Origin of the sequence: Pseudomonas sp. PvP025, assembly GCF_017832155.1 — a bacterium.
GTDB lineage: Bacteria > Pseudomonadota > Gammaproteobacteria > Pseudomonadales > Pseudomonadaceae > Aquipseudomonas.
Genome location: NZ_JAFIBJ010000001.1, coordinates 1555527 through 1613197, shown reverse-complemented (window position 1 = coordinate 1613197; position 57671 = coordinate 1555527). Strand labels below are relative to the sequence as shown.

The following is a 57671-nucleotide window of genomic DNA, read 5'->3' as shown; positions in this document are numbered from 1 at the left end:
TTTCGCCGTGGCCAGGTCGCCCTTGTTGATCGCAGCGGTGAACGCCTGGGTCTGGGTGACCAGCTCGGCGATTTCTTCGGTGACGTAGATCTTATAGTCCGACACCGGACCGACCAGGTCCAGGGGCGCGGTGGCGGCAAATGCGCTCAGCGGCGAGAGGGTCATTAGCAACGACAACGCAATAGTCGACTTCTTCATGGGACGCTCCGGTTTTTTAGGTATTGGCAGTGGTTTGAGGGGGCGTGGCCGCCAGCAGCGTGCGCCCGATAAAGTCCCTGGGCCCGGTAACGCCGGGCAAGGTGAAGAAATACCCGCCGCCCACCGGCTTGAGGTACTCCTCCAGAGGCTCGCCATTGAGCCGGGTCTGCACGCTGATAAAGCCTTTCTCGAGGTCGGCCTGGTAGCAGATGAACAGCAACCCCATGTCCAGCTGACCGTTCTTGTTGACACCGTTGGAGTAGTTGAACGGCCGGCGCAGGATCAGGTTGGCCTGGGTCTGCGGCGTGCGCGGGTTGGCCAGGCGGATGTGCGCATCGAGCTTGGTCAGCTTGCCTTCCGGGTCTTTGCTGTAGTCCGGCACCTGGGATTCGCTGTGGCCCCCCATGGGTGCACCGGTGGGTTTGACGCGGCCGATGATGCTTTCCTGTTCCTGCAACGGCGTGCGATCCCAGCGTTCGACGAAGTTGCGAATGATGCGCACCGCCTGGTAGCTGCCATGGGCGGCCCAGGCCGGTTCATCGCTGCCGGGCTGGACCCAGACGATCTGGTCCATGGTCTTGGCATTGTTGGAATCCGGATTGGCCGAACCATCGCGAAAGCCGAGGAAGTTACGCGCGCTCTGCGCCGGCTCGCCGGGTTTGGTCGGTGCCTGGGGCGGCACACTGCCTTCCTGTTTCCAGCGCACCAGCAGCAGGTCGGGCAGATTTTTCACGATGTCGCGCAGGGCATGGATATTGGTGTCGGTCGTGTTGGAGCAGAACTGCAGGCTCAGGTCGCCGTGGCACTGCGCCGGCTCCAGCGCATCATTGGGGAAACCGACCATGCGGCTCAGCCGCTTGGGCTTGACCGCTGCAAGGCCGAAGCGCTCATCAAACAGCGACTCGCCGACCGACACGGTGATGGTCAGGTTGTCCGGCGTGACCACCGGCCCAAGGATGCCGGAATCGGTGGGCGGCAGTTTCGGGTCGACCTGGGGCACGGTGCCGCCGGTCATCAGAAAACGGATGCGCTCGTTGAGGGTATGAAACAGCCGCTCCAGGTCTTCGCGGTCGCTGGCCAATACGTCGAATGCCACCAGCATGCCGCAGGCCGGGCGGGGGGTAACGATGCCGCTCTGGTGCGTGCCGAAAAAATCGTGGTGGTCCTGGGTCTTGTCACTGCGCGGTGCGGTGGTGACCTGTTCGGCCGCGGCGGCCATCGCCGGGCAGCTCAGGCTGCTGCCGGCAATCGCAGCGCCGGTGGCGGCCATGCCCAGCAGGACACGGCGGCGTTGTGCGGAAAACTGCTCTGAATCACTCATGTATGCGTTCGTCTCACTGCAGGCCGGAAAGGCCAAGGGCGGGGTCGATTCCATCGAGTGCGGCGGCCAGTGCCTTGGCCTTGTCGGCGATCTGCTTGCGCTGATCAACGGTGATGCTGTCGTAGCGGGCGTAACCGTTATCCACCTTGAATCCCTGGAGTTCGCTGTCGAAGGCGGCGAGGGCACTGTCGATAGTGGGCAACAGGTCGGCGGCGGACTTGCTCAGCAGTGGTCGCATCAGCTCCACCACTTTGTGCGCGACCTGGAGGTTGGCGGCAAACCCGTTGAGGTCGAGATGGCTGTAGCGTTCCTCTTCACCGCTGGCCGCGCGTACATCGGCCAGGCTGTTGAGGTTGCGCACCACAATGCTCACCAGTTGCTCCGGCGGCAGGGACTGGGCCAGCAACTGCTGCTTGAGCGTGGTGACGTCGGCCACTAGGCGCTGCGCAATCGGCGCCAGGCCATCGAGGCTGCGCTGCTGGAACAGGCTGTATTCCAGGCGGTGGAAGCCACTGAAGGCCGGGTCTTGCTCGCGTTTTTCAAAGTAATCGGCGCGCGCGTTGATCGCGTTGTCCAGTTCGGCCAGGCGCTGAGCAGCCGGCGCCAGGCGCTGGTAGGCCTCACGCGCCGGCACATACAGCGCCTGGGCTTGGGCCAGGTCGCCGGCGTCGATGGCTTGTTGCAGCGCCGTTGTCGTCTTGACCAGCGCGCTGCCCTGGCCGCTCAGGTACACGCGAAATTCCGACAGCGGTCCGATAAAAGCCACCATCGAAGGTTTGGCCTTGGCCTGGGCGTCGGACTGCGCAGTCGGCGTTACCCGCAAGGTGCCGCGCGGGTTGCTCAGCAGCCCGCAGGTGATCGCGTAGTCGCCGGGCAGCAGGTTGGCGTTGATCACCTGGCTCAGGCCCGGCGCAATGTTCTCGCGCTCCTCGACCACCAGCACGCCATCGAGGATTTCCCACTCCACGGCGCGGTCCGAACGGTTGACGATGCGAAAGCTCGCGCGGCCGGCCGGCACGGTGAGCGCATTGGGCTCGCAGGCATGGCCGTGGAGGGTCACGGTGATTTCATTGTGGTTGGCCTGGCGTTTGCTCGCGGCCAATTGCGAGGCGTAATAGAACAAACCACCGGCGGCGATCATCACGACCACCGAGCCTGCCACGGCCCAGCGCAGGGCGCGGGACGGCGGGGCGGGTTGAGGCGTTGGGCTGGACAAGAGACGGTCCTTACTGACTGGAAGCGGAAGAGGATTGGGCGACAGGCGCAGCAGGCGATGCGGGCAGGAAAAACATCACCAGTGCCACCACCAGGTAAATCAGATAGGCGCCAAGGGTGCTCACGGTCGGCGCTTCCTGGTAGCCGAACATCCCGGCTAGCACCGAGCCCAGCGGGCTGTCCATTGGCAGCGCGCTGCTGAAATCGAACAGCACGGTTTGCAGGTGGTTCCACACACCGGCTTCGTGCAGGGCCTGCACCGAGTTGGCGAGGATGCCGGCGGCCACCACCAGGATAAACAGGCCGGTCCAGCGGAAGAACGCGCCGAGGTTCAGGCGCATGCTGCCGCTGTAGATCAGGAAACCGACGATGATCGCCAGGATCAGGCCGAGCAGCGCACCGATCGGCGCGCCAGGGCCTTCGCTCTGCTGGAACACCGCGAGCAGGAAAAACACGGTTTCCAGGCCTTCGCGGGCCACGGCGAAAAACACCATCAGGATCAAGGCCGTGACCTGGTGTCGGGAACCGGTCAGGGCGTGATCGAGGGAGGCGTGCAGCGAGTGCTTGATCGAGCGGGCCACCTTGCGCATCCAGAACACCATCGAGCTGAGGATGCCCACGGCCACCAGTCCGACAATGCCTTCGAACAATTCCTGCTGCTTTTGCGGAAACTCGGCACTCACCAGTTCCAATCCACCGCCCACCAGCAAGGCCAACGCAGCGGCGAGAAACACCCCGATCCACACCGCCGGCATCCACTGGCCACGGCCGGTTTGCTGCAGGTAACTGGCGATGATGCCAACGATCAACGCGGCCTCAATGCCCTCGCGCAGCATGATGAGAAAGGGGACAAGCATTCGGCACCACAGGGTAATTAGGTAGGGTGCTAAGTTGTAACATAATGATACTCATTACTAAACAGGAAAACTTGACGTTTGCTGAACCCTGGCTGAACGGTGGTGGCAAAGCGCGAGCGCCCTTATGATGCTCGCCATCTTCAGTGTGATCGGATTGACCCGCAGCCCATGTCGGAAAAAGACACCATCTCTGTCCACCTTGTGCGCGAGGCTTTGTTGCAGAGCTGCGCGCCGGGCGCCGCTACGCTTGAGGCCCTGAGCAAGGTCGGCATCGACCCGGCGCTGCTGGAGCAGCCGCTCGCCCGCGTTCCCGCCACGGCCTATGCGCGCCTGTGGCGTCTGCTCGCGCGGCGCAGCGACGATGAGTTCTTCGGCATGGACCCGCGCAAGCTCAAGTCCGGCAGCCTGGCGTTCCTGTGTCGCGCCGCAATGGCGCAACCGAACCTGGGCGCGAGCCTGGAAACCGGCCTGGGTTTTCTGTCCTTGATGCTGGAGCAGATGCCCGCTCAACTGGTGCGCCAACAAAGCCTGGCCGAAATCGTGTTGCTCGAACCCGCGCCTAAACGCGCGTTTACCTATTTCACCTATTGGATGATCGTGCACGGCGTCGCCTGTTGGCTGGCGGGGCGGCGTATCCCGATTCTGGCCATCGAACTGCGCTGCCCAGCGCCGGATTTCTGTGACGATTACCGCGTGATGTTCTCCGACAACCTGCGCTTCGACCGGCCGCGCACGCGCATGATCTTCTCCGCCGATTGCCTGGACCTGCCGATCAAGCGCAGCCCGCAGGAGCTGCAGCGGTTTCTGGCGCATGCGCCAGCCAACATTCTGGTCAAATACCGCGACCCGCAAAGCCTGGCCACGCGCATCAAACACGACCTGCGCCAACTGCCGCCCGACACCTGGCCGAAAACCGACGGCCTCGCGGCGTCGCTGTGCGTGTCCGCCTCGACCCTGCGACGCCGTCTGGCTGAAGAAGGGCAGACCTACCTGGGCCTCAAGGACAACGTGCGTAAAGAGTTGGCCATCGTATGGTTGGCCGAACCGCAGATCAGCTTTGCCGAGATTGCCGCGCGGTTGGGATTTGCAGACACCAGTTCGTTTTATAAAGCCTTTCGCAAATGGTCCGGATCAAATCCGGGCCATTATCGCAGTTTGATCCTGAACGAAATAATGCCTGGCAAGTAGTGCCAGTGTGGGACCAGAACGTCGCTGACAGCGTCATTCTTTTAGGAATTTGCCACGTAGCTCCTTTCCCAAGACCCAAAAAAAAGCCCCATGACCGAATGGGTCACGGGGCTAAAATTGGCTGGATGCGACCAACCAAAGGAGCTCTTTACATCACTTGCTGCTAGCGACAACCGTGTCCGGCTGCCAGCCACCGCCCAGCGCCTTGTAGATCGCGACAATCCCGCGATACAGGTCCACTTCGGCCTGAGCCTGGGCGTCTTCGGCGGCCAGACGTTCCCGTTGGGCATCAAGCAACACCAAAAAGTCCACCGTGCCTTCGCGATAACGAATGGCCGCGAGGTCGGCGGCGGCGCGGCTGGACTCACTCTGACGGATCAACGACAGCAACCGCTGTTGGCGTTTGCCGTAATCACTGAAAGCATTTTCCGATTCTTCCAACGCCAGCAGCACCTGTTGCTCATAGGTCGCCAGCGCGCCATCGGCCTCGGCGTCCGCGCCGCGCAAGCGCGCACGCACGCTGCCCAGGTCGAACGCCGCCCAGGTAATGCTTGGGCCGAGCGCCCAGGCATTGGCTGCCGATGAGCCGATCTGCGAACCGCGCCCGGCGGTGAAGCCGAGGAAGCCGCTGAGGCTGACCCGTGGAAACAGATCGGCCTTGGCCACGCCAATGCGGGCGGTGGCAGCGGCCAGCTTGCGTTCGGCGCTGAGGATGTCCGGACGCCGTTGCAGCAGTTGCCCCGGGTCGCCGATCGGCAGCGCCTTGGCAATCGCCGGCAGGTCTTTGGGGCTCAGGTCGACGCTGAGCTTGTCCGGGCGCTGGCCGAGCAGGGTGGCGATGCGGTTGCGCTCGCGCACCTGTTCGGCCTGCAGCTGCGGCACGCTGGCTTCCACCGAGGCCAGGCGTGCATCGGCGCGCTCCACATCGAGCTGGTCGCCCACGCCGGCATCACGCAGGCTCACCGTGATGCTGCGTGAGTCCTGCTGGTTCTTCAGATTGTCCAGGGCAATGCGTTCGCGCAGTTGCGCACCGCGCAACTGGCCGTAGGCATCCACCAGTTCGGCAATCATGCTCACTTGCAACTGGTAAAGGTCGGCCTCGGCTGCCTGCTGGTCGGCGTCGCTGGCTTCCAGATTGCGCTGGATGCGGCCGAACAGGTCCAGCTCCCAGGCCATGTCCAGCCCCAGGTCATAACGTTCGCTGTTGACGCGCCGAGTGGTCTGGCCAGGGATCTGCCCCTTGGCCAAGTCACTGCTGGCGCGGCTGGTGATGGTCGGCATGGCGTCATTGCTGGCGTCATCACGAATCGCCCGGGCCGCACGCAGGCGGGCAAACGCCACGCGCAGGTCACGGTTGCCTTGCAGCGACTGAGTCACCAACTGATTGAGGGTCGGGTCCTCGAACTGCTGCCACCAGATACCTTCGAACTTGGCGTGATCGTATTGCTTTGCGTCTGCAGCGGCGGTGATGTTCGCCGCCTCCGGCGTCTGGGTTTTGTAGTCCGGGCCGACGGCGCAGGCGGCGAGCGCCAGTACCAGCAGGCTCGGCAGGAATAGTTTCACGCTCATGGCTGTGTCTCCAGCTTCAAGGCCTTGGCCGCTTTGCGCGCCTGGCTGCGCTCCACATAGCGACGAATGAGTACGTAGAACACCGGCGTCAGCAACAGGCCGAAGAAGGTCACCCCGATCATCCCGGAGAACACCGCCACGCCCATGGCATGGCGCATCTCGGCACCGGCACCGCTGGACAGCACCAGTGGCACCACACCCATGATGAAGGCGAACGAGGTCATCAGGATCGGCCGCAGACGCAGGCGGCAGGCTTCGAGCACCGCAGCCAGCGGGTCAAGGCCCTCGGCCTGTTTGTCCTTGGCGAACTCGACGATCAGAATCGCGTTCTTGCACGCCAGGCCCACCAGTACGATCAGACCGATCTGGGTGAAGATGTTGTTGTCGCTGCCCGAGATGATCACCCCGGTGATCGCCGACAGCAGGGTCATCGGCACGATCAGGATCACCGCCAGTGGCAAGCTCCAGCTTTCGTACTGCGCGGCCAGCACCAGGAACGCCAGCAGCACGCAGAGCGGGAATACGAACAGCGCGGTGTTGCCCGAGAGGATCTGCTGATAGGTCAGGTCGGTCCACTCGTACGTCATGCCATTGGGCAGTTCATCCTTCAACAGTTTTTCAATCGCCGCTTGAGCCTGGCCGGAGCTGTAGCCCGGTGCGGCGTTGCCGTTGATCTCTGCGGTGATAGAGCCGTTGTAGTGCATCACGCGGTCGGGCCCCGAGGTGTCGCTGACCTTGATGAAGGTCGCCAGCGGGATCATCTCGCCCTTGTTGTTGCGCACTTTCAACTGGCCGATCTGGTCTTCGTCCTGACGGAACTGCTGTTCAGCCTGCACGTTGACCTGGTAGGTGCGGCCAAAGCGGTTGAAGTCGTTGGCGTACAACGAGCCCAGGTAGATCTGCAGGGTGTCGAAGATGTCGCTGATCGCCACGCCGTGGGTCTTGGCCTTCTCACGGTCGATGGCGGCATCGACCTGGGGCACGTTGACCGTGTAGCTGGTGAACAGACCAAACAGCTCCGGCACGCCACGGCTCTTGGTGATGATGTTCTGCACTTCCTTGTACAGCTCGTCGTAGCCCAGGTTGCCACGGTCTTCGACCTGCAGGCGGAAGCCGCCGATGGTGCCCAGGCCCTGTACCGGCGGCGGCGGGAAGATCGCCATATAGGCTTCCTGGATGCCGGCGTACTGGCCGTTCAAGGCACCGGCAATCGCACCGGCGGACAGGCTCGCGTCCTTGCGCTCATCGAACGGCTTCAAGGTCACGAACACGATGCCGTTGTTCGGGCTGTTGGTAAAACCGTTGATCGACAGGCCCGGGAAGGCGATGGCACTTTCCACGCCCGGCTGCTTCAAGGCGATGTCGGACATGCGTTTGATCACCGCTTCAGTACGGTCCAGGCTGGCGGCGTCCGGCAATTGCGCGAAGGCCACCAGGTATTGCTTGTCCTGGGCCGGCACGAAACCGGTGGGGGTGTGGGCAAAGCCGAACCAGGTCAGCACCATCAACCCTGCGTACAGGAACAACGCGATACCGCTGCCGCGAATCACCCGGCGCACGGTGCCGACGTAACCGTGGCTGGCTTTCTCGAAGAAGCGGTTGAACGGACGGAACAGCCAGCCGCCGAACAGTTTGTCGAGCACTTTGGAGAAGCGGTCCTTCGGTGCGTCATGGCTGCGCAGCAACACGGCGGCCAGGGCAGGGGACAGGGTCAGCGAGTTGAACGCCGAGATCACCGTGGAAATCGCAATGGTCAGGGCGAACTGTTTGTAGAACTGCCCGGTCAGGCCGCTGATGAACGCCGCCGGAATAAACACTGCACACAGCACCAGCGCCGTGGCGATGATCGGGCCGGTCACTTCGCTCATGGCCTTTTCCGTGGCCGGGTAGGGGTCCAGCCCCAACTCGATATTGCGCTCGACGTTCTCCACCACCACGATGGCGTCGTCCACCACGATACCAATGGCCAACACCAGGCCGAACAGCGACAGCGCATTGAGCGAAAAGCCGAACAGGTGCATCACCGCAAAGGTCCCGATCAACGAGACCGGCACCGCCACCAGCGGAATGATCGACGCGCGCCAGGTCTGCAGGAACAGGATCACCACCAGCACAACCAGGATCAACGCTTCGAACAGGGTATGCACCACCGCTTCGATGGAGCCGCGCACGAACACCGTCGGGTCGTAGGCGATGCGGTAATCCATGCCTTCGGGGAAGCTCTTCTTCAGCTCCGCCATCTTGGCGCGCACTTCGTTGGAGATGTCGATGGCGTTGGAGCCAGGGCGCTGGAAGATCGGGATCGCCACGGCCGGCTGGTTGTCGATCAGCGAGCGCAGGGCGTATTGGCTGGAGCCCAGCTCAACCCGTGCGACGTCCTTGAGACGGGTGATCTCGCCGTTGTCACCGGCGCGGATCACGATGTTCTCGAACTCTTCTTCAGTGACCAGACGACCCTGGGTGTTCACCGACAGCTGGAAGCTGGTGTCGTTGGGCGCAGGCTGCGCGCCCAGGGCACCGGCCGCTACCTGGCGGTTCTGTTCGCGAATCGCCGTCACCACATCGGTGGCGGTCAGGTTGCGCGAGGCGGTCTTGTTCGGGTCCAGCCATACGCGCAGGGAGTAGTCGCCCATGCCGAACAACTGCACGTCGCCGACGCCGCCGAGGCGGGCCAGTTCGTCCTTGATATTGAGGATCGCGTAGTTGGACAGGTAGAGCATGTCGTAGCGCTGATCGGGCGAGGTAACGTGCACCACCATGGTCAGGTCCGGGGAGGCCTTGTCCACGGTGATGCCGATGCGTGTCACTTCCTCGGGCAGTTTTGGCTGAGTGCGCGTCACGCGGTTTTGCACCTGCACCTGCGCGTTGTCCAGGTCGGTGCCCAGGGCGAAGGTGATGGTCAGGGTCAGCTTGCCGTCAGCGGTGGATTGCGAGGACATGTACAGCATGTTCTCGACGCCGGTGATTGCCTGCTCCAGCGGCGCGGCCACGGTTTCGCCGATGACCTTGGGGTTGGCGCCGGGGAAGTTGGCGCGTACCACCACGGTGGGTGGCACCACTTCCGGGTATTCGCTGATCGGCAATTGAAACAGCGAGATTGCACCCGCGATCAGGATCAACAGCGACAGCACCGCTGCGAAGATCGGCCGCGAAATGAAGAACTTGGAAAAATTCATCTTGAGTCGTATCCCTTAACCGCGTGGAGTCGCGACAGCAGCGAGCTTGGGCGCGGTTTTTTCCGGCGCCACCTGTTCGAGGTTGCTGGCTTCAAGCGCTTGTCGTTGTTGGGCGAGAGCGGCGAGGGTTTCCTGGCTGGCCATCGGGATGGTCTCCGGGGAAACCGGCGTACCCGGGCGCACGCGCTGCAGGCCTTTGACCACAATGGTGTCGTCCTTGCCCAGGCCGCTGCGCACGATGCGCAGGCCTTCGATCTTTGGCCCCAGCTCCACGGCGCGATAGGCCGGCTTGTCGCCTTCCATCACCAGCACGAACTTCTTGCCAAGGTCGGTGCCCACGGCCTCGTCGTTGATCAGCACGGCAGAATAGGTGCCGCTGCCCACCAGCTTGAGGCGGGCATACAGGCCAGGGGTGTATTCGCCCTTGCTGTTATCGAACACGGCGCGCCCGCGAATGGTGCCGGTGGCCGGGTTGACCTGGTTGTCGACGAAGTTCATCTGGCCCAGGTGCGGGTTGCCGGCTTCATTGGACAGGCCCAGGTACACCGGGGTGGTCGCGCCACGGCGGCCCTGGCGCGCCAGCTCGGTGTACTTGAGGTACACGCGCTCGTCGGCGTCGAAGTAGGCATACACCTTGTCGGTGGAAACCACGCTGGTCAGCGCGGTGGTATCGGCCGTCACCAGGTTGCCGGCGGTGATCTCCGCGCGGCTGACCCGGCCGCTGATCGGCGAGGTCACGCGGGTAAAGCTCAGGTTCAGTTTGGCCAGGTCCAGCTGCGCCTGGATCCCGGCGACGGCAGCGCGGGCTTCCTGGGCGGCGGTGGTGCGCGAGTCGGCCAGTTCGGCGGAAATCGCATTGCTCTGGCGCAGACGGTCACCGCGCTGGGCTTCGTTGTCACTGCGGTTGGCGGCGGCCTTGGTCTGTTGCAACTGGGCTTCAAGCTGGCGCACTTGCGCCTGGAACGGGCGCGGGTCGATCTGAAACAGCAGGTCGCCTTTCTTGACCAAAGCGCCTTCGGTAAAAGCGACTTGATCAATCTGGCCAGAGACCCGAGGACGAATCTGCACAGTTTCCGGGGCTTCGAGACGGCCGGTGAATTCGTCCCACTCGTTGACCGGTTGTTCCAGCACCTTGGCCACGCTGACTTTCGCCGGTGGCATGGCGGCGGCCTGATCGGGGGTCTTGCCGCAGGCGCTCATCACCACCACGGCCAATATCGCCAGGGGGAAGCGCAAGTGTTTGAGTGACTGTTCCATGAGGTGCATCCGCCAATGTATTTGAGATGGGCGGATCATGCGCGGGGTAGGGGTATGTCACGAATCGAATGAGGCGAAGGTGACTATCATTCGGAATGATATAAGCAGGAGGGGGGATGCTGGCTTGGGCCTGGGTACCTATCCGTTACCTCAGCAATGGATATGCCGTCTCATCACCCCTGGCCAAACAAGTCATAAGCATCAAGCAACCGATAAGCAATCTCCGGCCGTTTCTCCAGGCCCCGGCGAATCGCCGCCGGAATCGCCTGCCGTGTCTTGCGGCACATTCCCGGCAGTTCATCGATGATAATCTGAATTCCCCGCATGCTCCTGACCTCGGTATGCCCGGGCGCCACCTGCACGCGAATCCCCAGCAGCTCATACATGCGCTGCTGCATGTGCTCCAGGTCCTGCAGACTCTTGAGATCTTCCAGCCGGGCAAGCAGCTTTTTTTCTTCCTGACGCGTCAGGCCAAGCACCCGCAGGTCCGCACCCGGCGCCTGCAGCAGCTGTTCACGGGCGCAAATACAGGCGCCGGGTGGGCAGGGTTGGCGAATTGTCATGTGCATTCCCTCCCCATTGCGGCGCCACCGACTTAATAGGTCAGCGCAACGCCCAGGCTGCCCAGGGCTTTCCAGTAATCAGGATAGGTCTTGGCCACGCAGTCCGGGTCCTGGATGCGAATGCCCGCGACCTTCAGCCCCGCCAGCGCAAAGCACATGGCGATGCGGTGGTCGGCGTGGGTGTCGATCAGCGCATTGCAGGAAGTGCCGGCCAGCGCCGGGTCGGCGGCTACCAGCAAGTCATCGCCCTCAATGGTCGCCAGGCCCGGGCGGATTTCGTTGAGGCCGTCGTGCAGGGCCTGCACGCGGTCACATTCCTTCACGCGCAGGTTGGCCAGTTCAGTGAAGCGTACCGGGGTGTTGTTGAAGGCGGCCAATACCGCCAGGGTCGGGATCGCGTCCTGCATCTGCGAGCCCACCACGGTGGCCGGCATGTTCGGAAACTGCGCGATCACCGCCTGGGCCCTGGCGTCCGGCTGGGTGAAATCCTGCGCGGCCACGCCGATATCGATACGGCCGCCGGTTAACACTTCGGCCGCCCACAGGTAGGTGGCGGCGGACGCATCCGGCTCGATCAGGTAGTCATGGGCACGGTAGCCGGTCGCGGCGACGCGCCAGGTGCTGTCGTCGACTACCTCCACCTGCGCGCCGAATGCGCGCATGCAATCCAGCGTCAGGTCCACATAGCCACGAGCGCCAATGTCCTTGCCGGTCAGTGCCACTTCAATCGGTGCTTCGCCGCACGCCGCCAGCATCAGCAGCGCCGAGACGTACTGGCTGGACAAGCCGCCGTCGATCTCGAAGCGCTTGGCCTGCACCTTGCCCACGCCGTGTACGGTCACCGGCGGGCAGCCGGTGGGGCTGTCGACCTGAATGCCGTTCTGCCCGAGGGCGGTCAGCAGCGGGCCGATCGGGCGTTTTTGCATATAAGCGTCGCCGTCCAGCACGACGTTGCCTTGCACGGTGGCCACGGCGGCGGTGAGAAAGCGCATCGCCGTGCCGGCATTGCCGAGAAATAGCGGTTGCAGGGGCCGTTGCAGATTGCCGGAACCGGTCACCACAAAGGTGGTGTCATCCGGCTCATCGATGGTCACACCCATCTCGCGCAAGGCCACCGACATATGCCGGGTGTCATCGCTTTTCAGTGCGCCGCTCAGGCGACTGGTGCCGGTGGCCAGGGCGGCCAGCAACAGGGCGCGGTTGGTGATGGATTTGGAGCCGGGGGGCGCGACCTTGCCGTTCAGGGGGAAATTGGGCGGGGTAACGGTCACGGTTTTCTGCGAACTCAAGGTGCAAGGCTCCTGATCAGGGCAAGGTGGCACGGAGTGGCCGACGGGCGGACTCGAATAATCGGCCAAAGCAGCGGTGCTTGTCGAGGCTTAGCGCAAGGCCAACCAGTAATCGTGCAGGGCGCGCGCGGCCGGTTCGATCTCGCTGACGCGCTGCTGGTGCGCCTGTACATCCAGGTCGGCCGGCAGCTCGAAGTTGTCCTGCTCGGCGCACTGGGCGATTTTTTCCAGGTGCGCGGCCTGCTCGGGCGGCAGGTCAGGCCAGTGGGCGATGGCCGCGCCACGGATGTAGCCAAAGCACCACTCTTCGGCGAGGGTCAGGGTGTGGCCCTGATGCTCGGTGTCATCGAAACGGGCCTTGAACCCCCGGGCATCGTTAGCCAGTTGGGCGGCCAGGGTATTCATGTGGCGTACGCACAGTTCGAGGAAACCCTGGGCCTCGTCCGCGCTTTCCCAGGCCGGGTTGTGTCCGCCCCAGATCGCCGGGAACCACTCGCCGACATCCACCCGGGCCGGGCTCGACACCAGCGCGGTGAAGTAGCCATCGAGTTCTGCCAGGTTGAGTACCGAATGGTCGTCGCCGTATTTGAGCAGGGTTTCGTCGATAAAGTCGAAATCGGCCAGGGCGAGAGGGTGGCTGTGCATGGGCATGTCCTTTGAGCATGGAGCGCCGCGAGCGGGCGGCTTAAAGCGCGAAGGATGGCGGGTGCGCAGGGTTTTATCCAGCATTTTCCCAGCGGCTCGGTGCCCATGGCGACGATAAGGGCGCGTCCGGCTTTTGGCCGATGCGCCCTTGCGCAGCCTTGTTATAGTCTGGCCCTTATCAATCGTAAGTCAGGGATCACTGCCATGTCCGGATACCAAGCCTTCGTCGTCGAACTCAGCGGCAACGTTGCCCATGTGCAGATCAACCGCCCGGAAAAGATCAACGCGATGAACGCCGCATTCTGGCGTGAAATCGTCGAGATCTTTCAATGGGTCGAAGACACCGACGCCGTGCGCGCCGTGGTACTCAGCGGTGCGGGCAAGCATTTCTCGTCGGGTATCGACTTGATGCTGCTGGCCCAGGTGGCCAATGACCTGGGCAAGGACGTGGGGCGTAACGCACGCCTGCTGCGGCGCAAGATCCTCGAGCTGCAAGCCTCGTTCAACGCGGTCGACAACTGCCGCAAGCCGGTGCTGGCGGCGATCCAGGGCTACTGCATCGGCGGCGCCATCGACCTGATCAGCGCCTGCGACATGCGTTACGCCGCCGAGGATGCGCAATTCTCCATCAAGGAAGTCGACATTGGCATGGCCGCTGATGTCGGCACCCTGCAACGCCTGCCGCGCATCGTCGGTGACGGCATGCTGCGCGAACTGGCCTACACCGGCCGTCAGTTCGGCGCCGAAGAAGCGCGCAGCATTGGCCTGGTGAACCGTGTGTACCCCGATCACGCCAGCCTGTTGGCCGGGGTCCTGGAGATTGCCCGCGAGGTTGCCGCCAAATCGCCAATTGCCGTGACTGGCACCAAGGCCATGCTCAGCTACATGCGGGACCACAGCGTCAATGACGGTCTGGAATACGTTGCCACCTGGAACGCGGCTATGTTGCAATCCAACGATTTGCGTGTGGCCATCGCGGCCCATATGAGTAAACAGAAACCCGACTTTGTGGATTGACCGACATGACTCCAGGCTGGATTACCACAACGCTGCTGGACAACGAGACTCCCGGTGGCTGGGCCGTTGCGCGCAGCCGCGAGGGCTTTTTACAGGACGCCAATGGCCCGCTGTTTCCGCGTGAATGGCTCAAGCGCCAGGACCTGTCGGTGTTCGCCGAGCACGGTATCGGCCACCTCGATGGCGAGCCGGTGTACCTGCTGGAGCTCAACAGTGCCGCCGACGTGCCAGGCTGCAGTTGGCAGGGCCTGCGCGGCTTCATGCTGCAGGGCGATCACACCCTGTACAAGGTGCTGGGTTATGCGGCGCAAATCGGCACCTGGGCGCGTGAGCACCGTTTCTGCGGCAGTTGCGGTCAGCCCATGGTCCAGGTGCCGCGCGAGCGCGCGATGTTCTGCCCGCCCTGCGATTTGCGCAGTTACCCGCGCATTTCGCCGAGCATGATCGTGCTGGTGACCCGCGGCGACGAGATTCTGCTGGCGCGTTCACCGCGCTTTGTCACGGGGGTGTACAGCACGCTGGCGGGGTTTGCCGAGCCGGGCGAGTCGGCCGAGGAGTGCCTGATTCGTGAGGTGCGTGAAGAAGTGCAGGTGGAGGTGAAGAACATTCAGTACAGGGGCAGCCAATGCTGGCCGTTTCCCCACTCGATGATGCTGGGCTTTCATGCCGAATACGCCGGCGGCGAGATCGTGCCCCAGGCCGACGAGATAGAAGACGCGCAGTGGTTCAATATCCACGCGTTGCCGCCGTTGCCGGCGTCGCGCTCGATTGCGCGCTATCTCATCGACCTGTACCTGGCCCGTCGCCTAGGCCACGCTGAACCAGTGTTGCCAGGCTAGGCGTACGGTCAGACCAAGCACCACGGTGATGAACACCGGGCGAATGAATTTGGCGCCGCCGCTGATTGCGCTGCGTGCGCCAAAGAATGCACCGCACATCACCGACAGGCCCATGGCCAGGCCGACGATCCAGTCCACCGACCCATTGATGATGAACACCGTCAGCGCCGCCGCGTTGCTGACGAAGTTCATGCTGCGCGCCACGCCGCTGGCTTTCACCAGGTCGATGGGGTGCAACAGCATCGTGCTGACGGTCCAGAACGCGCCCGTGCCGGGCCCGGCCACGCCGTCGTAGAAACCCAGGCCGAAGCCCTGGGTGGCCTGCCATTTCTTCCTGATCGGCGCATCGGCATCCAGCGGCGCCTTGGGCGTTCCGCCGAACAGCAGATACACACCACAGGCGAAAACAATCACCGGGAGCATCTTGTTCAGCGTTTCGGCGGGCAGGTAATGCGCGACCACGGCGCCGGTCAGTGCACCAATCAGGGTGCCGACGATGGCGTGCACCCACTGGCGCGGATGGAACAGCTTGCGCCGGTAGAAGGTGAAACTGGCGGTGGCCGAGCCGAAGGTCGAGCTGAGCTTATTGGTGCCCAGCACCAGGTGCGGCGGCATGCCGGCCGTGAGCAGGGCAGGCGTGGTGAGCAAGCCGCCACCGCCGGCGATGGCGTCGATAAAGCCGGCGACAAAGGCAACCACGGCGAGGATGGCCAGGGTGGTGAGGTCTACGCTGAGTTCGAAGGGCATGGGCAGTCGACTTGGGTTGGCGGGCACAACGGGGTGGCTGTGACAAACGGCGCTATCTTACCTGACCGTCAGGCTTTCAATCGCAAAACTGTAATCAAAAAACGGACCTCTATACACTTCCTGCCTGGCCACGGGAGAACCGCCATGCCCCTCGCAAAAATCGCCATCGCCTCATTCGATGTCGACGCCCAGAAAAGCTTCACGCCACTGTGCCCCAATGAGTTGCCGGTGGCCGGTGGTGACCAGATCGGCGCCGAGCTCAACTACATGGCCAGCCTTGCCGGTCATCGTATTGGCAGCAAGGACGCGCACACCCCGCACGCACCCTGGGTAGTCTCTCGGCACAGCGAAATGCTGCAGCCCACGGGCCTGGCGCATGCCGATGTCACCTGGGTCAACCACTGTGTGCCTGGCACCGAGGGCTTCACCCTGCTGGATGAACTGCCCACGCCCTACGACTACGATTACTTCGTCTGGAAAGGCGTCGAACCCGACCTGCATCCCTACGGTGCCTGTTACCACGATCTGCATGACAAGCTCTCCACGGGCGTCATCGAGTACCTCAAGGCTCACAGCGTGCAGCGGGTTATCGTCGGCGGCCTGGCTCTGGACTACTGCGTCAAGATCACCGCCCTGCAGCTGCTCAAGGCGGGTCTGGCGGTGGTGCTGCACCTGCCGGCCTGCCGCGCGATCACGCCGGAGGGCGGCCTGGATGCCGTCGATCAGTTGCTCACGGCAGGCGCCGTCATCAGCCGGACCCGTGAAGAACTGGCCGCGACGCTCGTACGTTCCCATTCCTGCGATTGATCAGACGGCCAAAAAAAGATAACGGGACCTATGGCGGTCAGCGGGTCGCCACGCTGAAAAAGGCTACCTTGGTGCTCAACCTGTCCGCCAGTTCCGCCAGTTCCTGGTTGGCGTTTTCCACCACTTCGGAGCCAACTGCCGATTGCACGGTGGAACTGTGGATACGCGTGACGTTCTGCGCGACCTCTTCGGCGGCGGCGCTCTGCTGCACCGAGGCGCTGGCGATCTGCGCGTTCATGGTGTTGATCGCGCCGACTTCCTCGCTGATCTTGCCCAATGACACTTGCGAATCGCGGGTCTGGCCGACCGTGGTCTGGGCCAGGGCGCGGCTGCGCTGCATGATGTCGGCGGCATCCTGGGTGCCGCTTTGCAGTTTGCCGATCATGTCGCGGATTTCCTGGGTTGACTCCTGAGTGCGGGTCGCAAGCGAGCGCACTTCGTCGGCCACCACCGCAAAGCCGCGGCCATGTTCCCCGGCGCGTGCGGCTTCAATCGCGGCGTTCAGGGCGAGCAGGTTGGTCTGCGCGGCAATCGAGTTGATCACCTCAATCACCGTTTCGATGCTTTCGCTGTCGCTGGACACCTGGTTGACGCGGGTAGTGGCCTGTTCGAGAATTTCCGCCAGTTCTTCAATCGCCACGCTCACTTCACCCACCAGACGGTGGCCGCTGTTGACTTCGGCATCGGCCTGCAGGGTGGCCCTGGCGGCGGCCGAGGCGTAGCCCGATACCTCATTGACCGATGCGGCCATTTGCGTGATGGCGGCGGCCACATGCTGGGCTTCGCTGGTTTGCAGGGTGATCTGCTGGCGGTTGTCGCCGGCCGCAGACAACAGGGTCACCGATGAATCCCGCAAGGCCTGGGCCGATGCGCGCACTTCGGTGATGGTGTCGCCCAGGCGAATCAGGGCATTTTTGAGAATGCCCATTACGCTGTCGGGGTGACGGGTCTCGATACGCTGGTTCAAGTCACCCTGAGCCAGGCGCCGGATCGCCTCGGCCACTTCTTCCGGCTCGGCACCGAGGGTGGCCTTGACCTTGCGGATGATCAGCAGCGACACCAGTACGCTCAACACAATCGCCACGGCGCTGGCCAGCAGCATCAATACCGCGAAGTTGCTCGCTGCGGTTTGCACCGAGTCAAGCTGGTGCCGGATCCGCGCCTCTTCAAAGTCGATCAATGCGTTGACGCGTTTGAGCCACTCGGAATAGAGGTCTGAACTCTGGGCCAGCAACAGCGCCTGTGCGCCGGCGATGTCGTTATTGCGGCGCAGGCTGATGACGCGCTCCGAAGACGCCAGGGTCTGCGTCTCGATAGCCTTGATATCGTTCAGCAGGCGGGTTTCCTCGGCGCTGGCGCCGCCGTTGCCGAACAGGCGGTCGAGTGGCACGGCGGCGTCTTGATAGTCTCGCTTGAGTTGGTCGATCTCGGCCAGGTGCCGATTGAGCGCGGTCTCATCCGTGACCAGTACCGCATCGCGAATAGCGATGGCGCGGTTGTGCACGCTGCCTCGAAAATTGATGGCGTAGCGCTGGGCCACGGCGGCTTTTTCGGCGACGTCCTTGAGCGTGCTGTCGATAAAGCCCACGCGCTGGATACCCACGGCGGTGATCAGCACCAACAGTGACAGGGTGGAAGCAAAGCCCAGGCCGATACGCATCGCCAGCGAGACAGGTTTTTTCATGTGAGGCTCGATTCCAGAGGGATGAGAGATGATGGCTAATAGCTATTCCCGGCGTGGAATCTACTCACCCGCAACCGGCGCGTCCAATCAGTAATTCGCGCACTTGTCATTGAGCAAATTGATCAAGCGCGGGAACATTGGATCCACATACGGTATAACTTGTGGATGCGTTAGTTCTTCGAGGCACCGTTTTTTCATGCAAAACCTTGTGCAACGCCCGCTGTGGCAGACCTACCTGTTCTTTCTCGCACCGATGGTGCTGTCCAACTTCCTGCAAAGCTTTTCCGGCACGTTAAACGGTATTTATGTCGGGCAAATGCTCGGCACCCAGGCGCTGGCGGCGGTGTCGGGGATGTTTCCCATCGTGTTCTTTTTCATTGCCCTGGTGATCGGCCTGGGGGCGGGCGCTTCGGTATTGATCGGCCAGGCGTGGGGGGCTGGCGAGACGGGCATGGTCAAGGTCATCACCGGCGCCACGCTGACCCTCGGCGCGCTGGTGGGGTTGATCGCGGCCGTGCTGGGCAGCCTGTTTGCGCGGCCGGCATTGCAGGCGCTGGGTACACCGCTGGACGTGCTCGACGATGCGGTGGGTTACGCGCAGGTAATGATGTTGATCATGCCGCTGCTGCTGGTGTTCATCCTTTATACGCAGTTGCTGCGCGGGGTCAGCGACACGGTGTCGCCACTGCTGGCGCTGATGGTCTCGACCCTGACGGGGCTGCTGCTGACCCCCGCGTTGATTCGCGGCTGGATCGGCCTGCCGCCCATGGGCATCCAGAGCGCAGTCTATGCGGGGCTGGTGGGCAACACCCTGGCCATGCTGTTTTTGATCCTGCGCCTGCGCCATAAAAAGCACGTGATGGCGCCGGATCGCCAGTTGCTCGCGGCGTTACGCCTGGACCGTGCGATCCTCGGCAAGGTGCTGCGCATCGGCCTGCCGACGGGGCTGCAGATGGTGGTGCTGTCGTTGTCGGAGCTGGTGATTCTGGCACTGGTCAACGGCCACGGTTCCCAAGCCACCGCGGCCTATGGCGCGGTGACGCAGATCGTCAACTATGTGCAGTTTCCGGCGCTGTCGATTGCCATCACCGCCTCGATCCTCGGTGCCCAGGCGATTGGCGCGGGGCGTGTGGAGCGCATCGGGCCGATCCTGCGCGCCGGGCTGTTGATCAATACCTGCCTGACCGGCGGCCTGATCGTGCTGGGTTACGGCCTGTCACACTGGTTGCTGGGGTTGTTCATCACCGACGATACGGCGCGGGTCAATGCCGAACACCTGTTGCACATCATGCTGTGGAGCATCCTGGTGTTCGGCTTCCAGGCCGTGATTGGCGGCATCATGCGCGCCAGCGGTGTAGTGCTGATGCCGGTGGTGATCTCGATTGTCTGTGTGCTGTTCGTCGAGCTGCCGGTGGCGTACCTGCTCAATGCTCACTTCGGCCTCGAAGGCGTGTGGATGGCGTTTCCGGTGACTTACCTGATGATGCTCGCCCTGCAGATCGCGTACTACCGGTTGGTGTGGCGCCACAAGCAGATCAAGCGGTTGATCTGACAGGCGCGCAATCAGGCTGACTCATACCTGATAGCGCGCGCTGTGGCGGTGCCATTCGTTATTGCCGGCCAGCCAGGCTTTTACGCCGGTCAGGAAGCGTTGCAGGGATGGCGAGGCGTGTTCGAGCAGTGCACGTTCCCGGGCTTGGTACTGATGCATGATGCTGTTGTGGATGTCGGCGGTCAGCCACAGGCCTTCCTGCAAGGAACAGTGCTGTTCGTGAGCCAACAATAATGGCAGGTTGAAGTCGCCTATTTGCGGCTGCGCTTCCTTGGGCGCGGAGTAGACGTCATTGGCAATGATGGTTGCACTGGCCGCCAGATTGACCACTTCGCGCACCGGCGCGGAGAAATATACAGCGGCGTCCAGTTCATAGCCGCCCACAATATCGATCAACGCCATGCAGGGTAGAAAACTGTTGACCTGTCGCTGCGCCAGGTATTCCCAGACGCAGGGCAGACTGAGTTCGATGCGCCATGAGGCTTCAGCGTTCATGGTGACGAACATGGCAATCGTCTCCAGCCGAACGCGAGCCATCTGGGGCTCGGAGCCGTAGCGCGCCAGATGACTCATATAACCTTGCAGGCCGCGCAATACCGGATCGGCGCTCAGCGCGCGTTGCAATGACAAATCGTGCGGCGAGGTCAGATAGGCCTTGTCCAGTGCCGCCAGTGCCAGCGACAGGCGCGGGCCCAGCAGCCTGGGAGCCGAGCCGCTGCGTTCATCGTCACAATACTGATCGTCCACCGCGAACAGCGCCGCTATGCATTTTGCCGACAGCAGCAGGCGGTCCGGTACGTCGGTATCGGGGTGGCAGAGCATCGCAAATCGCCCGAAATTGGAAGCGCGTACCTTGTCCGTCTGCCCCTCGAATATGCCCACCTCACTGACCCACGCCAGTAACAGGTCGTTGACGTGATTGCCAAGCGCTTCATCGATATGCGTCGGTGAAGGGCATTCCAGCGGCGGTATCTCCAGACGGAGGTTATTCATCGTGCCTGCTCCTGCGTTATAGCGTGACGGTTATTGTCGGGCGATCAACCCGTGAGGCAGTTGAAACTGAGCGTGCTCCTCGCGACCGGGCAAGGTGTGTATGTGCAACGGTTCAATGCGTGCCAGGGCTGCAATCACATCCTGCACCGAGGCCTCGGGGGTTGAAGCGCCTGCACTGATGCCAACGCTCATCTGCGGTGTAAACCAGCGTGGGTCCACTTCGCTGCCGTCGGCCACCAGATAGCTGGGCGTGCCGCTGTCATTGGCCAACGTGCACAACGTCATCGCGTTGGCGCTGTTGGCATTGCCGACGATCAGTAACACATCCACTTGTGTGCAGAGTTCGCGTACGGCTCGCTGGCGATTTTGCACGGCATAGCAAATATCGCGGCTGGACGGCCCCACGATGTCGGGGTAGCGCCGTTTCAGGGCGTCGACCACCCTGCGCGTGTCGTCGACGCTCAAGGTGGTCTGGGTGAGATAAGCGAGCGGTGTACGGGGAGAAAATCCCAGTGCGTTGACCTGATCGACCGTCTGGATCAGGGTGATCGAGGCGTCTATCTGGCCCAGTATGCCGATGACCTCAGGATGTCCGGGTTCGCCGATCAGAATCAGCCGATAACCCATGGAGGCGTACTGGCGGCCATGGTTGTGCACCTTGGTCACCAGCGGACAGGTGGCATCCAGCACATGAAGATGGCGCTGCGACGCCTCCTGCTCCACAGCGCGCGTCACACCGTGTGCACTGAAAATGGTCACGGCACCACTCGGCACCTGGTCAAGCTCTTCGACAAAAATGGCGCCGTGATCCTGCAATGTCCGAACAACATGGCGGTTGTGCACGATTTCATGCCGTACGTAGACAGGGGTGCCATGTTGCTCCAGGGCCTGCTCGACCGTGTCGATGGCGCGTATCACACCGGCGCAGAAACCCCGTGGCTGAGCCAGGAAAATGTTCATGTTCGTGCACTCGCCTGGCAGGCCGACATAGCGTCGGGCGCCAGGGAACCCAACTGCTGCTCACGGGCGAATTGCTGTATTGAACGGGCGATGCCGATTGCGTCCAGGCTGTAGTGGCTTAATAGCTCGTCAGGTGTTCCATGTTCGATGAAATGGTCGGGCAAGCCCAGTTGCAGCAGCGGCGGGCGTTGTTTCAGGCCGGCCAGATACTCCAGGCAGGCTGATCCGGCACCGCCCATGATGCAGCCCTCTTCAACGGTCACCAGTGCGTCATGTGCCTGCGTGAGCGACAGGATCAGCTCGGCGTCCAGCGGTTTTATGAACCGCATATTGGCCACTGTGACATCGACCAGTGTTGCCGCTTCCAGCGCCCTTTGCGTCATTGAGCCAAATGCCAGGACGGCGATGCGCTGCCCGTGGGCCTGGGTGCTGGTGCGACGAATCTCACCTTTGCCAATCGGCAGTTCCCTCGGTTCGCAGCACGGTTTGGATGCGTTTGCTGACCCTCGTGGGTAACGCACCGCGCAGGGTCCGGATTGTTGCAGTGCGGTGTGCAGCATCTGTCGACATTCGTCTTCGTCTGCGGGGGCCATCAAGATGAGGTTGGGAATGCAGCGCAGGCAGGCAATATCGAATGCGCCCGTATGGGTTGCGCCATCGGCGCCGACGATCCCGGCGCGGTCAATGGCCAGTACCACCGGCAACTGCTGCAGGGCGATGTCATGGATCAGTTGATCGTAGCCGCGCTGCAAGAACGTCGAATAGATGGCCACCACCGGTTTCATGCCCTTGGCTGCCAAGGCTGCGGCAAACGTCAGCGCATGCTGCTCGGCAATACCGACGTCGAAGTAGCGATCGGCAAATCGACGCTCAAATTCCACCAGGCCCGATCCTTCACGCATGGCGGGGGTAATCACGACCACTCGTGGGTCGCGCTCGGCTTCATCAGCCAGCCATTGACCGAACACCTGCGTATACGTAGGTGCAGCAGGGGCCGCCGAGCGAATACCGACGATGGGGTCAAATTTCCCCGGCCCGTGATAGAGCACCGGGTCGGCCGCGGCGGGCGGGTAGCCGTGGCCTTTTTCGGTAACGATATGCAGCAATTGGGGCCCGCGACGGTCTTTCAAGGTGTAGAGCACGTCGAGCAATTGCCCGAGGTCATGCCCGTCGATGGGGCCTGTGTAGGTGAAACCCATGGCCTCGAACAGGTTTGCCGAAGGGCCGTCACTGCGCCTGGCGGCCAACGCGTCCAAGTGCTCGCGCAGCATGCCTACCGACGGCGAGATGGACAGCGCGTTGTCGTTCAGGATTACCAGCAGGGGAAGGTCCCGATACAACCCCGCGTTGTTCATGGCTTCAAAGGCCATGCCGCCACTCAATGCGCCGTCACCGATCACCGCGACGCAATGCCTCTTGCGCGCGTGATGGCGGGAGGCAATGGCCATGCCCAGCGCGGCCGAGATCGAGGTGCTGGAGTGGGCGGTGCCAAAACAGTCGTAAGGGGATTCACTGCGTCGGGGGAAGCCTGAAATCCCGCCAAACTGGCGAATGGTGCCCATCTGCGCACGGCGCTCGGTCAGGATTTTATGGGCATACGCCTGGTGTCCCACGTCCCAGATAATCCGGTCGTCGGGGGTGTCGAAGACGTAATGCAGGGCGATGGTCAGTTCCACAGTGCCCAGGTTCGCAGACAGATGCCCGCCAGTGGCGCTGACGCTGTTGAGGATGAAATTGCGCAGTTCATCAGCGAACGAGGCCAGCGCTTGCGTGGGCAAGGCACGCAGATCAGCAGGGTTGTCGACAGTGCCGAGGCGTTGGTTCATAGCATGACTCCGAAGTGTCTATGCCATCGGACGGTACTGCGGACCAAATGGGATTGAGGAAACGAAATGTAAACTTAGTGAATCAAGGGCAGAACACAAGGGTTGGCCTTAGTTTGATTTCGAATTGACGTTATTCACAAGGCGATCAATGGGTTGTATACGCGCGAAGGCTAGCTTGTTGTGGCGAGCGGGCTTGCCCCGCGTTGGGGTGCGAAGCGCCCCCAATCAAGCAAAACGCGGTGTACCTGATACGGCTCAGCGTCTGGTTTTTGGGCTGCTGCGCAGCCCAACGCAGGACAAGCCTGCTCGCCACAGGGAATCTGCGCTTAACTGACTGGCATTAGAGCTTGCCCCGCGTTGGGCTGCGCAGCAGCCCCCAAGCGACGATTCGACTTGCTCGCGAAGACGATTTTTCGGTGTATCTATCCGTTTCTGCGGTAACGACGACTTAGGGTTCCGCCCTTACGGCGGCTCACTTTTGAAAAGCGCAAAAGTAAGCAAAACGCTCTTGCCCCAACACTCGGCACCTCGCCCAGGCTCGGTGTGCCCTCATGCAGGCTTTGGAGCGTGGGCCGCCGCGATGGGCCATCCTTGGCCCAGCGCGGCTAACCAAACCTGCGTTCGGCCAGCGTGTTTGACGGGGCGCCTAAGATCAAGATCAAAAGCGTGGCGGCCTGAGAGCCGACCGAAATGGTCTGCCGAACGCTGTACAAAATGTGGGAGGGGGCTTGCTCCCGATGGCGTCGGCCCAGCAAACATTGATGTTGAAGACCCACCGCTTTCGCGGGCAAGTCGAATCGTAGCACCGCCGCTCCCACAGGGGAGCGGCGCTTAACTGAACGGCATTGGGGCAAGCCCTAATGCCGTTCAGTTAAGGAAAATGTGTGGGCTTATTGTGGCGAGCGGGCTTGCCCCGCGTTGGGGTGCGAAGCGCCCCCAATCAAGCAAAACGCGGTGTACCTGATACGGCTCAGCGTCTGGTTTTGGGGCTGCTGCGCAGCCCAACGCAGGACAAGCCTGCTCGCCAAAGGGAATCTGCGCTTAACTGACTGGCATTAGGGCAAACCCGCTCGCCACAGGGATGGAGTTACCCAACAGCACCGATGGAGTCAACTGGTCACTGTGCAGGTACCGGCACCTTGATGTTGTAAAAGCTCATTCAACGCCTGGCGGGTGAGGTCGTTCAGGGTGACTTTCTTGCGGTTGGCCTCAAGCGCAGCCGCCAGGTGCAGGTCGTGCCCGACCCGCACATTGAACGAGCCCTTGCAGGGTTTTTCCGGTGTTTGCCCGAGCGCCTGGCAGGTGGCGAGGTAATCGTCCACCGCCTCCTGGAACGCCGTGTCCAGCTCGGCGACTGTCTTGCCTTCGTAGCTCACCAATGCCTTGATGAACAGCACTTTGCCGAACAGGCAGTTGTCTTCGAGGCTGGCCTCGATGGAGCCGATGTAGCCTTTGTGTTTCAGTTGGTTGTTCACTGAATCAGGTCTCCTGATTTCAATTGTTCGATGATCTGACGCCGAATGTAATGCTTCAGTTCGTTGCCGGGGTGAGGCTTGTGCAAGGTGATCATTGCCGTCGGGTCGCCGATGTCGAACTTGACGCGGCTTCCTGCCCCTTCCAGTTGTGTGTAACCGAGACGACGCAACAGCGTGACGAGCTCGGGCCAGGTAAAGGCCATGTGCTCGTTGAGCAGTTTGGCCAGCAGCTTTTCATTTTGGACACGGCGCTCCTTGCCTGTAACTAAAGTTAGTTGCAAAAAGGGGTGTACGTCAATGCTGGCTCGGGTTACTGGTGCGTTCCCGGATTTGATGTAACCCCTCGTGACAGCTCGCTTCGCGCCTTTTCCCCTCGCTAATTTTTCCCTTCGCGGTTCGTTTTATAGGGACGACGTGCCTTTGTGCTTCCTGCCTATTGCTCCGGACCCTTTGAAATGAATGCTGAAGACTCCTTGAAACTTGCTCGCCGGTTTATCAGGTTGCCCCTGGAAAAACGCCAGCTGTTCCTGCAGGCGTTGCAGAACGAAGGGGTGGATTTTTCCCGGTTTCCGATCCCGGCAGGCGTGGAGGCGCAGGACCGCCAGGCGCTGTCCTACGCGCAGCAACGCATGTGGTTTCTCTGGCAGTTGGACCCCGCCAGCGGCGCCTACAACCTGCCCGGTGCGGTGCGGCTCAAGGGCGCGCTGAGTGTGCCCGCGATGGAGCAGGCATTCGCCAGCCTGATCGCGCGCCACGAAACCCTGCGCACGGTGTTCCAGCGTCAGGCCGATGAGCGCCTGCAGCAGGTCGCCGTCGAGCCATCATTGATTATTGAACAGTCGGATATCAGCAACCTGCCCGCCGCTGCGCGCGAACAGGCAGTCGCTGCGGCGGCCACTGCGCAATCGCTGCAGCCATTCAACCTGGAAACCGGCCCGCTGCTGCGCGTCCAACTGCTCAAGCTCGACGTTCGGGAGCACGTCCTGCTGTTGACCTTGCACCACATCGTGTCCGATGGCTGGTCGATGAACGTGTTGATCGACGAGTTCATCCGTTTCTACGACGCTCATGAACGCAACGAGAAGCCGCAACTGCCTGCGCTGCCGATCCAGTACAGCGACTACGCCCTGTGGCAGCGTCGCTGGCTGGAAGCCGGGGAGCAGGCCCGCCAGCTCGATTACTGGCAGGCGCGCCTGGGTGATGAACACCCGGTGCTGGAGTTGCCCACCGATCGCCCGCGCCCGGCGCTGCCGAGTTACTGGGGCACCCGCCATAACTTCGCGATCGACCCCGCGCTGGCCGCCCAACTGCGTCGCTGCGCGCAAGCACACAACGTAACCCTGTTCATGCTGTTGCTCGGTGCGTTCAATGTGCTGCTGCATCGCTACACGGGCCAGGGCGATATTCGCATCGGCGTGCCGATTGCCAACCGCAATCGCAGCGAGGTCGAAGGGCTGATCGGCTTTTTCGTCAACACCCAGGTGCTGCGCACCGAGCTGACCGGGCAGACGCGCATCGGCGAGCTGCTGCAGGGCATCAAAGAGCATGCGCTCGGCGCCCAGGCGCATCAGGAACTGCCGTTCGAGCGCCTGGTGGAAGCGCTCAAGGTGGAACGCAGCCTCAGCCACACGCCGTTGTTCCAGGTGATGTACAACCACCAGCCGGTGGTGGCCGATATTGCCTCGGTGAGCACCGCCTCGGGTCTCGCGCTGTCCGAGGTGGAGTGGCAGGGCCGCACCACCCAGTTCGACCTGAGCCTGGACACCTGGGAAAAGTCCGGCACCCTGCATGCTGCGCTGACCTACGCCAACGACCTGTTCGATGCGCCGACCATCGAGCGCATGGCGCAGCACTGGATCAGCCTGTTGCAGGCCATGGTCAGCGGCGGCGAACAGCGTGTTGGCGAATTGCCGATGCTCGACGAAAGCGAGCAAACGCTGCTGGTGCAGGCCTGGAACCAGACCGCCGAACATTACCCCAGCGAGCGCGCCCTGCATCGGTTGATCGCCGAACAGGTGCAACGCACCCCGCACGCCCCCGCGCTGGTGTTCGGCGCCAGCACCTTGACCTATAGCGAACTCGACACCCGCGCCAACCAACTGGCCAACGCCCTGTGCGAGCGCGGTGTCGGCCCTGACGTGCTGGTGGGCATCTGCGTCGAGCGCTCCGTCGAAATGGTGGTAGGCCTGCTGGCGGTCCTCAAGGCTGGTGGCGCCTACGTGCCGCTGGACCCTGAGTACCCGCGCGAGCGCCTGGCCTACATGATCGAAGACAGCGGCGTCGCGCTGCTGCTCACTCAGGATGCCTTGCTCACGTTGCTGCCAACGGACGGGCTGCAGGTCATGGTGCTCGACCCTGCGCTGAGCGGGTTCGACGCCTTCAGTCCGCACGCGCCCCAGGTCGACGTCGATGCGCTGAACCTCGCCTACGTGATCTACACCTCCGGTTCCACCGGCAAGCCCAAGGGCGCCGGCAACAGCCATCGCGCGCTGGTCAACCGCTTGTGCTGGATGCAACAGGCCTATCGGCTGGACGCCAGTGACGCAGTCCTGCAGAAAACCCCATTCAGCTTCGACGTCTCGGTGTGGGAATTCTTCTGGCCGCTGATGACCGGCGCACGCCTGGTGGTCGCCGCCCCCGGCGAACACCGCGAGCCGGCGCGGCTGATCGAGACCATCGGCCGGCACGCCATTACCACCCTGCATTTCGTACCGTCGATGCTGCAGGCATTTATCCATGAGCCCGGCGTGCAGGCCTGCGCCAGCCTCAAGCGCATCGTGTGCAGCGGCGAAGCCCTGGCGCTGGATGCGCAGCAGCAGGTGTTCGCCAGACTGCCGGCGACGGCCTTGTACAACCTTTACGGCCCCACCGAAGCCGCCATCGACGTGACCCACTGGACCTGCGTCGACGAGGGCGCCGACAGCGTGCCCATCGGCCGTCCGATTGCCAACCTCGTCACCTACGTGCTCGACGCGCAGCTCAACCCGGTGCCTGCCGGCGTGTCCGGTGAGCTGTACCTGGGCGGTATCGGCCTGGCGCGCAGCTACCATCGGCGCCCGGCGTTGACGGCCGAGCGTTTCGTGCCCAGCCCGTTCACCGCAGGCGAGCGCCTGTACCGCACCGGTGACCGCGTGCGCCAGCGTGTCGATGGCGTGATCGACTACCTTGGGCGCCTCGACCATCAGGTCAAGCTGCGCGGCCTGCGCATCGAGCTGGGCGAAATCGAAACCCGCCTCATGCAGCACCCGCAGGTGCGTGAAGCCGTGGTGCTGGTGCATGGCGGCAAACAACTGGTGGCGTGGCTGGTGCCGGAAGGCGAAGCGCCAACCGATCTCAACACCTGGCTGCTCGGCAGCCTGCCCGAGTACATGGTGCCCACCCACTTCGTGCACCTGAGCAAACTGCCGGTGACCGCCAATGGCAAGCTCGACCGCAAGGCATTGCCTGCGCCGGACGCCGCGCCGCAGCAAGCCTTTGTCCCAGCGGAAAATGCCCTGCAAAAGACCCTGGCAACGATCTGGGCCGATGTGCTCGGTGTAGAGCAGGTCGGCCTGGAAGACAACTTCTTCGAACTGGGCGGCGACTCGATCATCTCCATCCAGGTCGTCAGTCGCGCACGTCAGGCGGGGATTCGTCTCAGTCCGCGCGACCTGTTCCAGTACCAGAACGTGCGCAGCCTGGCGCTGGTGGCAAGTGTCGAGCAGGTCAGCCTGATCGACCAGCAACCGGTGCAAGGCGAGGTGCGCCTGACCCCGGTGCAGCAGCACTTTTTCGCCCAGGCGATCCCGGCGCGTCATCACTGGAACCAGTCCCTGCTGCTGACCCCGCGCGAAACCCTCGCGCCTGCTCGCCTTGAAGCAGCGCTGACGCAATTGATCAACCATCACGACGCCTTGCGCCTGCGCTTTGTGTCGCAGGCCGAAGGCTGGACACAAAGCCACGCCGCACCGGTGGCCGAAGCGGCGCTGTGGCAGTGCCGTGCCGACAGCGATGCTGAACTGGCCGCGTTGTGCGATGAAGCCCAGCGCAGTCTCGACCTGGCGCAAGGCCCGCTGCTGCGCGCGGCGCTGGTGAACATGGCCGATGGCACCCAGCGTTTGCTGCTGGTGATCCACCACCTGGTGGTGGACGGCGTGTCCTGGCGCATCCTGCTGGACGACCTGCAACAGGCCTACCATGATGCCGCGCTGCCGGCGAAGACCAGCGCCTATCAGCACTGGGCGCGGCATCTGCACGACCACGCGCAAACCCTCAACGGGCAACTGCCGTACTGGCAGGCGCAAACCGTCGACACCGAACTGCCTTGCGACCACCCCGAGGGCGGTCTGCAGAACCGTCTGGGCAGCAGGATCGAAGTGCGCCTTGACGCCGAGCACACGCGCCAACTGCTGCAGCACGCCCCGGCGGCCTACCGCACCCAGGTCAACGACCTGTTGCTGACCGCACTGGCGCGCGTCATCAGCCGCTGGAGCGCGCAACCGGCCGCGTTGATTCAACTGGAAGGCCATGGCCGCGAAGACCTGTTCGACAGCCTCGACCTGAGCCGCACGGTCGGCTGGTTCACCAGCCTGTTTCCGTTGCGGCTGGAGGCGGGCGGTGAGTTGTCCGGTGCGATCAAGGCGGTCAAGGAGCAATTGCGCGCCGTGCCCGATAAAGGCATCGGCTACGGCTTGTTGCGCTACCTCGGCACGCCCGACGCTGGCGCTGCCTTGTCGAATCTGACCGCGCCGCGCATCACCTTCAACTACCTGGGCCAGTTCGATCGCCAGTTCGATGAGTCGGCGCTGTTCGTTCCGGCCACCCAGGGCAGCGGCCTGGCCCAGGACCCCGAGGCGCCGCTGGCCAACTGGTTGACGGTGGAAGGGCAGGTGTACGGCGGTGAACTGGCGTTGCAATGGGGCTTCAGTCGCGAGATGTTCGACGCGGCAACCATCCAGCGCCTGGCGGATGAATACGCCGTCGAACTCAAGGCCCTGATCGCCCATTGCTGTGCCACGCCTGCCGGGCAAGTCACGCCGTCGGACTTCCCGCTGGCGCGCCTCACCCAGCAGCAGCTGGATGCGCTGCCGGTGCCGGGGCCGGCCATCGCCGACCTGTACCCGTTGTCGCCGATGCAACAGGGCATGCTGTTCCACACCCTCTACGAACCCGAGGCGCAGGCCTACATCAACCAGTTGCGCCTGGATATCGAAGGCCTGGACCTGCTGAAGTTCGGGCGTGCCTGGCAGGCCGCGCTGGACCGTCACGATATCCTGCGCAGCAGCTTCCACTGGCTGGGCCTGGACAGTGCCCATCAACTGATCCAGCGCCAGGTCGACCTGCAATTGCAGGTGATTGAAGACCCAGACGCCGACGTCGATGCGCTGGCCGATGCCGAGCGCGAGCAGGGCTTCGCGCTCGACCGCGCGCCGCTGTTCCGTCTGCTGCTGGTGCGCGGTGCCGGGGTTGCCTGGCACCTTGTTTTCACCAGTCACCACATCCTGATGGACGGCTGGAGCAACGCCCAGTTGCTCGGCGAAGTCATCGCCCATTACGCGGGCCAGGCGGTGCCTGCGCCATTGGGGCAGTTCCGCGATTACCTCGGCTGGCTGCAACAGCAGGCATCCGGCGAAGCGTTCTGGAAAACCGCCCTGGCCCCCGTGCAGGCGCCGACCCTGCTGGCCGATGCGCTGCGTGCGCCGGTGGACGGCGTGGGCATGGCCGAGCATCAGGTGGCGTTTGGCAGTGAGTTCAGCGCCGCCCTCGGCACGTTCGCGCGCCAGCACAAAGTGACCCTCAACACCGTGCTGCAAGGCGCCTGGAGCCTGTTGCTGCAACGCTACAGCGGCCAGGACTGCGTGGTGTTTGGCGCCACGGTCGCCGGGCGGTCCGCGCCGCTGCCGGGCATCGAGCAGCAACTGGGCCTGTTCATCAACACCCTGCCGATCATCAGCGCCGCCTCGCCGGCCCAGTCGACAGGCGCGTGGCTGGGCGAGTTGCAGGCGCTCAACCTCAGCCTGCGTGACCACGAACACGTGCCGCTCTACACCATCCAGGGCTGGGCCGGCCAGCAGGGCGCAGCGCTGTTCGACACGCTGCTGGTGTTCGAAAACTTCCCGGTCGCCGAAGCACTCAAGCAGGGCGCGCCTGCCGGGCTGACCTTCGGGGCACTGCACAACCACGAGCGCACCAGCTACCCGCTGACCCTTGGCATCGAACTGGGCGAGCGCCTGCGTCTGGAATTCAGCTATGACCGCGCGCGCTTCAGTGCCGCGCAGGTGGCGCGATTGAGCGCCAACCTGCAGCATCTGCTGGCGCAAATGATGGCGGATGCCGACAGCTGCCTGGGCAACCTGCAACTGCTGGACGCCAGCGCGCAGCGCGAGGTGCTCGCCCTCAGCCAACAGCCCGATGCGGCCCCGCGCCCTCTGCGGGTACATCAGCGCATCGCCGCCCAGGCCCTGGCGACGCCGGCCGCCCTGGCGGTGCAGGCGGGCAGCGAGCGCCTGGACTATGCCGCGCTCAATGCGCGGGCCAACCGCCTGGCGCACCGCTTGCTGGAGCTGGGCGTAGGGCCGGGACAGCGGGTGGGATTGGCGTCGCGGCGCGGCCCGCAACTGATTGTCAGCCTGCTGGCGGTGCTCAAAAGCGGCGCCGCCTATGTACCGCTGGACCCGAGCTATCCGGCCGACCGTCTGGCCTACATGCTGGCGGACAGCCGCCTGGACCTGTTGCTCAGCGAAACCGGGCTGCTGGTCGAGTTGCCGCTGCCCCCAGCACTGACGCGCCTGGCATTCAGCGCCGGCGGTGAAGAACTGGCCGATTATCCGTCAAGCAATCCGCCCAACCACGCGCAGGCCGCAGACCTCGCCTACGTGATCTACACCTCCGGCTCCACCGGCCAGCCCAAGGGCGTGGCCATCGATCACGCCGCCCTCGGTCAGTTCTGCGACAGCGCCCACAGCTACAGCCAACTGACCACACAAGACCGTGTGCTGCAATTTGCCACGTTCAGCTTCGACGGCTTTGTCGAGCAATGCTACCCGCCGCTGTGTGCGGGCGCGGCGCTGATTATGCGCGGCGATGAACTGTGGGATGCCGGGCAACTGGCCCGGGAAATCGTCGAGCAGGGCGTGACCCTGGCTGACTTGCCGGCCGCCTACTGGTATTTGCTCGCCAGGGAGTGCGCTGAGAGTCGGCGCTCCCTGGGCAACCTGCGTCAGGTGCACGTGGGCGGTGAAGCCATGGCCGTGGAAGGCGTGCGCGCCTGGCATGCGGCCGGGCTGGGCGCGGTGCGCTTGCTCAATACCTACGGGCCGACCGAGGCCACGGTGGTGTCCAGCGTGCATGCCTGCCAGTTGGCCGATGCCGGCGACGCGTTTGGCGTGCCCATTGGCCGCGCGATTGCGGGCCGTGCGCTGTATGTGCTCGACAGCGGTTTCGAGCTGCTGGCCACCGACGGCGTCGGCGAATTGTGCATCGGTGCCCACGCCGGCCTGGCCCAGGGCTATTTCGAGCGTCCGGCGCTGACCGCCGAACGCTTCCTGCCGGACCCGTTTTCCAGCGTCCCCGGCGCGCGGCTCTACCGCAGCGGCGACCTGGCCCGTTACACCGAGGCCGGTGCGCTGGAATACGTGGGGCGCATCGACCACCAAGTGAAGATTCGCGGTTTCCGTATCGAGATGGGCGAAATCGAGGCCGGCCTGCAAGCCTTGCCGCAGGTGCGTGAGGCGGCCGTGCTGGCCCTGCCGGGCGCGACCGGTGCACAGCTGGTGGCCTACGTCGTTGCGGCCCAGGCCCACAGCCTGGACACCCAGGCGCTGGCGGCGACCCTGCGCCGGTCATTGCCGGACTACATGGTGCCCGCGCAATGGGTGGTCCTTGACGCCTTGCCGCTCAACATCAACGGCAAGCTGGATCGCCGCGCACTGCCGGCACCGGACCTGAACCTGACGCGGCAGGCTTACCGTGCCCCGCAAAGCCCGCTGCAGCAGCAGTTGGCGGTGATCTGGCAGAGGGTGTTGCAGGTTGAGCAGGTGGGCCTTGATGACCACTTTTTCGAGCGCGGCGGCCATTCATTGCTCGCCACCCAGGTGGTCTCGCGAGTGCGCCATGAACTCGCGCTGGAAGTGCCGCTGCGCGCGCTGTTCGAACAGCCGACCCTGCAAGCCTTCGCCCTGGCCTGCGCCGGCTTGCAGGCCGATACGGCGCCGGCGCTGACGGCCATTGGCCGAGACCAACCACTGGCCCTGTCTTTCGCCCAGGAGCGCCAGTGGTTCCTCTGGCAACTGGACCCCACCAGCGCCGCCTACCATGTGCCCACTGCGCTGCACCTGCGCGGTCAACTGGATACGGCGGCCCTCGAGCGCGCGCTGCAGTGCCTGATTCAACGTCACGAGCCGCTGCGCACGACCTTTGTGGAGGAGGGTGAGCGTACCTGGCAAAAGATTCACGCGTCCCTCGCCCTGCCGATCGAACGCCAAGCCATCGACGCCCTGGCCATCGAGCAGGCCGTAGCGCAGGAAATCCAGCGTCCCTTCGACCTGCGCAACGGTCCGTTGATGCGGGTGAAACTGCTGGAAATCGACGCTGAGCACCAGGTGCTGGTGATCACCCAGCATCACATCATCTCCGACGGCTGGTCGATGCAAGTGATGGTGGACGAACTGGTGGCGCTGTATCAGGGCCACGCGCCACTGCCGGCGTTGCCAATCCAGTACGCCGACTATGCGCAGTGGCAACGCGATTGGATGGCCGCCGGCGAGCAGCAGCGCCAGCTCGATTACTGGCGCGCAAGGCTGGGCAGCGAGCATGCGCTGCTGGAACTGCCGCTGGACCACCCGCGCCCGGCGGTGCAAAGCCATCGCGGTGCGCGGCGGCAGATTCATCTGGACGCCTCGTTGGTGACCGAACTCAAGGCACTCGCCCAGCGCCAGGACGTGACCCTGTTCATGCTGCTGCTGGCGTCGTTCCAGACCTTGCTGCACCGCTACAGCGGGCAGTCCGAGGTGCGCGTCGGGGTGCCGATTGCCAACCGCAATCGCCTGGAAACCGAGCGCCTGATCGGCTTTTTCGTCAACACCCAGGTGCTCCAGGCCAACCTGCACGGGCAGATGCCCTTCGACCAGTTGCTCGCTCAGGTCAAGCAGCACGCCCTGCAAGCCCAGGCCCATCAGGACTTGCCGTTCGAGCAGTTGGTGGAAGCGCTGCAACCGGCGCGCAGCCTCAGCCATAACCCGCTGTTCCAGGTGATGTTCAATCATCAGGACACCCTGCGCACGGCCCCGCTGCAAGTGGCCGGGCTGGACCTGCAGCCGGTGGACTGGGCGGCGCACACCACCCAGTTTGACCTCAACCTGGAAACCGAAGAGTCCGCCGATGGCCTGTGGGCTTCGCTGACCTACGCCACCGACCTGTTCCTGCCCGCGACCGTGGCGCGCATGGCCGAGCACTGGCACACCCTGCTGCATGCGGTGGTACGCGATGCGTCGCAGGCGCTGGATGAGCTGACCCTGCTCAGCGCGCCGCAGTGCCGGCAAATGCTCGAAGACTGGAACCGCACGCAGGTCGACTACCCGCGCGAGCGCTGCGTGCACCAGCTGTTCGAGGCGCACGCGCTGGCGCAGCCGGAGGCGACCGCCGTGCAATTCAACGGCGACGCCTTGAGCTACGGCGCACTCAATCGTCGCGCCAACGGCCTGGCCAATCGCCTGATCGCCGCGGGCGTGGGCCCTGACGTGCTGGTGGCCGTGCATGTCGAGCGCTCGCTTGCGATGGTGGTCGGCCTGCTGGCGGTCCTCAAGGCCGGTGGCGCCTATGTGCCGCTGGATCCGCAGTTCCCCGCCGATCGCCTGGCGTTCATGCTCGACGACAGCCGTGCCCGGGTGCTGTTGACCCAGTCGCAGTTGCTTGGGCGCCTACCGCTGCCCGACGGCGTGCAGGTGTTGACGATTGACGCTGCCGAGAGTGCCGAGCACAACCCGCAGGTCGAGGTGGCGCCGCAGCACCTGGCCTACGTGATCTACACCTCCGGTTCCACCGGCAGGCCCAAGGGCGTGATGGTGCCGCATCAGGCGCTGTGCAGCTTTGCCAGCGGCATGGCCGCTACCCTGGAGATCGGACGCGAGGCACGGATGCTGTCGCTGACCACCTTCTCGTTCGACATCTTTGCGCTGGAACTGTATGTGCCGTTGACCGTGGGCGCGACGGTGCTGCTGAGCGGACAGGAAATGGCGCTCGACCCCGAAGCGATCATCGACCTGGCCCGCGATCAGGCCGCCACCGTGCTGCAAGCCACACCATCCAGCTGGCGCATGCTGCTGGAAAGCCCGCGCGCCGAATGGTTGAGCGGCATCAAGCGCCTGTGCGGCGGTGAAGCGCTGCCGGTCGACCTGGCCCAGCGCATGCTCGATCTGCAAGGCCCGGTGTGGAACCTCTATGGCCCCACCGAAACCACCATCTGGTCGGCGGCCCATCGCCTGACCACCGCGCAGCCTTTTGTCGGCAGGCCGGTGGCCAATACCACGCTGTTCATCCTCAACGCCGGACTGACGCCAAGCCCGGTCGGTGCGGCAGGCGAACTGCTGATCGGCGGCATCGGCCTGGCGCGCGGTTACCACGCGCGGCCGGCACTCACGGCCGAGCGTTTTGTGCCCAACCCCTACGGTGCGCCGGGCGAGCGCCTGTACCGCACCGGCGACCTGGCGCGCTACCGCGCCGATGGCGTGGTGGCGTATATCGGTCGGGTCGACCATCAGGTGAAAGTGCGCGGGTTCCGTATCGAGCTGGGCGAAATCGAAGCCTGCCTGCGCGAGCTTGCCGATGTGCGCGAGGCCGTGGTGCTGGCCGATAATGATCGCCTGATCGCGTATCTGGTGACCGCCGAACCGCAACCCCAGGCGTCCTATAAAGCCGCCCTGCGTGAACATTTGCCGGACTACATGGTGCCCGCGCAGGTGATATTTCTCGACAGCCTGCCACTGACCCCCAACGGCAAACTCGATCGCAAGGCATTGCCCAGGGTTGACGCCGCGCTGCCGAGCAAAGGCCATGTGCCGCCGGTCAGCGCGCGCGAGCAACAGGTTGCGGCGATCTGGGCCGACGTCCTGGGCGTGCCGCAGGTCGGCCTCGACGATCACTTCTTCGAATTGGGCGGGCATTCGTTACTGGCCACACGCGTGGTGTCCCGCGTGCGCCAGGCGCTGGCGCTGGAAGTGCCGCTCAAGCGCCTGTTCGAACAACCGTTGCTGGGTGATTTCGTGCGGGCATTGGGCGAGGAGGCGGTGGTTGCACCGCCGCTGGTCCCGGTTGACCGCAGCCAGCCGTTGCCATTGTCCTACGCCCAGGAACGCCAGTGGTTCCTCTGGCAACTGGACCCCGAAAGCGCCGCGTACCATATTCCCAGCGCCCTGCGTTTGCGCGGCCCGCTGGACCTGGCCGCGCTGCAACGCAGTGTCGACACCTTGCTGGCGCGCCATGAAAGCCTGCGCACGCACGTGCGCCAGGAAGGTGGCGCGACGGTGCAGGTCATCAAGGAATCGGGGCTGATCGAAGTCGAGGTGAGCGACAGCGATGAAGCCCGCTTGAAAGCCGACGTTGCGCAGATCATCGGGCAGCCGTTCGATCTGCTGCGCGGGCCCGTGCTGCGGGTCCGGCTGCTGCGTCTGGCGGCCCACGAGCATGTGCTGGTGCTGGTGCAGCACCACATCGTCTCCGATGGCTGGTCGATGCAATTGATGGTCGAGGAACTGGTGCAGATGTACGCCGCGTTCAGCCACGGCCGCACGCCGGCGTTGCCGGCACTGCCAATCCAGTACGCCGACTACGCTGTGTGGCAACGCAACTGGATGCAGGCCGGTGAGAAGGCGCGTCAATTGGCGTACTGGCGCGAGCAGTTGGGCGGCCCGCAACCGGTGCTGGAATTGCCGTTCGACTACCTGCGCCCGGCCGTGCAAAGCCATCGCGGCGCACGCCTGGGCATCGAGTTGCCGGCGCCGCTGTTGGCCGATTTACGCAGCCTGGCCCAACGCTGTGAAGTGACCTTGCCGATGTTGCTGCTGGCGTCTTATCAGGCTTTGCTGCACCGCTACAGCGGCCAGGAAGACGTGCGCGTCGGCGTGCCGATTGCCAACCGCAATCGCCTGGAAACCGAAGGGCTGATCGGCTTTTTCGTCAACACCCAGGTACTCAAGGCCGATATCCACGGGCAGATGAGCGTCGAGCAGCTGTTGCAGCAAACCCGTCAGCGCGCGCTGGAGGCCCAGGCTCATCAGGACCTGCCGTTCGAGCAACTGGTGGAGGCCTTGCAGCCCGAGCGCAGCCTGAGTCTGAGCCCGCTGTTCCAGGTGTTGTTCAACCATCGCCAGACCTCCGTCGACAGCCATTTGCAACGCCTGGACGACTTGAATATCGACGTGTTGAGCTGGGACGACGACATTGCCCAGTTTGATCTGGCGCTGGACGTGGAGGAAAGCCAGCACACGTTGCGCGCGTCCCTGAGTTACGCCACCGACCTGTTCGCCCCTGCGACCATCGAGCGCATGGCCGGCCACTGGCAGAACCTGTTGCGGGCGATGGTCGCCGACCGGCAGCAGAGCATCGGTGCGCTCAACCTGCTGGATGCGGAGGAGCAACAGCAGATTCTTCAGCTATGGAATCGCTCCGACTCCGGCTTCTCGGCTGAGCGGCTGGTGCATGAACTGTTCGCCGACCGCGCGCGGGAAACGCCGCAGGCGGTGGCGGTAAAGTTCGACGCGCAAACCCTGACCTACGGCGAGCTCGACCGCCAGGCCAACCGCCTGGCCCATGCCTTGATCGCCCAGGGCGTCGGCCCGGAAGTGCGGGTGGCGATTGCCATGCCGCGCAGCGCCGAGATCATGGTGGCGTTCCTTGCGGTGATGAAGGCCGGCGGCGTGTATGTGCCGCTGGACATCGAATACCCGCGTGATCGTCTGCTGTACATGCTGCAGGACAGCCGCGCACAGCTGCTGCTGACGCATACCTGCGCGTTGCAGCAACTGCCGATTCCGCAAGGGCTGGCGACGCTGGCCATCGACCGCACCGAGGACTGGGCCGGTTACAGCGACGCGCCACCGGCTGTCGCGCTGCACGGCGACAACCTCGCCTACGTGATCTACACCTCCGGCTCCACCGGCATGCCCAAGGGCGTCGCGGTGTCCCACGGCCCGTTGGTGGCGCACATCATCGCCACTGGCGAGCGCTACGAAACCGGCCCGGCCGATTGCGAACTGCACTTCATGTCGTTTGCCTTCGACGGCTCCCATGAGGGTTGGATGCACCCGCTGATCAACGGCGCCAGCGTGCTGATCCGCGACGACAGCCTGTGGCTGCCCGAATACACCTACCAGCAAATGCACCGCCATCACGTGACCATGGCGGTGTTCCCGCCGGTGTACCTGCAACAACTGGCCGAGCACGCCGAGCGCGACGGCAACCCACCGGCGGTGCGGGTTTATTGCTTTGGCGGTGATGCCGTGGCGCAGGCCAGCTATGACCTGGCCTGGCGCGCGCTCAAGCCCACCTATCTGTTCAACGGCTATGGCCCCACCGAAACCGTGGTCACCCCCTTGCTGTGGAAGGCGCGCCAGGGCGACCCGTGCGGCGCCGTCTACGCCCCCATCGGCACCTTGCTCGGCAACCGCAGCGGCTATGTGCTGGATGCGCAGTTGAACCTGCAACCCATCGGTGTGGCCGGTGAGTTGTACCTGGGCGGCGAGGGCGTGGCCCGTGGTTACCTGGAGCGTCCGGCACTCACCGCCGAACGCTTTGTGCCGGACCCGTTCGGCACGCCGGGCAGCCGCGTCTATCGCAGCGGCGACCTGACCCGTGGGCGTCCCGATGGCGTGGTGGACTACCTCGGTCGTGTCGACCACCAGGTGAAAGTCCGCGGTTTCCGTATCGAACTGGGCGAAATCGAAGCGCGCCTGCGCGAACAGGACAACGTCGGTGAAACCGTGGTGGTCGCCCAGGACGGCCCGACCGGCAAGCAACTGGTGGCCTACGTGGTGGCGGCAGAGGCTGTGGCCGACCAGGCCGAGTGGCGCGACACCCTGCGCCGCGCCCTGAAGATGCGCCTGCCGGATTACATGGTGCCGGCGCACCTGGTGTTTCTGGCGCAGATGCCGCTGACCCCCAACGGCAAGCTCGACCGCAAGGCCCTGCCGGTGCCGGACGCCAGCCAGATGCAGCAGCGCTACGTGGCGCCGGTCAGCGAACTGGAACAGCAGGTCGCCGCCATCTGGGCCGACATTCTGCACCTGCCGCAGGTGGGCCTGAACGACAACTTCTTTGCAGTGGGCGGGCATTCCCTGCTGGCGATCCAGATCACCTCGCGGGTCCAGGCCGAACTGGGCCTGGAGGTGCCGTTGATGGAGCTGTTCCAGACCGAATCGCTGCAGGCCTACGTGCAGGCCGCCGCCACCTTGCGCGCCGGTACCGTGGAAGATTTTGATGACCTTCGTGACTTTTTGAGCGAACTAGAGGCGATTTGACCCATGCTTTCCAACCCTAACATCGACCTGGTTTCGCGCTTTCTTCGCCTGCCGCTGGAACAGCGCCAGCAGTTCTACCAACGTCTGCACAGCCGTGGCATGAGCTTCGCGCAATTGCCGATTGCCTCGATCCGCGAGGACGGCCACAGCCTGCCGTTGTCCTTCGCTCAGGAACGCCAGTGGTTTCTCTGGCAGCTCGACCCGCACAGCGCCGCCTACCATATTCCCGGCGCCTTGCGTCTGCACGGGCAGTTGGACCTGGCGGCGTTGCAGCGCAGTTTCGACACGCTGCTGACCCGTCACGACAGCTTGCGCACACAACTGGTCGAAGACGGTGAGCAACTGTGGCAACACGTGCTGCCCGAGGCGCGGGTCGAGATCCGCCAGGCGCATGTCGACGAGTCGCAGCTGATGGCGCAGGTGCAAGCGCAGGTGGCCCGGCCGTTCGATCTGCACCAGGCGCCGCTGTTGCGCGTGAGCCTGCTGCAACTGGCCGATGATGAACATGTGCTGGTGATGGTGCAGCACCACATCGTGTCCGATGGCTGGTCGATGCAACTGATGGTTGAAGAACTCGTGCACCTGTATGCCGCTTACAGTCAGGGGCACACGCCGCAACTGCCCGAGCTGCCAATCCAGTACGCCGACTACGCCCTGTGGCAGCGTCGCTGGATGGAAGCCGGGGAAAAGGCGCGCCAGTTGGCCTATTGGCAGAACCTGCTGGCAGGCGAGCAGCCGGTGCTGGAGCTGCCACTGGACCGTCCACGGCCGGCGCAGCAAAGCCATCGCGGGGCCAGCTTGCAGGTGCATCTGCCGACCACGCTGGTCGCCGGCCTCAAGCGGCTGGCGCAGCAGGAGGGCGTGACGCCGTTCATGCTCTTGCTCGCGTCCTTCCAGACCCTGTTGTATCGCTACAGTGGGCAGTCGGATATCCGCGTCGGTGTGCCGGTGGCCAACCGTAACCGCCTTGAAACCGAGCGCTTGATCGGCTTCTTCGTCAACACCCAGGTGCTCAAGGCCGACCTCGACGGCCAGATGAGTTTTGCGCAACTGCTGCAGCAGACCAAGGCGCGCGCGCTGGAGGCCCAGGCCCATCAGGACCTGCCGTTCGAGCAACTGGTGGTGGCGTTGCAGCCCGAGCGCAGCCTGAGTCAGAACCCGCTGTTCCAGGTGATGTTCAACCACCAGACCGATGCCCAGGGCGGGCAGGAAGCCCGGCAGCTGCCGGGCCTGCGTGTGGCGCAACTGGACTGGGACAGCCAGACCACCCATTTCGACCTGAGCCTGGACACCCACGAATCGGCCGACGGGCTATGGGCGGCGTTCACCTACGCCACCGATCTGTTCGACGGCACGACCATCGAGCGCCTGGCGCACCACTGGCAGGCCCTGCTGCAGGCAGTGGTGGATGACCCGCGCAGCGTGCTTGCCCGGTTACCGATGCTGGACGAGGCGCAGCGACGCGTGATGCTTGAAGACTGGAATGCGCCGGCCTGTGGCGTTGCCGCGCAGGCGGTGCACCGGTTGTTCGAAGCCCAGGCCGAGCGCCAGCCTGAACGCCAGGCCCTGGCCCTGGATGACCAGGCCCTCAGCTACGGCGAATTGAACCAGCAGGCCAACCGCCTGGCGCATTTGCTCATGGCCCGGGGCGTCGGCCCGCAGGGGCTGGTGGGCATCGCGGTGGAGCGTTCCTTTGCGATGGTGGTGAGCCTGCTGGCGGTGCTCAAGACCGGCGCGGCCTACGTGCCTTTGGACCCCGAGTATCCACGTGAGCGCCTGCTGCACATGCTGGAGGACAGCGGTGTGAGCCTCGTGCTCACCCAGTCCGGCCTGCGTGAGCGCCTGCCGCTGCCCGAGCGGGTAACTGCCGTGGAAATCGACCTGATCCAGGCGCCGTTGGCAGTGAGTTGTGCTGACAACCCGGCGACCGATTTCGAGCCGCAACGCCTGGCCTATGTGATCTACACCTCCGGTTCCACCGGTAAACCCAAGGGCGTAGCCATCAGCCATGGGGCCTTGAGCGAATTCGCCGGCATTGCCGCCGATTACTCACGGCTGGTGCCGCAGGACCGCGTGTTGCAGTTCGCCACGCTGAATTTCGACGGTTTTGTCGAACAGCTTTACCCGGCGCTGACCCTCGGTGCCACCGTGGTCTTGCGTGGCCCGCAGTTGTGGGATGGCGCGCAGTTGTACCGGCAGATCATCGAGCAGGGCATCACCCTGGCCGACTTGCCCACGGCCTATTGGAAACTGTTTCTGCAGGATTGCCTGCAAGCGGGCACCCGCTCTTATGGTGCGTTGCGCCAGATCCATATCGGCGGTGAAGCCATGCCGCTCGATGGCCCGCAGCTGTGGCAACGGGCGGGGCTGGGCCATGTGCGCCTGCTCAATACCTACGGACCCACCGAGGCCACGGTGGTCTCGAGTGTGCTGGACTGCACCGACCCCGGCGTCATCAACGGTGTGACCGCCAGCCCGATTGGCCGTGCGCTGCCCGGGCGCGGGCTGTACGTGCTCGACCGCGACCTCAACCTGCTGCCTCCCGGCGCCGTGGGCGAACTCTACATTGCCGGCGCCCTGGGCCTGGCCAGTGCCTATCTGAAGCGGCCAGCCCTGACGGCCGAGCGCTTTGTCGCCAACCCGTTCAGCGACGCTGGCGCGCGCCTTTACCGCACCGGCGACCTGGCGCGCTACCGCGCCGACGGGATTGTCGAGTACGTCGGGCGGGTCGACCATCAGGTGAAGGTGCGCGGTTTTCGCATCGAACTGGGTGAGATCGAAACCCTGCTGCTGGCCCAACAGAGTGTGCGCGAAGCGTTGCTGCTGGCGGCTGACAATCAACTGCTGGCCTATCTGGTGCCCGCGCAACCGCTGGACGAAGCCGCGCGCGGCGAGGCCGGCGCGGTGCTGATGGCAACGTTGCGCGAACACCTGCCCGATTACATGGTGCCGGCGCACCTGATCTTCCTCGACCGCATGCCGCTCAACCCTAACGGCAAGCTGGACCGCCAGGCGTTGCCCAAACCCGACGCGAGCGCGTTGCAACCGGACTGGCTGGAGCCGGTCACGCCGCTGCAGCAGCAGGTGGCGGCGATCTGGGCCGCTATTCTCGGCGCCGAGCGTGTGGGCCTGAATCAGCACTTCTTCGAGCTGGGCGGGCATTCGCTGCTGGCGATGCAAGTGGTGTCGCGGATTCGCCACACGCTCAGCCTGGAAGTGCCGCTCAAGGCGCTGTTCGAGCACCCTCGGCTGGACGCGTTTGTCGCCGCCTTGCACACCCCGGACACTACGCTCTCTAAGGCGCCGCCGTTGCTGCCGGCAGGGCGCGAACAGCCCTTGCCGCTGTCCTACGCTCAGGAGCGCCAGTGGTTCCTGTGGCAATTGGAGCCGTCAAGCGCGGCGTACCATATCCCCAGCGCCTTGCGCCTGAAAGGGCAATTGGACCCGGCGGCCTTGCAGCGCAGTTTCGACACCCTGCTGGCCCGCCACGAAAGCCTGCGCACGCGCTTGCGCCAGGACCCGGACCGCACGGTTCAAGTGATCGAGCCCCACCTGGCGCTGCCGATCACGCTGGCCGAGGTCGACGAAACCCGACTCCAGGCGCGCGTCGAAGCGCTGATCGCCGAGCCCTTCGACCTGCAGCAAGGCCCGTTGCTGCGTGTGGCGTTGCTGCGCCTGGCCGCCGATGAGCATGTGCTGGTGCTGGTGCAGCATCACATCGTCTCCGATGGCTGGTCGATGCAACTGATGGTCGAGGAACTGGTGCAGCTCTATGCCGCTTACAGCCAGGGCGAGGACGTGCAGTTGCCGGCGTTGCCGATCCAGTATGCGGACTATGCGCTGTGGCAGCGCAACTGGATGGAGGCGGGCGAGAAGGAGCGTCAGTTGGCCTACTGGCGCGAGATGCTCGGCGGCGAGCAGAGCGTGCTGGAGTTGCCGTTTGACCGCCCACGCCCGGCGGTGCAAAGCCATCAAGGCGCGCGGCTGGCGTTCGAGCTGGCGCCCGAACTGACCGAGGGCCTCAAGGCCCTGGCCCGGCAGCAGGGCGTGACCCTGTTCATGCTGCTGTTGGCGTCTTTCCAGACCTTGCTGCATCGCTACAGTGGCCAGGAAGAAATCCGCGTCGGCGTGCCGATTGCCAACCGCAACCGCAGCGAGACCGAGCGCCTGATCGGCTTCTTCGTCAACACCCAGGTACTCAAGGCCGACCTTCACGGGCAGATGAGCGTCGAGCAACTGTTGCAGCAGACCCGCCAGCGTGCGCTGGAGGCGCAAGCCCATCAGGACCTGCCGTTCGAGCAACTGGTGGAAGCGCTGCAACCGGAACGCAGCCTGAGCCATAACCCGCTGTTCCAGGTGATGTTCAACCACCAGACCGACGTCGGCCAGGCCCAGGTCCAGCAGCAACTGCCGACGCTGTGGGTGGAAGGCCTGGCGTGGGAAAGCAAGACCGCGCATTTCGATCTTGACCTGGATATCCAGGAGTCCGCCGAGGGCATCTGGGCCACCCTCGGCTATGCCAGGGACCTGTTCGACGCCGGCACCGTGCACCGCATGGCCCGGCACTGGCAGAACGTGCTGCAGGGCATGGTCGCCAACCCGCAGCAAGCCCTCGGCCAGTTGAATCTGCTGGACGCTGCCGAACAGCAGCAGATCCTTGAACTGTGGGATCGCAGCGCCGCAGGCTTCTCGTCCCGGCGTCTGGTGCACCAACTGGTCGCCGACCGTGCGCAGGAAACACCGCATACGGTGGCGGTGAAGTTCGCTGACGAACAGCTCACCTATGGTGAACTCGACCGTCGTGCCAACCGCCTGGCCCAGGCGCTGATCGCCCGTGGTGTCGGCCCGGAAGTGCGGGTGGCGATTGCCATGCCGCGCAGCGCCGAGATCATGGTGGCGTTCCTCGCCGTGATGAAGGCTGGCGGCGCGTATGTGCCGCTGGACATCGAATACCCGCGTGATCGTCTGCTGTACATGCTGCAGGACAGCCGTTCGCGGTTACTGCTGACGCACTCGGCGGTGCAGCAGCGCTTGCCGATTCCCGAAGGGCTGCAAGCCCTGGCGGTGGACCAGTTGCACGTCTGGTCCGACGACAACCACACCGCACCGGATGTCGCGCTGCACGGCGACAACCTGGCCTACGTGATCTACACCTCCGGCTCCACCGGCATGCCCAAGGGCGTGGCGGTGGCGCACGGCCCGCTGGTGGCGCACATCATCGCCACCGGCGAGCGCTATGAAACCGGCCCGGCCGACTGCGAACTGCACTTCATGTCATTTGCTTTCGATGGCTCCCACGAGGGTTGGATGCACCCGCTGATCAATGGCGCCAGCGTGCTGATCCGTGACGACAGCCTGTGGCTGCCTGAGTACACCTACCAGCAAATGCACCGCCATCACGTGACCATGGCGGTGTTCCCGCCGGTGTACCTGCAACAACTGGCCGAACACGCCGAACGCGACGGCAACCCGCCGGCCGTGCGGGTCTACTGCTTCGGCGGCGATGCCGTGGCGCAGGCCAGCTATGACCTGGCCTGGCGCGCACTCAAGCCCACCTACCTGTTCAATGGCTACGGCCCCACGGAAACCGTAGTCACCCCCTTGCTGTGGAAAGCGTGCCGGGGCGATCCGTGCGGCGCCGTGTACGCACCCATCGGCACGCTGCTGGGCAATCGCAGCGGCTACGTGCTCGACGCGCAACTCAATCTGCAGCCCATCGGCGTGGCCGGTGAGTTGTACCTGGGCGGCGAGGGCGTGGCGCGCGGTTACCTGGAGCGCCCGGCACTCACCGCCGAACGCTTTGTGCCGGACCCGTTCGGCCAGCCCGGCAGCCGCGTCTATCGCAGCGGCGACCTGACCCGAGGCCGCCCGGACGGGGTGGTGGACTACCTGGGCCGGGTTGACCATCAGGTTAAAATCCGTGGTTTTCGTATCGAACTGGGCGAAATCGAAGCGCGTCTGCGTGAGCAGCCAAGTGTCGGCGAAACCGTGGTGGTGGCCCAGGAAGGCCCGACCGGCAAACAACTGGTGGCCTACGTGGTGCCGCTGGACACGGCCCTGCTCACGGACGCCGTCGCCCAATCGAGCGCGCGCGAAACCTTGCGCAGCGCCCTGAAAACCCGCTTGCCCGACTACATGGTGCCCACCCATCTGATGTTCCTCGAGCGCATGCCGCTGACCCCCAACGGCAAGCTCGACCGCAAGGGCCTGCCCGTGCCGGATGTGAGTCTGATGCAGCAGGTGTATGTGGCGCCGCAGAGTGAGCTGGAGCAGCAGGTGGCGGCCATCTGGGCCGAGGTGTTGGGCGTGGAGCAAGTCGGCCTGGCCGATCATTTCTTCGAGTCCGGTGGCCACTCGCTGCTGGCGATGCAGGTGATCTCGCGTCTGCGTCATTTGTTGGGCACAGAGGTGCCCCTCAGAACCCTGTTCGAGCAACCGCGGCTGCAGGGTTTCGTCGAGGCGTTGAGCGACCCGCAAGCATCGTTGGCGAGCGCGCCGCCGATCCTGCCGGTCAGTCGTCAACGGCCGTTGGCGCTCTCGTATGCCCAGGAACGTCAATGGTTCCTCTGGCAATTGGACCCGCACAGCGCCGCCTACCACGTGCCCAGCACATTGCGCCTGCGTGGCTGGCTGGACCCGCTGGCGTTGCAGCGCAGCTTCGCAACACTGGTGGCCCGGCATGAAAGCCTGCGCACTCAGGTGTATCAGGACGCAGGCCGTGCCGTGCAAGTAGTGCGTGAAGTGGGCGCAGTGGACATTGTGCAGGCGCGGGCCACTGAAGCTGATTTGCAACGTCTGGTCGAGGCCGAGATTGCGCGACCTTTCGACCTGCAACAGGGGCCGTTGCTGCGCGTGACGTTATTGCGCCTGGCCGAAGACGACCATGTATTGGTGCTGGTGCAGCATCACATCGTGTCCGACGGCTGGTCGATGCAAGTGATGGTGGATGAGCTGGTGCAGTTATACGCCGCTTACAGCGAGGGCGAGGACCTGCAACTGCCAGCGTTGCCGATTCAGTACGCCGACTATGCGCAGTGGCAGCGTGACTGGATGGCCGCCGGTGAGCGTGATCGCCAACTCGCTTACTGGCAGGCGTTGCTGGGTGGCGAACAGCCAGTTCTGGAGCTGCCGATTGATCGGCCACGCCCTGCGGTACAGAGCTTTCGTGGCGCCAGCCTGGAGATCAGCCTTGACCCGGCGTTGGTGGCGGGGCTCAAGGCCCTGGCCCAGCGCGAAAATGTCACGCTGTTCATCGTCTTGCTCGCCTCGTTTCAGAGCTTGCTGCACCGTTACAGCGGCCAGCAGGACATTCGTGTCGGCGTGCCGATCGCCAATCGAAATCGAGTTGAGACCGAACGTCTGGTGGGTTTCTTCGTCAATACACAGGTGCTCAAGGGCGACATCGATGCCCAACTGACGGTCACCCAATTGTTGCAGCAGGCCAAGCGCCGGGCGCTGGATGCGCAGAGCCATCAGGACCTGCCGTTCGAGCAACTGGTGGAGGCGCTGCAGCCGGAACGCAGCCTGAGCCATAACCCGCTGTTCCAGGTGATGTTCAATCACCAGAGCCAGGCGCGGCTGGCCAGCACTGGCCAGCAACTGCCGGACCTGACCATTGAAGGGCTGGATTGGGGGACACAGACCGCGCAATTCGACCTGAGCCTCGACACCCAGGAAACCGGCGATGGGTTGGGCGCCATCCTGACTTACGCCACTGACCTGTTCGACGCCGCCACGCCCAAGCGTATGGCGCGTCATTGGCAGAACCTGTTGCAGGCCATGCTGGGTGATCCACACCAGCGGGTCAGTCAGTTGACGCTGCTGGAGCCTGTGGAAGAACAGGTGATGCTCGAACAGTGGAACGACACGGCGCGGGATTATCCGTTGCAGCACAGCGTGCAGCAGTTGATCGAAGCGCAGGTCAGCCGTACACCGGATGCCCAGGCTTTGGTGTTTGCCGCAGAGTCGCTGAGCTATGCGCAGATGAATGCTCGCGCCAACCGTCTGGCGCACCGCCTGATACAGCAGGGTGTAGGGCCGGACGTGCTGGTGGGTGTGGCGATGGAGCGTTCCATCGAAATGGTGGTGGCGCTTCTGGCCGTGCTCAAGGCCGGTGGCGCCTATGTGCCGCTTGACCCTGACTACCCGCGCGACCGCCTGGCCTACATGCTGGAGGACAGCCAGGTGCATCTGCTGTTGACCCAGGCGCACGTGATGCAGGCCCTGCCGATCAGTGATCCCGAGCGCTGCCTGCTGGTGGAACAGGGTGATCGCTGGCTGAGCGCCTATGCCGATACCAATCCTGACGTGGCCGTGGATGCTGAAAACCTTGCCTACGTCATTTACACCTCTGGCTCCACCGGCCAGCCGAAGGGCGCGGGCAACCGCCACTGCGCGTTGACCAACCGCTTGCTGTGGATGCAGCAGGCTTACGCACTCGACGCCGACGATACGGTGCTGCAAAAGACACCGTTCAGCTTCGACGTTTCGGTATGGGAGTTTTTCTGGCCCTTGATGACCGGCGCTCGACTGGTGGTCGCCGCCCCTGGCGATCATCGCGACCCGTCACGTCTGGTGGAGCTGATCAATCGGCAACAGGTGACCACCCTGCATTTCGTGCCTTCGATGCTGCAGGCATTCCTCCAGGATCCGCAGGCCGCCCGTTGTAAGGGTTTGCAGCGCATCATCTGCAGTGGCGAAGCGTTGCCTGTGGACGCCCAGCAAAAGGTGTTCGCCAAACTGCCGAACGCTGGCCTGTTCAATCTGTATGGGCCGACGGAAGCTGCCATCGATGTGACCCATTGGACATGCGTGGATGAGCAGCGCGACAGCGTGCCGATTGGTCGGCCAATCGCCAATCTGCGCACGCACGTGCTGGACGCGCAGTTGCAGCCGGTCGCCGCCGGTGTCGCCGGTGAGTTATACCTGGGCGGCGTCGGGCTGGCGCGCAGTTATCATCGACGCCCGGGCCTCACCGCCGAACGCTTCGTGCCGTGCCCGTTCCAGCCTGGCGAGCGGTTGTACCGCACGGGCGACCGGGTGCGCCAGCGCATGGATGGCGTGATCGAGTACATCGGGCGTCTTGATCATCAGGTAAAACTGCGTGGTTTGCGCATCGAGCTGGGTGAAATTGAGGCACGCTTGCTCGAGCATCCACAGGTGCGCGAGGCCTCGGTGCAGGTCCATGAAGGAAAGTACCTCGTAGGTTATCTGGTGCTGCAGGAGTCGACCCAGGCGTGGCGTGACGCCTTGGGCGCTCACTTGCTGGCGCATCTGCCGGACTACATGGTGCCTGCGCAGTGGGTACTGTTGGAGCGGATGCCGCTGAGCCCCAATGGCAAGCTGGACCGCAAGGCCTTGCCCGCGCCGGACGCCAGCGTGCATGAGCGACGTTTCGTGGCTGCGCGCAATCCGCTTGAGCAAACGCTGGTGGCGGTGTGGCGCGAGGTTCTGGAGGTTGAGCAGGTCGGCATCGAAGACAATTTCTTTGAGTCGGGTGGTCATTCGTTGTTGGTGTTGATGCTCAAGGAGCGCATTCGCAAGGCGGTCGGCGCGGAGCTGTCGGTCAGTCAGTTGATGCTCAACCCGACGGTCGCAGGGCAGGCGGCATGCCTTGAGGGAAGTGCCGGGCAGTCGTTGATCGTGAAGCTCAACAGCCAGACTCAGGGAACACCGTTGTACCTGTTCCATCCCAGCTACGGTTCGGTGCATTGCTACAAGGCGATTGCCCTTGCCTTGCGTGAGCAACGGCCGGTAATGGGAGTGATGTGTCGTGCCTTGGCCGAGAAGGGCAGCGAAGTGCCTGCCTGGGCTGCGATGGTTGAGGATTACACGGCGCAATTGTTGAAGGCCCAGCCCGAGGGCCCATTTCGCTTGGCCGGTTGGTCTCTGGGGGGCAACCTGGCGATGGAGGTTGCCTACGGCCTGGAGCAGGCGGGACGGCAAGTGGAATGTGTCGGTTGGATCGACGCCTCGCCGCCGCAGTGGGTCAAGCCGTTTTGGGCGACGGCGGTCATGGTCGACGAGCGGGAAGTTTCTGCCAATGATCGGCGCGTGGAGTTGCTGGAGGTGATGTTTCCCGAGTCATCGCGGCACATTCATGCTCAATGGTCAGCACTGCGACAGGCAGGCGCCGAGGAGGGCGAGCAGTGGGCCGAATTCAGCCGCTGGGCAGAGCAGACCCTGGGTGAGCGCTTCCGTGAACTCAAGGATGAGTTGCTCAGTGGTCACGAGGCGCAGATTTCCTGGGAAGTTGACCGCATTCTCGGCCAGCGCCTGCATGATGCCGACTTCAAGGCAATCAAGGCACCGATCAGTTGCTGGTGGGCGGCCTTGAGCCGTACCGGGGTGCATCGCCAGTTGATTGAGGCAAGCATGCTGGAAGTCACCGGGCAATCAGCGATAGAACGCTCGGTACTGATCGAGACCAGCCATGATCGGTTGATCGATAACGCCGAATTCGTTCGCAGCTTCGCCGCTGCGATGGCCTGATGTTGCAGGGCGCGCCCTAACTCCGTTCAGTTAAGCGCAGATCCCCTGTGGCGAGCAGGCTTGTCCTGCGTTGGGCTGCGCAGCAGCCCCAAAGCCAGGCGCTGAGCCGTATCAGGTACACCGCATTTTGCTCGACTGGGGGCGCTTCGCACCCCAACGCGGGGCAAGCCCGCTCGCCACAGAGGCTCCGGCCTGATGTTGCAGGGCGCGCCCTAACTCCGTTCAGTTAAGTGCAGATCCCCTGTGGCGAGCAGGCTTGTCCTGCGTCGGGCTGCGCAGCAGCCCCAAAGCCAGGCGCTGAGCCGTATCAGGTACACCGCGTTTTGCTGTATTGGGGGCGCTTCGCACCCCAACGCGGGGCAAGCCCGCTCGCCACAGAGGCTCCGGCCTGATGTTGCAGGGCGCGCCCTAACTCCGTTCAGTTAAGCGCAGATCCCCTGTGGCGAGCAGGCTTGTCCTGCGTTGGGCTGCGCAGCAGCCCTAAAACCAGGCTCTGAGAGGTGTCAGGTATAGCGTATTTTCCTCGACTGGGGGCGCTTCGCACCCCAACGCGGGGCAAGCCCGCTCGCCACAGAGGCTCCGGCCTGATGTTGCAGCGCGCCCTAACTCCGTTCAGTTAAGTGCAGATCCCCTGTGGCGAGCAGGCTTGTCCTGCGTTGGGCTGCGCAGCAGCCCCAAAGCCAGGCGCTGAGCCGTATCAGGTACACCGCGTTTTGCTCGACTGGGGGCGCTTCGCACCCCAACGCGGGGCAAGCCCGCTCGCCACAGAGGCTCCGGCCTGATGTTGCAGGGCGCGCCCTAACTCCGTTCAGTTAAGTGCAGATCCCCTGTGGCGAGCAGGCTTGTCCTGAGTTGGGCTGCGCAGCAGCCCCAAAGCCAGGCGCTGAGCCGTATCAGGTACACCGCGTTTTGCTTGATTGGGGGCGCTTCGCACCCCAACGCGGGGCAAGCCCGCTCGCCACAGAGGCTCCAGTTTGCTGCGTGACAGCGCTAGGTCGCAGGTTGGGCGTGGCGGCACACACAAAAACGCCCCGGGCCTTTAAGGTCCGAGGCGTTTTAATTCACACCGTCATCCGGTGATTTGACGCGCCTTAGAAGTCCCAGCGAGTGCTGAGCATGAAGTTACGGGGTTCGCCATAAGCGGCGGAGTTATAGAAACCGATGTTGGTGTAGTAGGACTTGTCGAAGACGTTGTTGATGTTCAACGTGGCCGACACGTTTTTGGTGAATTGATAACGCGCCATCGCGTCCACCAGCCAGTAAGCCTTCTGAGAGAACTCCTCGTAACCGCCACGTGGGCTGTTGTAGATGTCCTGCCAGCCAACGCTCTGCCAGCGAGCGCCACCGCCGACGGTCAACTTGTCCAGGTTGCCCTTGAGTTTGTACGTGGTGTAGAGGCTGACCTGATCTTCCGGTTCGAACGTGGAAATTTTCACGTCCTTGTCGTCACGCACAATCTTGTGGGTATAACCGCCCTGGAGTTGCCAGCCCGGAGCGATTTCGCCGGACATCTCCAGCTCGTAACCCTTGGTCACGGCCTGGGTGCCCTTGAACGCATAGTTCGACGGCGTAGGCTTCAAGTTGTTGTAGTCGTCGTCCGACACGGAACGGTTGTCTTCATGGATCTCGAAGTAGGCGGCGCTGGCATTCACACGGCCATCCAGGAAGTCTGCCTTGATGCCCAGCTCCCAGTTCTGGCCTTCGTCCGGCTCAAGCAGTTTGTCGTTCCTGTCGCGGTTGTAGCTTTCCTGCGGCATGAAAATATCGGTATAGCTGGCGTAGACCGAGTAGGTATCGTTTAGGTCGTAGACCGCACCGACATAAGGTACAAAACGTCCCGACTCCCGGTAGGTCGGGTTATTGCCGGTCACCGTGTAGTTGACCACGCGGCCGCCAAGCAACAGCTTGAGGTCGTCGGCGAGGTTCAGGCGGGTGGTCATGTACATGCCGGTCTGGCGTATGGTGTCGTCGATTTTTGATTGTGACTGACCCCAGTCCGGTTCGCGGGCGTTACCGTGCCAGTTGTTGAAGTCGACCAGGTTGGGTGCAAGGTTCCAGTAGCCGTTGCCCTTCCACTCCGAGGCGCTGATGGAGCCTCCGAATACCAGCTCATGCTCGCGGCCACCCAGGCTGAATGGACCGCTCACGTACAGGTCGCCCGAGTCACTGACGGTTTCACCGGTGTACTTGCCCGAGGTGAGCTGCGAGGTGCCGTCCAGGGCCGGGGTATCGCCCTGAATCGAACCCATCAGCGCGTGGTAACCGTTGATCTTGTGGTCCAGTTGCAGCTTGGTGACCCAGCCACCACCGAGGTCGTGCTCGACCATGGCGAAGGCGGTGCGGGTGTACTGCTCCCAACTGCTCCAGTCGGCGGCGTTGTTGAACGAGCGCTTCACGTTGTTGCGATTGCCCTGGGCGTCGATCAGCGGAAAGCTGCCCGACCACGAAGAGCCTTTGGGCAGGCTGTCCTGATAGTCGCCGCCGACCGTCAGCATGGTATCGGGCGACAGGTCGAACTCCATGATGCCGTAGTAGGTCGGGCTCTTGCGTTCATAGCGGTCCATGAACGAGTGCTTGTCCTGGTAGGCGGCGACGGCGCGTCCACGCACATTGCCGGTTTCGGTCAGCGGCCCGCTGACGTCCAGCTCGCTGCGGTAGTTGTCCCAGGAACCGGCGCCCAGGGAGGCGTGGCCCTGGAAGTCGGCGGTGGGTTTTTTACGCACCAGGTTGATGGTTGCACCCAGCGAACCTGCACCGGTCAGCAGGCCGGTGGCGCCCTTGAGCACTTCGACCCGGTCGTAGATCGCCATGTCGCTCAGGGTGTTACCTGCCGAGTAGGCAACGTTGCGCGAGGTGGACGGAATCCCGTCGTACTGGAAGTTATTGATGGAGAAACCCCGGGCGTAGTAGTTGCTGCGCTCGGTATCGAAGGCGGAAACGGTAATGCCCGGCGTGTGGCGCATCACGTCATCCACGTTGTTCAGGCCGAAGTCATCCATGTGTTGACGGGTGACGACGGTTACCGACTGCGGTGTTTCCTTTGGCGTCAGGACCAGGCGTGTTGAGGTCGCGATGGAGCCCGGCGTATAGGAGCCGGTGTTTTCGGTGACGTTGCCGAGCATGTTGCCGGTGACCTGGGTGGGGCTCAGCTCCAGACCGGTCGCGGCCCCCGCGGCGGTGACGGTCAGCGAATTGCCGCTGAGGCTGTGGCGGGTCGAGGTGCCTGCCAGCAGGGTGCCAATTGCCAGTTGCGGGTCCAGCTTGCCTTTGACCGCGTTACTGTTCTTGCCCTGCACATCCCCCGGGCTATACAACACCTGCACATTGGTCTGCCGGCCGAATTCCTGCAACGCGCTCCCCAGCGGCTGTGCAGGAATATTCAACTCGACCTCCTGGGCCTGTACATAGCCTGCAATCGGCAGCGATACCGCAAGCAGAAGGGCACTCGGAAGAAGGTTGATGTTCAGGGCCCGGCGCATGGATAGCGCTTTGCTCAGGGGGCTGAGACCGAGACGTGCTGGCATGGATGCTTTCTCTTCTATGTTTTTAAGTGGGCAATTCTAAGTGTTTATTGAGGTCAATTCTCATTACCACTAGTGAGACGTTCCTACCTGGGGAAACCGGAAAATAAAATTCACGCCGGTTCCATCTCGTGCACCACCTGGCCAGCGCGCAGGCGCACCAGCTGGTCGGCGATGTCGAAATAGCGGTCGTCGTGGCTGATCACGATGATGGTTTTGCCCAGGCGTTTGAGGTCCGGCAGCAGCTCGGTGTAGAAGATGCGGCGAAAGGCCGGGTCCTGGTCGGCGGCCCATTCGTCGAACACCAGCACCGGACGCTCTTCGAGCCAGGCGTTCACCAGCGCCAGGCGTTTGCGTTGGCCGGTGGAGAGGTCGGTGGTGCTGAATACGCCGTCCTTGACGCTCACCTTGTGCGCGATTTCCAGGCGCTCCAGGTACTTGCTGGCGCTGTCCAGCGACTGGGTGGCGCTGCCCTGCACCAGGTCGTCGAACAGGTAGTAGTCGGAGAACACCGTGGTGAACAACTGTCGATAATCGTCGCGTTCGGTGGCGGTCACCGCTTCGCCATTGAGGCGGATTTCGCCGGCCTGGGGCGGGTACAGGCCCAGCAGCAGTTTGATCAGGGTGGTCTTGCCGCTGCCGTTTTCGCCGACGATGAATACGATGTCGCCTTGCTTGATGCTCAAGTCGATCGGGCCCAGGTGGAACGGCTCGCTGCCTTCGACCGCCGGCGGGCTGTAGCTCACGCCCTTGAGTTCGAGGCTGTGGACCAGCGATTTCGGTGCTTCGCTGTCGTCCATCAGCAGGTGCGGCTCCGGCGACGAGAAACGTTCCGACAGCTCGCTGATACGGCCGAACGCAATCTTCGCCTTGCCCACCACCGGCAGGTAGCCCAGCAAATGCTCCAGCGGGCCTTTCATGTACAGCAGCACCAGCACGAAACCGGTAATCACGGTTGGATCCGGGTTGGGCCGGTACGCCTGCATCGCCAGGGCCAGGCCGATGACCACGAAGAACAGCATCGAACCGAAGGTCTTGGCGAGAATGTAGATATTCACCGACCGCACCTGGATATCGCTGATCAGGTCGGCGGTTTCCTGGATGCGGTGGGTGTTCATGCGGTAGCGCCGTGGACGGTGCATGCGCAGTTCCTTGGCGCCCGAGGCGATGGCGTTGTAGTAACGCTGCAACTCATCCTCATGCCCGCGAGCCAGGTCAAAGCCCTGGATGCCCTTGCCGCCGGCAATGAATTGCACGGTGCTGCCGATGATAATCGCCACCACCATCATCAGGAACATCGGCACCGACAGGTACGCCAGGTAGCCCAGGCAGCCGAGGGTGACCGTGGCGGCGATGGCCAGCGGGGTGAACGCGAAGGAGAAATCGCTGATGGTGTCGACGTCGTGGGTCAGCACCGGGATCAGGCGGTGCGAGCGGTAGCGCTCGATCTGGCCGATGGGCGCTGACAGGACTTTCTCGCCCAGGTCCTTGCGCAGCGCCGCGATGATGCGTTGGCCCACATAGTTGGTGCCGATGTCGGAAATGATCGAGCTGACCAGTGCCACCACGCACAGCGCGGCAAAGGTCATGACCACGCCCTGGGTCATGCCGTCGGGCGAATGCAGGGCATTGTTGATGGTGGCCAGCAGCAGGGTGATGGCGAGGCCGCCGACCATGCCCAGCGCAACGGACACCGTCACGATGGTGCGAAAGGGCCTGATCAGTGCGAGCAAGCCGTTGAAGGCGCCGCGTTTGGCATCGGTCATAAATACTTCCCGGAAAGTCAAAAAGAGGGGGCTGGGCACACAGACCCTTACCCATGACAAACGAAGCGCCGGGGCGACTATTTAGCCCGGTGTGCCGGGGGGTGGGCCGCAGCGGATAAATTGCCCGCACGCTGGTTCGTTCTTGTTCTGCAGGCGCACGCGTAGCGACGCCGTGCGCGGTTCCTTCAGCGAGAGCGAAAACATGACAAAGAAAAACCTGGTGTATGTGTGGTCCCTGCGCAATGCCGCCGCCGACAAGGCCGGGCAGCCGGTGGCCTACAAGGACCACGAGCGCTACATGACGTCGGTGCTGGAATTTCTGGTGGGGGCGCTCAACGACACACCGCTGGGCCAGGCTTATGACCTGGTGGGCGTGGTGTATGACGATGACGAACACAACCCGCGGGATCAGGCGCTGGTTGCCGATTACGGCTTTGCCTGCGAGCCGGGCCGCCAGTGGTTGTACCCGGCGGACCTGCGGGTGCAGGGCAAGCGGGTCAACGACCTGCTGCTGAGTGTACCGTCCACCTACCGCCGTTTACCCCGGGGCAGCGCCGAACACATTGCCGGCAAGCAGGACTTCGAGCGTCGCCTGCATGACACGCTGGTGGAATTGAAAGCCGATATCGTGGTGCTCGATGGTCTGCTGGTGATCCTCGATGAACTGGTGCGTCCGGGCGCGCCGTTTGCGCGGCGGATCATGAATATTCATCCGGGCATCACCCGTATTGAATCGCCGTATGAGCGTCGGGGGGCCTATGCGACCTGGAATGCGCTGTATGGTGCGCGCGGCGAGGCGGTGGTGGACTGGACCACCCGGGAAACCAGGCCGTGTGAACCGCTTTATCTCACCGGGGCGTCGTTTCATTACGTGGACAACGGGATCGACTCGGGGGAGGTGTTGCATGACGTGCTCAAGACGCAGATTTCGCCTGAGGACACTATCCTTGAGCTGCGGTGGAACAACTTTAATAACAGTTTGTTTCCGGCGTTGCAGGAGGGGTTGGAGTTGCTTGCTCGAGCTTAAAATCGACCGATTTTTTTGCCGAACGCTATAAAAATGTGGGAGGGGGCTTGCTCCCGATGGCTGAGTGTCAGTCAGCTTATTGGTAGCTGACACAACGCTATCGGGAGCAAGCCCCCTCCCACATTTGGATCTCCATGGATCAGATAGAACACAGTCTGCTTTTGATGGAAATAACGCAGAGGTACACCAAACCCTAAAAGTCCAACGTCACCCCACTCATCAGCGTCCGCCCATCCCCCGGCGAATGCAGCGATGCCCTGGCCCCATCCGGGTCATACCACGCATATTCGTAGTAACGGTTAGTGAGGTTCTTCAACTGCAGATCAACACTGACCGACTCCGTCACCCGGTAAACGGCACCAAGGTTCATCAACACATAACCGCCGTAAGTGCCCTGGGTGTTCTCCCGCTCCAGATAGTAGTGAGTCTGCCCATTCATCCACGCGCTGAGTTGCAGGGCCGGTGTGGCCTGGTAACGAATGCCGGCGTTGTACAAATGATGGGGGATGTGGTCGATCTCGCGGCCTTTGCTGCCCGGTAGGGTCGCGCTGGGCTGGAGGATTTTCGAGTACTGCCAGGCGTAGGCCAGCCAGATCTCGGTGCGCGCGTTCGGGTGCAGGTTGAGCTGCGCGTCGTAGCCCCAGCGGCGGGTCTGGCCGACATTGTCCGACTCGCCGCTGGGGTCGTTGAGCCGGCGGCTGACTTCGCCGCTGGCCTCCTGTTGCCAGTAGGCAATGCGCCCATCGACCCAGTCGGCAGGGGTGAACGTGATACCGGTTTCCCAGCCCTCGTTGATCGAGGGCGCAAGGTCGGTGTCACGCGGCGGGATCTTGTAGGCGGCTGCCCCGGTGCCCACCTGGAAGGTGCGGCCCCAATTGGCGTAGACGCTGGCCACGTTCCAGGGCGAATACACCACGCTGAGCTTGGGTTGCTTGATCAGCCCGTAGTCGTTGATGGCGTAGTCCGTGCCGGTCATTGCATTGGTGAAGTCACCCTGGATCCGGTCGACGCGGTACGCGGGGATGATCTTCAGCGATTCGAACGGTTGAATCTCGGCCTGCACGTACGCACCGACGGTGTTGAAGTCGAACTGCTGATCCCGGGTCTGCGCCTGGCGCGCGCGGTCCAGGGTGCGGTAGCGCTCGCTGGTGTTCTGCTGACGCTGGATATCCGTGCCGCCTTCCAGGGCGAAGTGGTAC

Annotated in this window: 28 protein-coding genes (2 of these 28 cut by a window edge); 8 read left to right on the top strand and 20 right to left on the bottom strand. The window is 63.6% G+C overall.

Annotated features, from left to right (window positions below; all coding sequences use genetic code 11):
• The 4 genes in view from efeO (JOE32_RS06430) to efeU are tightly spaced (at most 16 nt apart) and all read right to left on the bottom strand, a layout consistent with a single transcriptional unit that may run on beyond the window.
• Window positions 1-198: the 5' end (the start) of an iron uptake system protein EfeO gene (gene efeO / locus JOE32_RS06430; protein ID WP_209982460.1), read on the bottom strand. It extends 621 nt beyond the left edge of the window; 198 of the gene's 819 nt are visible here — the first part of the coding sequence; the start codon lies at window positions 196-198; the stop codon falls past the left edge of the window.
• Window positions 199-214: 16 nt separating this feature from the next.
• The gene (gene efeB / locus JOE32_RS06425; RefSeq protein ID WP_209982458.1) at window positions 215-1519 is read right to left on the bottom strand and encodes an iron uptake transporter deferrochelatase/peroxidase subunit; all 1305 of its coding nucleotides are present in this window, start codon (window positions 1517-1519) and stop codon (window positions 215-217) included.
• Between the two features lie 13 nt (window positions 1520-1532).
• Window positions 1533-2735, bottom strand: coding sequence for an iron uptake system protein EfeO (gene efeO, locus JOE32_RS06420; protein ID WP_209982456.1), 1203 nt, complete (start codon window positions 2733-2735; stop codon window positions 1533-1535).
• A gap of 10 nt (window positions 2736-2745) precedes the next feature.
• The gene (efeU, locus tag JOE32_RS06415; RefSeq protein WP_209982454.1) at window positions 2746-3591 is read right to left on the bottom strand and encodes an iron uptake transporter permease EfeU; all 846 of its coding nucleotides are present in this window, start codon (window positions 3589-3591) and stop codon (window positions 2746-2748) included.
• Window positions 3592-3759: 168 nt separating this feature from the next.
• On the opposite strand from efeU, the gene JOE32_RS06410 reads away from it, so the two are divergent.
• Window positions 3760-4779: an AraC family transcriptional regulator gene (locus JOE32_RS06410; protein WP_209982452.1), complete on the top strand. Its 1020-nt coding sequence runs from the start codon at window positions 3760-3762 to the stop codon at window positions 4777-4779.
• Between the two features lie 153 nt (window positions 4780-4932).
• Here JOE32_RS06410 and JOE32_RS06405 read toward each other — a convergent pair whose 3' ends face one another.
• The 6 genes from JOE32_RS06405 to JOE32_RS06380 form a co-directional block, all read right to left on the bottom strand.
• The gene (locus JOE32_RS06405) at window positions 4933-6348 is read right to left on the bottom strand and encodes a TolC family protein (RefSeq protein ID WP_209982450.1); all 1416 of its coding nucleotides are present in this window, start codon (window positions 6346-6348) and stop codon (window positions 4933-4935) included.
• Window positions 6345-9524 carry an efflux RND transporter permease subunit gene (locus JOE32_RS06400; protein WP_209982448.1) on the bottom strand — a complete coding sequence of 1060 codons (3180 nt, stop codon included), beginning with the start codon at window positions 9522-9524 and terminating at the stop codon, window positions 6345-6347. The genes JOE32_RS06405 and JOE32_RS06400 overlap by 4 nt, the downstream gene beginning before the upstream one ends.
• Window positions 9525-9539: 15 nt before the next feature.
• A complete protein-coding gene (gene mexE / locus JOE32_RS06395) occupies window positions 9540-10781 on the bottom strand; it encodes a multidrug efflux RND transporter periplasmic adaptor subunit MexE (protein ID WP_209982446.1) in 1242 nt (413 codons plus the stop codon).
• Window positions 10782-10954: 173 nt separating this feature from the next.
• On the bottom strand, window positions 10955-11344 hold the full coding sequence (locus tag JOE32_RS06390) for a hypothetical protein (RefSeq protein WP_209982444.1): 390 nt from the start codon (window positions 11342-11344) through the stop codon (window positions 10955-10957).
• Window positions 11345-11376: 32 nt separating this feature from the next.
• The gene (locus JOE32_RS06385; RefSeq protein ID WP_209982442.1) at window positions 11377-12633 is read right to left on the bottom strand and encodes a 3-phosphoshikimate 1-carboxyvinyltransferase; all 1257 of its coding nucleotides are present in this window, start codon (window positions 12631-12633) and stop codon (window positions 11377-11379) included.
• Between the two features lie 90 nt (window positions 12634-12723).
• A complete protein-coding gene (locus tag JOE32_RS06380) occupies window positions 12724-13278 on the bottom strand; it encodes a UPF0149 family protein (RefSeq protein WP_209982440.1) in 555 nt (184 codons plus the stop codon).
• Between the two features lie 204 nt (window positions 13279-13482).
• On the opposite strand from JOE32_RS06380, the gene JOE32_RS06375 reads away from it, so the two are divergent.
• Together JOE32_RS06375 and nudC are read left to right on the top strand one after the other, a co-directional pair.
• Window positions 13483-14295: a crotonase/enoyl-CoA hydratase family protein gene (locus tag JOE32_RS06375; protein ID WP_209982439.1), complete on the top strand. Its 813-nt coding sequence runs from the start codon at window positions 13483-13485 to the stop codon at window positions 14293-14295.
• 5 nt (window positions 14296-14300) lie between these two features.
• A complete protein-coding gene (gene nudC / locus JOE32_RS06370) occupies window positions 14301-15134 on the top strand; it encodes an NAD(+) diphosphatase (RefSeq protein ID WP_209982437.1) in 834 nt (277 codons plus the stop codon).
• Here the strand turns inward: nudC and JOE32_RS06365 are convergent.
• Window positions 15102-15881, bottom strand: a complete 780-nt coding sequence (locus tag JOE32_RS06365) for a TSUP family transporter (RefSeq protein ID WP_209982435.1) — start codon at window positions 15879-15881, stop codon at window positions 15102-15104. The genes nudC and JOE32_RS06365 overlap by 33 nt on opposite strands.
• Before the next feature lie 144 nt (window positions 15882-16025).
• Here JOE32_RS06365 and JOE32_RS06360 point away from each other — a divergent pair, with 144 nt between their 5' ends.
• Complete coding sequence (locus tag JOE32_RS06360) at window positions 16026-16688, top strand: isochorismatase family protein (protein ID WP_209982433.1); 663 nt, start codon at window positions 16026-16028, stop codon at window positions 16686-16688.
• Window positions 16689-16725: 37 nt separating this feature from the next.
• Here the strand turns inward: JOE32_RS06360 and JOE32_RS06355 are convergent, their stop codons facing one another.
• On the bottom strand, window positions 16726-18372 hold the full coding sequence (locus JOE32_RS06355; RefSeq protein ID WP_209982431.1) for a methyl-accepting chemotaxis protein: 1647 nt from the start codon (window positions 18370-18372) through the stop codon (window positions 16726-16728).
• 196 nt (window positions 18373-18568) lie between these two features.
• Between JOE32_RS06355 and JOE32_RS06350 the strand changes: the two genes are divergently transcribed.
• On the top strand, window positions 18569-19924 hold the full coding sequence (locus JOE32_RS06350) for an MATE family efflux transporter (RefSeq protein ID WP_209982429.1): 1356 nt from the start codon (window positions 18569-18571) through the stop codon (window positions 19922-19924).
• A 21-nt stretch (window positions 19925-19945) separates the two neighbouring features.
• Here the strand turns inward: JOE32_RS06350 and JOE32_RS06345 are convergent, their stop codons facing one another.
• The 5 genes from JOE32_RS06345 to JOE32_RS06325 form a co-directional block, all read right to left on the bottom strand.
• The gene (locus tag JOE32_RS06345) at window positions 19946-20917 is read right to left on the bottom strand and encodes a hypothetical protein (RefSeq protein WP_209982426.1); all 972 of its coding nucleotides are present in this window, start codon (window positions 20915-20917) and stop codon (window positions 19946-19948) included.
• A 30-nt stretch (window positions 20918-20947) separates the two neighbouring features.
• A complete protein-coding gene (gene ispH, locus JOE32_RS06340) occupies window positions 20948-21877 on the bottom strand; it encodes a 4-hydroxy-3-methylbut-2-enyl diphosphate reductase (protein ID WP_209982424.1) in 930 nt (309 codons plus the stop codon).
• Complete coding sequence (gene dxs, locus JOE32_RS06335) at window positions 21874-23703, bottom strand: 1-deoxy-D-xylulose-5-phosphate synthase (protein WP_209982422.1); 1830 nt, start codon at window positions 23701-23703, stop codon at window positions 21874-21876. Before dxs ends, ispH begins: the two co-directional genes overlap by 4 nt.
• 1109 nt (window positions 23704-24812) lie before the next feature.
• Complete coding sequence (locus JOE32_RS06330) at window positions 24813-25178, bottom strand: type II toxin-antitoxin system HicB family antitoxin (protein ID WP_209982420.1); 366 nt, start codon at window positions 25176-25178, stop codon at window positions 24813-24815.
• Window positions 25175-25381: a type II toxin-antitoxin system HicA family toxin gene (locus JOE32_RS06325; protein WP_186351039.1), complete on the bottom strand. Its 207-nt coding sequence runs from the start codon at window positions 25379-25381 to the stop codon at window positions 25175-25177. The genes JOE32_RS06330 and JOE32_RS06325 overlap by 4 nt, the downstream gene beginning before the upstream one ends.
• A 252-nt stretch (window positions 25382-25633) precedes the next feature.
• Between JOE32_RS06325 and JOE32_RS06320 the strand changes: the two genes are divergently transcribed.
• Together JOE32_RS06320 and JOE32_RS06315 are read left to right on the top strand one after the other, a co-directional pair.
• The gene (locus tag JOE32_RS06320) at window positions 25634-39667 is read left to right on the top strand and encodes a non-ribosomal peptide synthase/polyketide synthase (protein ID WP_209982419.1); all 14034 of its coding nucleotides are present in this window, start codon (window positions 25634-25636) and stop codon (window positions 39665-39667) included.
• 3 nt (window positions 39668-39670) lie between these two features.
• Window positions 39671-50158, top strand: coding sequence for a non-ribosomal peptide synthetase (locus JOE32_RS06315; protein ID WP_209982417.1), 10488 nt, complete (start codon window positions 39671-39673; stop codon window positions 50156-50158).
• A gap of 1091 nt (window positions 50159-51249) precedes the next feature.
• On the opposite strand, the gene JOE32_RS06310 is transcribed toward JOE32_RS06315, so the two are convergent.
• Together JOE32_RS06310 and JOE32_RS06305 are read right to left on the bottom strand one after the other, a co-directional pair.
• Window positions 51250-53682, bottom strand: a complete 2433-nt coding sequence (locus tag JOE32_RS06310) for a TonB-dependent siderophore receptor (RefSeq protein ID WP_209982414.1) — start codon at window positions 53680-53682, stop codon at window positions 51250-51252.
• Between the two features lie 110 nt (window positions 53683-53792).
• The gene (locus JOE32_RS06305; RefSeq protein ID WP_209982412.1) at window positions 53793-55445 is read right to left on the bottom strand and encodes a cyclic peptide export ABC transporter; all 1653 of its coding nucleotides are present in this window, start codon (window positions 55443-55445) and stop codon (window positions 53793-53795) included.
• Window positions 55446-55647: 202 nt separating this feature from the next.
• Between JOE32_RS06305 and JOE32_RS06300 the strand changes: the two genes are divergently transcribed.
• The gene (locus JOE32_RS06300; protein ID WP_209982410.1) at window positions 55648-56472 is read left to right on the top strand and encodes a N(5)-hydroxyornithine transformylase PvdF; all 825 of its coding nucleotides are present in this window, start codon (window positions 55648-55650) and stop codon (window positions 56470-56472) included.
• A 193-nt stretch (window positions 56473-56665) separates the two neighbouring features.
• On the opposite strand, the gene JOE32_RS06295 is transcribed toward JOE32_RS06300, so the two are convergent.
• Window positions 56666-57671, bottom strand: partial view of a TonB-dependent receptor gene (locus JOE32_RS06295; RefSeq protein ID WP_209990381.1) — the 3' portion only. The gene runs 1001 nt beyond the window's last position; only the last 1006 of its 2007 coding nucleotides appear in the window; the start codon falls outside the window, past its right edge; its stop codon occupies window positions 56666-56668.

Coding starts and splice junctions, on each gene's coding strand:
- efeB (WP_209982458.1), bottom strand. CDS start 1,519: ATGAGTGATTCAGAGCAGTTTTCCGCACAACGCCGCCGTGTCCTGCTG.
- efeU (WP_209982454.1), bottom strand. CDS start 3,591: ATGCTTGTCCCCTTTCTCATCATGCTGCGCGAGGGCATTGAGGCCGCG.
- JOE32_RS06410 (WP_209982452.1), top strand. CDS start 3,760: ATGTCGGAAAAAGACACCATCTCTGTCCACCTTGTGCGCGAGGCTTTG.
- JOE32_RS06405 (WP_209982450.1), bottom strand. CDS start 6,348: ATGAGCGTGAAACTATTCCTGCCGAGCCTGCTGGTACTGGCGCTCGCC.
- JOE32_RS06400 (WP_209982448.1), bottom strand. CDS start 9,524: ATGAATTTTTCCAAGTTCTTCATTTCGCGGCCGATCTTCGCAGCGGTG.
- mexE (WP_209982446.1), bottom strand. CDS start 10,781: ATGGAACAGTCACTCAAACACTTGCGCTTCCCCCTGGCGATATTGGCC.
- JOE32_RS06390 (WP_209982444.1), bottom strand. CDS start 11,344: ATGACAATTCGCCAACCCTGCCCACCCGGCGCCTGTATTTGCGCCCGT.
- JOE32_RS06380 (WP_209982440.1), bottom strand. CDS start 13,278: ATGCACAGCCACCCTCTCGCCCTGGCCGATTTCGACTTTATCGACGAA.
- JOE32_RS06375 (WP_209982439.1), top strand. CDS start 13,483: ATGTCCGGATACCAAGCCTTCGTCGTCGAACTCAGCGGCAACGTTGCC.
- nudC (WP_209982437.1), top strand. CDS start 14,301: ATGACTCCAGGCTGGATTACCACAACGCTGCTGGACAACGAGACTCCC.
- JOE32_RS06365 (WP_209982435.1), bottom strand. CDS start 15,881: ATGCCCTTCGAACTCAGCGTAGACCTCACCACCCTGGCCATCCTCGCC.
- JOE32_RS06360 (WP_209982433.1), top strand. CDS start 16,026: ATGCCCCTCGCAAAAATCGCCATCGCCTCATTCGATGTCGACGCCCAG.
- JOE32_RS06355 (WP_209982431.1), bottom strand. CDS start 18,372: ATGAAAAAACCTGTCTCGCTGGCGATGCGTATCGGCCTGGGCTTTGCT.
- JOE32_RS06350 (WP_209982429.1), top strand. CDS start 18,569: ATGCAAAACCTTGTGCAACGCCCGCTGTGGCAGACCTACCTGTTCTTT.
- JOE32_RS06345 (WP_209982426.1), bottom strand. CDS start 20,917: ATGAATAACCTCCGTCTGGAGATACCGCCGCTGGAATGCCCTTCACCG.
- ispH (WP_209982424.1), bottom strand. CDS start 21,877: ATGAACATTTTCCTGGCTCAGCCACGGGGTTTCTGCGCCGGTGTGATA.
- dxs (WP_209982422.1), bottom strand. CDS start 23,703: ATGAACCAACGCCTCGGCACTGTCGACAACCCTGCTGATCTGCGTGCC.
- JOE32_RS06325 (WP_186351039.1), bottom strand. CDS start 25,381: ATGGCCTTTACCTGGCCCGAGCTCGTCACGCTGTTGCGTCGTCTCGGT.
- JOE32_RS06320 (WP_209982419.1), top strand. CDS start 25,634: ATGAATGCTGAAGACTCCTTGAAACTTGCTCGCCGGTTTATCAGGTTG.
- JOE32_RS06315 (WP_209982417.1), top strand. CDS start 39,671: ATGCTTTCCAACCCTAACATCGACCTGGTTTCGCGCTTTCTTCGCCTG.
- JOE32_RS06310 (WP_209982414.1), bottom strand. CDS start 53,682: ATGCCAGCACGTCTCGGTCTCAGCCCCCTGAGCAAAGCGCTATCCATG.
- JOE32_RS06305 (WP_209982412.1), bottom strand. CDS start 55,445: ATGACCGATGCCAAACGCGGCGCCTTCAACGGCTTGCTCGCACTGATC.
- JOE32_RS06300 (WP_209982410.1), top strand. CDS start 55,648: ATGACAAAGAAAAACCTGGTGTATGTGTGGTCCCTGCGCAATGCCGCC.